We start from the raw sequence: 55,146 nt of genomic DNA, 5'->3' as shown, positions 1-55,146 counted from the left end.
GGATTCCCTGCGTGTGCTGGTCTTCTCAGGCACCGGATGGTATCGTCATGCGGAGATCCCGCTGATCAACGGCTGGCTTGTCCGGCTGGGAGCCGTCCACCAGATGCGCGTGGATGTCACGGAAATCTTTTAAGAGATAAGTTATTAGCATAAGTAACAGGCAACTAAAACAACATCAGAGAAAACTCTAAGGGCTTCAATAAAAAAATAAGCCCTTGCAAGTCAAGAACTTACAAGGGCTCGTGTACCGCGTACGGGATTCGAACCCGTGCTACCGCCGTGAAAGGGCGGCGTCCTAAACCCCTAGACGAACGCGGCAAAAAAGATTGTCTGTTGAACGGTTCAGGGTAAAGGTTATACGTACCTTCAACATGTAACCTTTCAACTTGCAACAGAAAAAGTGGGAGCCCGATGGGATTTGAACCCACGGCCTCCAGGGCCACAACCTGGCGCTCTAACCAACTGAGCTACGAGCTCCATAAAGCCTGAGTGCATATTTTCAGGCCCTGAATCAGAGGTTTTAACTTAGGTTTCTAACATGAAATTCAGGGCTCCAAAGATACGGATTATTATGACAGTTTCAATAAATTTTATCATTAAAAATAGCGTTAAACTTGCTGAAAGATCTCTACTTTTAAAGCTTGCTTTGGGAAGCCCCAGAAAGAAAAGCAGTTTCCCCAAAACCGGGTTGTCCCTTTCGGCTTGATCCAAAAGGGATGAAAAAAAATCAGGGCAGAGAATGGGGCACCCGCTGCCGCATCAGCAGGTCTTTAATGAGCCTGAAGTTTCTGCCATAGTCTATTTTTTAATAGATAAGTTTATTCAGAACAATTGGTTAAGAATAAAAAATGTAACATTGGATGTGCCGGCGGCTCTTTAAATATACAGTCTGTAATATTAAACGGGTGGAAACGAGTGGGTGTATGAGGATTCAGGTAAAGGAAATTGTCTGAAAGTCTTTCCGCGAATAATCATTAAATATCGCTGAAAATGGCAGAAGATAGTTGCTGATATCTCCCATTTAATAGTTCGGCCAATCCCCACTGAACAAAAAAGTCGAAACATTAGAACCAGGTGGAGGAATATATGCGTGGAGAAACTGTCAATATTGGGAGAGCTGTTGACCTGTTGGAAGCCAATCTTATGCAGGTGGCCAGGGTGACTGAGTGGGCACAGTTGATGGGATACAAGAATCCCAAAAAGTTTTCGCGGAGATTTCTACGGCACTATACCGTACGGCCTCAACCTGTACTGGAATACATGCGTCTTAAAAGCATCATCAAGGCGTTGCGCAAGGATGGCAGATCAAATTTTGAAATAGCGAGAGCCCACGGTATACCGGATGAAAAAGGCCTGAATAAATTTACAAACTACCACCTGGACTGCTCCCCAACTCACCTCAAAAAAATACCGGAGAAGAAAATACAGGAAAAGCTGGACCGCATAGCTCACCAGGAAATTTGGTTGTCTGAAAGACAAAGGAGCAGCAGTGGAATGTGACTGCCGGCGTTGATTGAGTTATTTCCCCTTTCTATTTGGAAGATATCAGGGTCGGAAAAATTAGGTAGTAAAGTTCGGTAGTGAGAGTCTGTCAATGTTTAGCTAATGTGTTATAAGAACTGTAGCAGTCGACCAGAGATGAGGTTTCAAAACAAGAAACCGGGGAGTTGCTTCACAACTCAGGGTAAGGTTGATAAAATCGTTGAGATGGAGATTACGTATGATTCTGGAAAAGTCTCTCACATTTATTCAGGAGCAGCTCGATACATATCTAAAACAAAAAACGGGGGAGAACACCAGTAAAGTTGTGCTGAGCGACATTCTGAAGCAGAATGGTGATATGGCCATTGATGCGGAGAAAGTCGCGATTATGCTCGTCAATATCGAGGAAGAGAAGATCGGTAAGCAGCAGAAGGCATACCTGAAACAGGAAAACGGCACGTATGCCAAAACCAACCCGGAAATTCGGTTAAATCTCTTTCTGCTGTTTGTGGCACGATTTAGCAACTATGATGAAGCTGTCAAAGCCATATCCAACGTCATTGCTTTTTTCCAGAGTCGTAATGTCTTTGAAAGCAGCAGGCATCCCTCTATGGGTACTTCACTTGAGAAGCTGGTTTTTGAACTTCAGACCATGAGCTTTGAGCAGATGAACCATCTGTGGGGAGCCCTGGGAGCCAAATACATGCCTTCCGTGCTCTACAAGATGAGAATGGTGACCATAAGAGAAGACGAGATTAAGGAAGATGTCCTGCCCATCAAAGAAATCGAAATAAGGGGAATATAAATATGTCTGTATTCCAGGAGATTTTCGGTTTAAACATGACGCACAGCTATTATGCGGCCGGAATTACGGGGGATTTAAAAGCCAGTCCAACGAAAGAAACGGCACAGAAACTAAGAGATGTTGGGTTGCTGTTCAGGACTACAGGATCAGGTTTTGCCGTTTTCGGGGAGGTTGTAAAGAACGAAGCGGACAGCGCTGGGCTGCAAAGGGAGATCGACCGCCCCACCCGCTTCCAGTTTATACTCAGGCAGCAGAACCCGTACTTTCTGAACTTTACAGACTTGCCTTTTCATGCCAGCGGTCGAGAAATATACTATTTCAACAATTTACAGGTCAGCAGTACCGCGGGGATCCACTTTTTGCATTCTCCCGTTGAAGAGGAATACAAGGTTAATACTGAACAGTTGCTGAAGATTCAACATGGCAATTATCGTTACAGTACGGCCGGCACGGGGGACGAAAATTCGGCACGCTTGATATATCCCGATCTGGGGATTCGCATTCAGCAACGGCAACCCAGTGTTGAAGGTGAATTTCATTTTCAATTCGACCTTGCACGGTACCCCGGGGGTCGGGCGGAACTCTGGTTTAACGGGGAGAAGAAGGAGTCGTTTTATGCGAGCGGATCAGAGAAAACGGCCGGAATATTCGGCATTGTGGATCTTTTTTATTCGCCCCTGGTTCCCCCGGATTACCGGTTTATAAAACAGGACGGAACGCTGCAGAAGCAGGTTTATACGCTGCCTTTCAAAAAGCGAAGTACTTTTTGGAAATATTTTATTGTCAACAGAACAGGGCATGAGTTTGAAAACCCTGAAATCAAGGGATATAGCATCGATCTCCTGGAGCATTACCCCGATGATTATTACGTGCGTGTTGCAGATCGGCATATTCCACCGGAAATCAGGGGATTCACCAGGATCAATTCCGGAGAGTATCCTGACAACTACAACATATTTGTTTCCAATCAACAAATACCGCTTTCAGAGCAAGGCGTACGTTCGCTGTATCTCAAAAAAAAGGTCAACTCTTCAAAAAGAGTGGTGTTGAAATCGATGGCCAATCCGGGTATTCAAGCATTAAAAAAGGAGAGAGAGGAAAAGGACAAATACTATTCAGAAGTGTATGTATACCTATAACCTGTATTTCTCATAAAAATGAATATAAATTTCTCATAATGCTATGATTTACAGTGAGTTGCATTGATTTTAAAACTGAACATGCTATAACAGTTTGTAGCGGGCTACGAAATTGTCCCGTCTGCTACGTTAAAGAGGGTAATCGCGCACTCAACGTATCAATATACGTTTCGCTTGCGATTACCACTTCGCCTTGCATACGAACCAATTTCTTGGTGAGAAATGCAGGCTAACGCTAACAATTAAGGATACGATACAATGGCAAATAATTATAAAACACCGGATGTATATGTAAAGGAGATATCGATATTTCCTCCTTCGGTCGCGGAAGTCGAGACCGCCGTACCCGCTTTTATTGGGTATACCCAGATGGCCAGGGAAAAAAATGCCGGAGATCTGCATCTTGTTCCCTTTAAAATAAGTTCCATGGTCGATTACGTGGAAAAGTTTGGGGGGGCACCGCCCGTTAATGTGAAATCAGTCAATCTCAATGGCGACAACTCGGTCATGAATTACGAGATTGAAGATAACTACCTGATGTACGATTCGCTGCGTCTCTTTTTTAACAATGGTGGAGGGGACTGCTATGTCGTTTCGATCGGTTACTTCAACGGGGGCGCTGTTGCATCGGATTTCGAAAAGGGAATTGATGCGGTTGAAAAGTTTGATGAGCCCACGCTGTTTGTATTTCCGGATGCGGTTAAACTCTCGAAGTTGGATCTGGGGGCGTTGCAGGGAAGAGCGTTGGCACAGTGTGAAAAGCTGAAAGACCGATTCGTCATTTGTGACGTTAAAGACCAGGACGGGATCGATACCGATGCCGGTGATTTTCGCCAAAATATAGGCAGCAAAAATTTGAAATACGGCGCTGCCTACTATCCCTTTGTTAAAGCCAACCTGGGACGCGACCTAAGGTACCGGGCTCTGCTTGAGTTCGATGGCCAAAAGGTCGTTAACAAGGTAAAGAAATATTCATCCGCGGTTAACTGGAAAAATATGACCGATGATGCGGATGTAAAGACCCTGGTCGACGAATTGAATAACCTGGTTCTCAGTGCCAAAACGCTGGAAAGCGAACTCAGTACATTTAAGCAATCCAAAACCATTGACACGCTTGCGGAAGGCTACGAACAGGCTATAACGGCGTTCAAGACCAAAGTTACCGAAGGAGAGACCGCTTCCAACGTTCGCCCCGATTTTCTGGATGCGGTGGACTACGTCTACGAAGTTGCCCATACGTTTTTGGATCAACCGATCAAGGACGGGGCGGAATCGATTAAAGCGCCCCTGCTCTCCTATATGCAAAGCCTGGTGACAGGCAGCATGAAGCCCGAGATTGAAAAACTGGTGGCCCTCGACAATAGTGCATCCTCTCTTATCCACAGTGATTTTCCTCGCTGGGATGATCTGACGTGGGAATATTCCGGCTGGGCGGGCAGTTTTGACGGGACCCCCACCAACGACGGGGCTTTCCCGACCGACGGGTCCGATTCGGAGAAGATAAAGCAGAATATGCTGGCCATTGAGCCGCTGGTCACGGAGGTCTTTTACAGCATAACAAGTGCGGTGCACGATGTCCTGGAAGAGGTCAACACGCAGGAACAACAGAAGGAAACCAGCCTGAAACTGCAGTTGCCGACCCTGAAGAATGTATTTACGACGTTGAACCAGGATTCAGCCCTGCTGCCGCCGAGTGGGGGTGTTGCCGGTATCTATGCCGACGTTGACAGAAAGCGCGGGGTATGGAAAGCCCCGGCAAATGTGAGTCTTTCAAGCGTAATCGGACTGAACAGAAAGATTGACCATTTTGACCAGGAGGATCTCAATGTGGATGTCACCGCCGGTAAATCCATCAATGCGTTACGAACATTTACCGGGAAAGGTCACATGGTTTGGGGGGCGCGAACCCTGGCGGGCAACGACAACGAGTGGAGGTACGTGCCGGTCCGCCGCTTTTTCAACATGGTGGAGGAGTCGATCAAAAAGTCGACCTACTGGGCGGTTTTTGAGCCCAACGACGCCAACACCTGGGTAAAAGTTCGGTCAATGATCGAGAACTACCTGACCCTGAAATGGAGAGAGGGCGCACTGTTCGGGGCCAAGCCGGACCAGGCGTTCTTTGTAAAGGTTGGGCTCGGCTTGACCATGACCCAGCTCGATATCGACGAGGGGAGAATGATTGTGGAGATCGGGATGGCGGTCGTCCGGCCAGCCGAGTTTATCATCCTGCGATTCTCTCACAAGATGTTGGAATCCTGAAAAGACAATACCACTAATATCTAATGTAATTAGGAATTCATTATGGCTTATCCATCACCAGTATTTCATTTTAGCGTAGATTGGGGAGGCGAAAGCGTCAGCTTTTCCGAAGTATCCGGACTCAATATAGAATCCCAGGTCATTGAGTACAGGGATGGCGCAAATCCGGAGTTTACAGCCCAAAAAATGCCGGGACTCCAAAAGTTTGGCAACATCACGCTGAAGCGGGGCATCTTTGAGGGCGACAACGAGTTCTTTGAGTGGCTGAATACCACGAACCTGAATACCGTGGAGCGACGCGACCTGATCATCAAGCTGCTGAACGAAGAGCACGTACCGCTTATGACCTGGACCGTTAAAAATGCGTTCCCGGTCAAGATCGAAGGTCCGGGATTGAATGCCACGGGTAATGAGGTGGCTATTGAGACGCTCGAAATTGCCCATGAGGGACTCAGTATTGAAAATGAATAGTATCAAACATTAAACCCCAATGGAATATCCGGCAGTAGGCTTCCACTTTAAGGTGGAATTTTCAGGACTGGATGGTGCCACGGACAACGATATCCGTTTCCAGGAGGTCTCGGGTTTAACCGCGGAAATAGGGACGGAGGAGTTAAGGGAGGGCGGTGAAAATCGTTTTGCCCACCGACTTCCCCAACCCGCAAAATACCAAAACCTGGTACTGAAGCGGGGACTGTTAACAGGCACGGCGTTGATACAGTGGTTTCGGGATGCGATCGAACATTTCAGTTTTGATCCCCTGGTCGTAAACGTTTCGCTGCTTAATGAACAAGGTAACACACTTATCAACTGGAATTTTACAGGGGCATACCCGGTAAAGTGGGCGGTATCCAACCTGGACGCCCAGAAAAATGAGGTTGTCATCGATACCATCGAGCTGGCGTACCAGTATTTCACGAAAGTGGTGCCGGAAAACAAAGAATAAAAGGGACCTTTGCAGAACCAAGCAGTCATCCTGAACGGAGTGAAGGATCTCCCTTTCAACGGCTACAACCGGACAAGGGAGACCCTTCGACAAGCTCAGAATGACGTAATCGAGGATTTTGCAAAGCCCAATTAAAAAATGATTTGATATGCCTATAGAAATCAGGGAACTGGTCATTAAAGCCGTGATTGATGAAGAGGGGCAGCCTGACGCCCGCAGGGCCGAAAACCGGGATAAACAGAGACAGCAGATTATCCGGGAATCGGTGGAACAGGTCCTGGAAATATTTGAGAAAAGGAGGGAGCGATAATGGCTGCCGAGGAAAGCAACACCGGTGAATTGAAAAAGCTGAAGATAAAGTCTTTTAAGGATGCCGAATACAACCAGGAGGACGATGAATTTTCCGTGACCTACAATCCGCAGGAATATTCTGTCAAATATGAAATTGAAAGCGATAGCTCGCAGGGCATCGGGACCACGGGAACCGCGCATACATTTAAAAAGATCAGGCCGCAGGATCTTACCCTCGATTTTACACTGGACGGTACCGGGGTCACGACGGGAGAAAAGGTGGACGTACCCGACAAGATCCGGGAGTTTTTGACGGTTACCTATGAATTTAAGGGAGATGAGCACCGCCCCCGCTATTTGATGGTACTCTGGGGGACCCTCATCTTCAAGTGCATCCTCAAATCTTCGTCCGTCAAATACACGATGTTCAGCAACGATGGCAAGCCGTTGCGAGCCAAGATTAATGCGACATTCAACGGCTTTATCGAGGATAATTTGCGGGCCGCCAAAGAGGATAAGAGTTCTCCCGATTTGACGCACCACCGGGTGGTAAATGATGGAGACAGCCTTCCCCTGATGTGTTATCGGATCTACGGGGACTCCAGGTACTACCTTAAGGTGGCGGAGAAAAACAACCTGCAGAATTTCAGAAAACTGGAGTCCGGCACCATCCTTTCCTTTCCACCACTGGGAGAATAAACCATGGCAACACCACGTCAAACCATACCGTCTGACCGCCCCACCGATCTGCCGACATTTACCATACTGTCGGCCGGGCAGGAATTGCCCGACAGGTATCATCTGTTTTCAATTACGGTCTCCAAGAAGCTCAATCGCATTTCGTATGCCCAACTGGTGCTGAAAGATGGCAGTCCCTCTGAAGAGGATTTCCCACTCAGCAATACCGACTTGTTTAAACCGGGTCGGGAGATCGAAGTGAGAGCCGGTTACCACAGGGAGGAGGCGACCATTTTTAAAGGCTTGGTGATTAAGCATGGGATCAAATCCAGGAACGGTCAGCCATCAATGCTATCGGTTGAATGCAAGGATCCGGCAGTTAAAATGACGGCCGGAAGAAAGAACCGTTATTATACCGAAATGACTGACAGCGATATTATTGAGGAGCTGGTCGGCCAGTACGGGTTACAACCGGATATAGAATCTGCCAGTCAAACTCATAAAGAGCTGGTTCAGTATTATGCCACGGATTGGGATTTTGTCGTTTCCCGGGCGGAAATGAACAGTCAGGCGGTATTGCCGGATGACGGTAAGTTAACTATTAAAAAGCCCACTATTACAGACCCGGTTGTAGCCCTTGCCTATGGGGCCACAATTTTTGACCTGGAAGCTGAGATGGATGCCAGGGACCAGTTCAAAGCAGTCAAAACCTCTTCATGGGATTATACCGCCCAGGAAAAGATAGACACGGATGGAGAAGATCCGGGCTTTCAACAGGCGGGAAATATTGGTGAAGCAGAGCTTTCGGAGGTTATTGGACTGGAGGAGCTCTCGTTACGCCACAGTGGACAGGTATTGGATACCGAACTCCAGGCCTGGGCCGACGCTGCCATGCTTAAAAGCAGACTGGCCAAAATCCGGGGGCGCGTCCGTTGCCCGGGAATAGCCGGGATCAAGCCGTTTGACACTATCGAGCTGACCGGCATCGGAGAGCGGTTTAGCGGCAACGTGTTTGTTTCCGGCGTGAGGCAGCATTATTCGACCGAACGGTGGGTGACGGATATCGAATTTGGGCTCTCGCCCCGCTGGTTTTACAAGGAAGATGATATTGTCGAAGTAGCGGCATCAGGGTTGCTGCCCGCCGTCAACGGGTTGCAGGTGGGTCTCGTAACACAGCTGCAGGGCGATCCGGAGGGGGAGCACCGAATACTGGTTAAGTTGCCGATGGTGGATATGGAACATGAGGGGACCTGGGCGCGTATCTCCACCCTTGATGCCGGCGACAGCCGCGGGTCCTTCTTTCGACCGGAGATAGGTGATGAGGTGCTGGTGGGATTTATAAATGGCGATCCCCGCGATGCGGTGGTCCTGGGCATGATGAACAGCAGCGCCAAGCCGCCCCCCGCCGATGCAAGCGATGACAACCATGAAAAAGGGTTCGTAACCCGCGAGCAACTGCGGTTTTGGCTCAATGATGACAAAAAGAGCATCGAACTGGAGACGCCCAACGGTAATAAGATCACCCTGAGCGACGATGAGGGAAGTATCAAATTGGAGGATGAAAATCAGAATAGCATTCTTATGAACTCGGATGGGATCACGCTGGAGAGTGCGGGAGACGTGGTATTGAAAGCGGGTGGGAATATAAAAGTAGAAGGAACGAAGATTGAACAGAAAGCGAAGGCGCAGTTCAAGGCGGAAGGAAGCGCCGGTGCTGAACTTACCAGCAGCGCGTCGGTTAAAGTTCAGGGCGCGATTGTACAGATAAACTAGCCCGGATTTCTCACGAGTATTTTGGATAAACATCTTCTGCAAGACAAACGGTAGCATTCTTCGGCAGAAGGTTTAATCAAACAAAAAGGAGATGATATGCCGGCAGCAGCGAGAGTCACAGATATAACGAGTCACGGGGGGATCATAACCGGACCTGGCGTTCCGACGGTACTAATCGGGGGGATGCCGGCCGCCGTAGCCACAGATATGCATTCCTGTGCCATACCTCCGCCGCATCCGCCGGTAACCCCGTTTCCAATGGGAAGCACCACCGTTTTTATCGGGGGTAAACCGGCGCTGAGAGTAGGCGATGTGTGCGGGTGTGGGGCCGGTGCAGTCATTGGTGAACCAACAGTAATAATAGGATAGACGATTATGGATGAAGGCAGATCATTTTTGGGAAGAGGCTGGGGCTTTCCGCCTGCCTTTGTCAGGGGAAGCAGGAGCGTGGACATGACGCAGGGAGCCGAGGATATTAATCTCAGCCTCACGATCCTGTTTACCACTATGACAGGCGAACGGGTGATGCAGCCAAGGTATGGATGTGACCTGTCACAGTTCCAGTTTGAGCCCATCGACACCACCATGATCACCTATATGACCGAGGTAGTCCGGGACGCGATACTGTACTTTGAGCCGCGCATTCGACTAATCGACCTGACTCTCGTGCCTTTTCAACATGAGGGGCGGATCGATATTACCCTGGAATACGAGATCAAGAAAACAAACTCACGGTTCAACTATGTCTTTCCTTTTTACAAGGAGGAAGGATCAAATATTGACTAATGCCTGAAAACAGCTGTACATATCGAAATCCACTGGTTCGAGACGGTGTCAGCCAGTCCAGGCGAATGCCTGAAGCGCTTGATCCGGCCTATGCAAAAGTCGATGAGCGCTCGCTCGCTGATTTGCTCGAATTTGTGGTCCGCTATGCTGAAGAGCTCCAGTACTACCAACCGGACAACATCCCTTCCGGCGACTGGCGTCCCTTTTTTTCAGGAGATATCACCTCCGTAATCGCCCTGTTGACAGTCGAGGATCCTACCGCGTTCAATCCCTGTATAGAGAAGATAGAGAAGGTGATATTTGACGATGACACTACCTATCAGAACGTTCGCCGGGCCTTCAAGACGCTGTTTGATATTATCGGGACGCTTGCCGTGCAGCTCGATTCCTGGTATGGAAAAGTCCCGGCCGAATACCAGTTCCAGGAACACCTTCACGTTTTGATAACGTCACAACTCCGCACCGAACTGGAAAAATGTATCGGGTATTACAAAGGGGCCTTGTCGGGTACGAACCTTGTAGACAAGGAATACCTGGATGAGGGGGATTTCTGCAATACATCCATCGAGCATTTTACCGGGCTTGAAACAGGGGAGTTGCAGGAGGTGTGGATCGGTGAAACCGAAGAAACGGGCAATACGGAGAACTGGGCCACATTTTACACTTCGGTTGAAGAAAACGACACTATCTATTTACCTCCCGGCGGTACGATTAAACAGCGGGTTCGGTCCGGGTTCCCACCCGTCAAAAAAGTGGCCGCATCTTTTATCACCGCCCTTAAGAGAACCCGTGAAAGGTCGCCCGGTTTTATCGAGGAGACCCTGACGAGGTTTTCCGGTCATGAGCCTCAGATGGGGCTGATGCTCACGTTTTTAAAGCTGTTCCGCCATGCACAGGACCACATCAACACATTAACCGGCAAACACCTTGATTTTTACTACGAAGAGGTGCTAAAGCTGGATCGAAAGGAAGCCGTACCCGACCGTGTGGATCTGCTTGTTGAACTGGCAAAGCATGTGGACACATACAAACTGGAGTCCGGTACGCTGTTTAAAGCCGGTAAAGATGCCAAGGGCAAAGATGTGTTCTACAAGTCTCTTTCCGAGGTTGTCCTGAACAAAGCGAGCGTTGTAGCCCTGAAATCGGTTTATGTCGACAAGGAGGACCAGTACCGGGTGTATGAAAAATCAATCGCCAATTCGAAAGAGGGAACCGGCACCCCGTTGGATAATCCCCCGGCGGGGTGGAAGGCGTTTGGTGAATCCCAACGGGCAGAGCGTCCCGACGGGAGTTTTGAATACCTGGCTGGCGACGAGGCCACCATGCAGTTCTCGGAGGTGGGATTTTCCATTTCTTCTCCCATCCTGCACCTTTCTGAAGGTACGCGGACCATCACGCTTGAGATACTCTGCAACCAGTCCCCGAAACTGGATAAGTCCACCAGGGATCGGCTGTTTCGCTGTTTTGTCACAACCGAGAAAGAGTGGCTGGACCTGGAGGGTATAGAGGGGGCACAGGTATCACTTGAATCCGACACATCCGAAGAAGGCCCCATGTTAAAGTTAGAGATCACCCTTCCCCGAAGTGTATCCCCTGTTACAGGATATGAGAAGGAAATGCACGGCGGTGAATACCAAACGGAGTGGCCCGTACTGAAGCTGGTGTTGAATCAAAATTTGGATCCGGGGAAGTACGGGTATGCCACGTTGAAAAATATCACCGTCCAACAAGTAAATATTACAGTGGAGGTGCAGGGGATGAAGAGTCTCGTACTCCAAAATGAGCTCGGTATCCTGGATCCCTCAAAGCCGTTTCAGCCGTTTGGCCCTTCACCTTCGATAGGGTCGGCATTCTTGATCGGAAGTACGGAAGTTTTTCAGAAAAAACTGGACTCGGTCACATTACATGTTCAGTGGCATGAATGGCCGGAAGCAAAGCTGGAAGATCACTACAATTATTCCACGGGTGGGGAAACAGGAATGGTTAACCCGGTTACCGGGTATTCCCCCGCCAACAGCAGCTTTAAGGCAAACTTGCAAATTTTAAGGGAGGGTGCCTGGAAACCGGAAGCACCTCAGCGCTATGAAAAAACGCTTTTCCCATCAAATTTCACAGAATCACCGACGTCAATTTCGGCCAATTCCGGTAATGAACCTGAAATACAGATGGAACCGGATGCCGGCCTGGGGCCGATCGACCAATTTGATGTCTCGTTGAAAAGAGGGTTTATACGACTTGTACTGAGTGCACCGCAACAAGCCTTTGGGCACAAACTGTACCCCACTCTGCTTACACAGCAGGTTATAAACGAAAAGACTGTGCTCCCCCGTGAACCCTATACTCCTAAAATCAGCTCAATAGAACTGGATTACAAGGCCCGGGCTACTGTGGAGCCCCGAAATACGGCCGGCTTTGAAAAGCGAACGAGTTATCTTTTTCACAATTATCCCTTCGGAGAGAAAGAAGTCCATTCAGCACTGACCACCACCGGCGATACCATTCCCCTGCTGCCGCGATTCAGCCACGCTGAGGGCGGTGGGATCAACTGGCATGACGGGGAGTTTTTTGTTGGAATTTCCGGGCTAAAACCACCACAGCAACTATCACTTTTATTCAGAGTTGCCGAGGGCAGCGCCGATCCTTCTCTCGACAAGCTGACACTAAAATGGTTTTACCTTGCCGGCAATCATTGGGAGGTATTCCAGCCGGAAGAACTGGTCCGTGATTCAACGAACGACTTCCTGACCACCGGTATCGTGCGAATCAATATCCCGAAGCAGGCCACCAACAATTCGACCTTGTTTCCCGGAGCGCACTACTGGATAAAAGCCGCGGTTTCCGGTAACCCCGATGCGGTATGTCGCCTGGTGGATGTACGGGCCCAGGCGATTACGGCCGAATTTGTCGACCACGATAACGATCCAAACTTTTTGGACACCACCCTCAAGGCCGGGACGATCAGCAAGCTGAAGACCAAGCGCTCGGAAATAAAGAAGATACAGCAACCGTACGCATCCGAGGGCGGGAAAATACCCGAACAGGATATCGAATTTTACCGCCGGGTTAGCGAGCGTTTGAGACACAAGGAAAGAGGCGTGTCAATCTGGGATTACGAGCGGCTGGTGATGGAGCATTTCCCGGAAGTCTACAAGGCCAAATGTGTCAACCACAGCACCTACAATTATGATTTGAACGGCGGGAAAGTTACGGCTGAATTTGCACCGGGATATGTAACGCTGGTAGTGGTACCCGACTTGAAGAACAAAAATGCGGTAGAACCCCTCAAACCCCGGCTCAGCCTGAATGTGCGGGACAAGATCGAGAAATTTATATCCGCAAAAATATCGGCGTTTGCCGCTCAAAAGTTGAAAGTGATCAATCCCCTTTTTGAACAGGTCCAGGTCGAGTGTTACGTAAATTTGGTTGATGAGGTGGATGAAGGACACTACCGGCAAAAACTGGTGGACGAGATCGCCCGCTTCCTGTCGCCCTGGGCTTTTGGGGAGGGCAAAGATATCGCGTTCGGGGGTGGTACCCACAAGTCACTGATTCTCAATTTTGTGGAGGAACGCCCGTATGTGAGGTATGTCACCGATTTCAAAATGCACCATTTTGTGGAAGACACCCTCAAAAACCGGGATCTGGAGCGGATAACCGTTACCACAGCCCGTTCTATTTTGGTCTCACACAAACTGCACATAATCAACGAGCACTCTACCTGCACGATTGTATGAATGACTCTATCACCATACCGAAAAATCCGGATCTGGCTCCCAGCCAGGATTACGCTTTTCTGCGAGAACAGGGAATGAAACATATTGAGCAGCTCTCGGGCAGTTTGTGGACCGACTATAATATTCATGACCCCGGCATCACCCTCCTGGAACTCCTGTACTATGCTATTACCGACCTGGGATACCGGACGTCTTATGATATCGGAGATCTGCTGGCCGACCAGTCGGCACCTGGTCCCAAACAGGAGGACCATTTCCATACGGCGCGCGAAATATTAACCTCCAAACCGGTTACCCTGCAGGACTATCGCCGGATCCTGATCGATATCGAGGGTGTTAAAAACGCCTGGCTGGAACCGCTGTGGGAGACATACCCGGAACTGTACCTGAACTGTAAAAAAGGGGGATGGCAGCCGGAGGCGAACGAGCATACGAAGCGGATCAATTTGCAGGGGCTGTACCGTGTGACGCTCGAGCTCGATGAGGACGAGGAGCTCGGCGACCTGAATGATTTTGTTTTCGAGATCGATCTCTATGCCGATCCGGATGAAGAAGACCGTGACGAGCGGCTGATTATCCGGTTCCCCGACTGGAGTACCTGGTTGAACAAGGAGATCCAACCGGGAAATATCGAGGAGGTCAGCCTTGCAAGTATTGAACGTACAAGCGAGACCAGGTTTAAGGGAACGGTCCAAATCAAGGCGGGCGGGCGGAGCTACGGGGAGGAGATGACGATAAAAGCTACAGACAGGGATATCCCTCTGAAGGATGTCGAGGACCGAATTGAGGATGAATCCCTGCTTCAGCAGTACAGGGAAAAAACTGTTTCGGCTTTGCGTATCGGGAGAACAGCGTTTTACCGGCTGCATGAAAACCGGAGCCTGTGCGAAGATTTCGAAGAGTTCCGGGGACTCGACGTCGAAAAAATAAGGGTGTGTGCGGATGTAGCCCTTGATAACGATGCAGAGCTGGAACGGGTACTGGCTGAATTGTACCACCGGATCGACCACCATATTGCCCCACAGGTATATTTTTACTCCCTGAGAGAGATGATGGATATGGATATTCCAACTGACGCAATTTTTGAAGGGCCCGCTCTTGATCATGGATTTATCTCCTCCGGGGAGTTGGAGAAAGCCGAAATCAAGAAGCAGATATTCGTCTCCGACATTATTCAGATTATGATGGATGTAGAAGGTGTCAAATCCGTTGAAAATGTTCTCCTGGCTAATATTTATAAAGGAGAGACCCTCAATGACAAAATAAAATGGTGCCACACGGTCGGAGAAGGCCGGGTGCCACGCTTTAGCCCCGGGCTTTCCGATATCGACCTTTTTAAAGAGAATTTGCCATATAAACCCAATGCTGACAAGGTTGCGCGGTATGTAAAAGAGCTGGAGGAGCTGGAACGCAACAGCAAGCTTTCTGCTGACGAGGAATACGACCTTTCGATCCCAAATGGACAGAACCGGAATGTAGCGCGATTTACATCTATCCAGGAACAGCTCCCGCTGACCTACGGGGTGGGCAGTGCAGGGATACCGGGAGTCGTTACGGACAGACGGAGGGCCCAGGCCAAACAGCTGAAAGCGTATCTCACTTTATACGATCAAATGCTGGCGAATTATCTCTCTCAGCTGGCCAACTTGAAGAACCTTTTTTCATTAAGCCCCGATATCCACCAGACCTACTTTTACCAGGTGTTATATGATCTTCCCCAAAGTTTTGCCTTCCCGGAAGGCGATCCGGGGCTCGAGGTTCTTTTTAATGGCGAGGAGTCACCGCATATTTACCAGGTGATCAAAGACTTTATCCAGGAAATTTCCGGGCAAGCGGGCATAGACCTTGACGATTATAACACATTCAGATCAAAATGGGAGAAGTACAAGAAAGAGACAGGGCTCGGGGATGAATCCTCCACGCATTTTGTAAAGAAACTGGATGAAATCGTGGAGAGTAAGAAGACCTTTGAGAACCGCCGTAATCGATTCCTGGATCACCTGCTGGCCCGTTTTGGGGAATCGTTTACTGACTACGTGCTGCTGATGTTTTCCCGGCAGCCCGGGGAGCACACTGCGCCCGATCTGATCCATGATAAAATCGAATTTTTACAGGAGTATCCCGCCATTTCGAGCTCCCGGGGCAGGGGTTTTAATTACAAGGCGGAGGGCGAGGTCTGGGGCACCGAAAATGTATCGGGACTGGAAAAGCGGGCAAGCCGGCTCCTGGGTATCGAGCGCTACGATCGACGTAGGTTGAGCTGCAAAGATCCCGACGAGCTGTTTGAGATCTACCGGGATGAGGGAGGCGAATGGCGGTTCAGGCTGGTGCTTCCGGAGGATGAAATTGTACTCCGAAGTGAGGGATACACCCGCAGGGAGAATTGTGAAAAAGGTATTGAGGCGGTCAAAATAGCAGGTGTCGACTTCGAAAACTATGAGCTATCGGAGGCCTCGGACGGCCGGTATTACTTCAATTTGATCGGGAAGAATGGAGAAATAATTGGCACCGGCATTTTGTACGAAGGAGAGAAGGAACGGGACCGCATTGTAGCCGTGATGATTGCGGCGCTGTCAGGGAAATGCAACAGGGAGGGCTTTCACCTGATAGAGCATATCCTGTTGAGGCCCGAAGAGAAGGATGATCCAAAGCTCCCCGCGTGCGTCCAAAAGAACTGCAACGATTGCCCGGGATACCTGGATCCATACTCGTTCAGGGTTTCGCTCATCGTACCCTATTGGCCCGACCGGTTTGACGATATGGCGTTCAGGCGGTTCCTGGAAAAGACAATCAGAATGGAAGCCCCGGCCCATGTACATCTGAAAATCTGCTGGGCCGATCAAAAAGATATGAAGGATTTTGAGCCGGTATATAGAGACTGGCTTGAAACAAAGGCAAAGCCCACCCCGGATCCCGGGGAACTCAGGGACAAGCTGGGAAAGCTGATTGAGGTTATGAGACAAATTCGAAGCGTATATCCCGTTGCCACCCTGCACGATTACAGGGAAGACAGCGATGATAACCCGATGTTGCTTGATAATACCGTTTTAGGAACATTTAACCCGGAGTAATATGAATACGCACAAGCGATTTTTCCCGATTTTTGAAGAGGACCAGGTCCTTAGCGCCCACCACCTTAATGAGCTCAGAACGTACCTGGACGAGCAGGACAGGATGACCCGCAGCCACCTTGTCGGCATCGGCATTGTCTGTGGGTTGGAAGTACAACACCCGGCTTCCGACACCATTTTATTGACGGAAGGAGTGGGGGTGACCTCCCGGGGGTACCTGGTCGGAATCGGGGAAAGCGAATGCAGGTTTATCAAGCGATACACCGACAAGAAGATGACGGGAGCAGGCGACGGGGATGGGGAAACCGCGGGGAGATATCCCCCCTTTCTTAATCCGGATACGGGCAGGCAGATTAATCTCTGGGAGCTGCTTACCAGTGAAGAAAAACAAAAGGTTGAAGAGACCGAGACATGTTACCCCCTGGACTGGGATGATGGTATAACAATTGAGGAGGGAGAAACCTCATTTACGCTCGATTTTTCTGAATACTGTATCCTGCTATACCAGGAGATAGAGGATGTAGATACCGACGACTGCTGCGGTGACGATTGTGATGAAGAGGGAATCCGCCGGGAGTTTGCCGTGCGCAAGCTTCTGGTTGAAAAAAAGGACCTGGTGCGAATGATCAGCCGGGATGAATCGACCTCGGAAGATGAGCTCCGGAATCGTGCCAATATCTGCTCTAACCTGGATCACTTATGTATCGAGCGGCCGGGGTATTACAGGGATAAAGATCTCTCGCTCGATCACTACGTTCAGTACCAGCAGCTGGTATCGGATTACCTGCCGATTATTCAACAGGCCTCCGTTCGGGTGGGACAGGCCCTGGCAAAAAGCTACGGGTTCTTTAAACCGCTGCTGGAAGATCACTACCCGGAATCTCCTTTTCCCGGTTTTGATGAAGGAGATTACGAGCAGAACGGGCTTTACAAGCTGATCAAACATCGCCTCAGCGGTTCACCCTATGCAATTCAATACGCCTACGATTTTTTGAAAGATTTAGCCGGCGCCTGCGACGAGTTTCGCGATACCGCCTGCGAAGTGACCTCCGCCTGCTGCCCGAATCCCCTGTTATTTGAACGCCATCTTATGCTGGGGCCGGCCCAACCCGAACAAAGGGATCAACGGACCCCCTTTCGCCACTACTTCCAGCCGAGTCCCGTATTGAATGATCAGAAAGACAAGCGTAGTAAAGTGCTGCTTTTATTTGAGCGCATGGATCACATGGTTCAGGGATTTGATGTTCAGCCGGTTCCGGGTACGGATACAGAAATCCGGATCACACCGGATAGAACGGCAGAATACCCGTTGAGCAAGCGCTCCATTCCCTATTACTACAACATCAAAAAAAATGTGGATTTGGTAAAAAAGTGGAGTTACCGCAAGACAAAAATATTCAAATCAAATCGCATCCCATCCTACCACTCCGAGGCGTATAATGAGGGACAACATCGGGACAACTGTACCGTCGAGGCGCTTCTGCATTCAAATATGCAGTATCAAAATTTCCGGGTAGAGGGACATATAGGCAAACCGTATGAACAGGCCGTTGACGAAATCGACAGCATGCGGGAACGGTTCAGCCTGCCGATCAAAGTCGTTGGAGTAAAGCTTGGCCGGCGGTTTGACAACACCAAACTTACCTTCGAGTGCCGGTTCAGGGATTTAGAGAATCTTTATGAAACCTTCAGTACCGAGCTGCGGTTCCTGCTGGACGAGGAGATGCAGTTTTTCCGCGGGTTGGAGGTAAAGAAAAAAACGCTGGAGACACAGAAAACAGCCGAAGAAAAGATCGCCGGTGAGATGGTTGAAAAGAGGGCCGGTACAAGCGCGGAAACAGGGAGAAAAGAGATAGACGATTACTGGAAGCGGAAAGAGGAAGAGGGCAAGAAGGAAACGCTGCTCAGGCAAAAAATTGGGAAGATGTCTACCTATTATTCTCCCATCACGGGCACATATACGTATCCCGAAACAAAAGAGGGCACATTCGGCTACTATTATGACGCGATGGTTTCGGAGAGCGGCAAGGGCCAAAGTTACCTGGATGTCATTCTGAATTATGATCCCGCCCTTATTGACCTGAATCTGAATGAGTGGGTTTTCCTGATGTTGAAACCGGCCCAGCTTGCCAATAATATTCAGCAGGTCCTGAACAAAATACCTCCCCGGCTGGAAAATCTCGATATCACAGAGCTGGAGGGGAGCTTTGACACGCTGATTCAGACAGCGGTTGATTACAAGCAGTTGCTCAAAGAAAAAGAAGACAGTGGGGAGAAATTGGACGGGCGCGAGCAAATAATACTCTTCCGGCTTGACAAGCTGATTTACAGCTGCAGTATAAAGAAGATGAAAAAGCTCTATTTGCTTTACCAGGAACGCGTCGATGAATTTAAAAAGCTGAATCTTTTCTCCAATTTTGCCGCCCGCCATTCCGGGTTGGAGCATATGGCCGGGGTGCCCCGGGGCGGCACCTTTGTGCTGGTCTATATAGATCGAAATGAAGCAGGACCACTCATCCGCCGGGATGTTACCGGGGCTGTCGCCCTGGCCGCCGAAGAAGTGGGTGCTGCTGGTTTTGCACCTCCCACAGAGGTAAAAGAGGAATCGGGAGGCGGAGCAAAAAGATCCTATTCTGATTACGAAAAAAGTAAACTGTTGGAATATTATGACGCCGTTCTGAAAGAATTTAGTGAAGTGGCGTCGGAAAAAGAGATCAATATTGAAAGGGAAAAGATCAGGGAGATTGAAGAGGGCGTGTTGGAACGCATTGAACGACTGCCCGGCTTTATTCCCAGGGATATTCCCCCGGATAACGTGGTGGTAGCCGACTTCGCGCTTCCCTATCTTTGCAAAAACGACTGCCCGGAGCTGGCCACCATGGTAATTTCACAAATCAATTTTTCACTTTCGGAAAGTCGATTTTGCAAAGACGATAAATCTAAATATCCATTTGTTACGGATCCGGCGGGTGGAGTGGTGGAGGGCTCAGCCGGTGGCGTTACCAAAGAGGGCAACACCTGGTATTTCCAGCCTTCCGAATCCAATCCGTCTGCCGAGGATGTTCAATTCACCTACAGGGTCAACAGTCGTACCGTGGTGTTTAACGCCAAAGTGTTCGATCCCCGGGCTGACTTCAGTTTTGAAGTCAGTCAGTTGGATGACGGGAGTGTTGAGGTATCCTTTTACAATAATTCCGGGGGCGCACAGAGTTACGAGTGGGATTTTGGAGATGGGGCCAGCTCTACCCAGTCCGACCCGGTGCATATTTACCGGGACTATGACCAGGATCAGGCAATTGTGACCCTGACGGCCTGGAAACAGGAGTGTTCGGATGCCGTCAGCAAGAGTGTAGAGATCCCCCGGCACATAGAGACGGAATTCGACCTGCAGCCGAGCAAGGAATTTGGCGAAAAAACCTATTGTAATACGGACGACAGGCTTTACCTGTTTAAGACGAAGCCCGCTGGAGAAGAGATTGCCGGCGATGATGTTTCCGGAGTACAAAAGCAGGATAACAAACAGTTTTTTGTTCCCAAGGGATATGCTCCCGGGGAGTATACCTTCAAATACCTTGATGCGTCTATCGAGGTCAAAATCCTGGAAGGGCCCGCAGCCGGTTTCGAGTCGGAAGTTTTAGACCTGGGGATCAGGGCTACCCGGATGAAGTTCCACTATACTGGTAAGGGCGATATCAAAACATATCTATGGGTCTTTGACGGCACAAGATACAGGGAAGAGTCGCCGGAGCACACGTTCCTGAATACCGGCGGTAAACACCGCGTGGTGCTTCATGTTATCTCAGAAAACGGCTGCCCGGCAGAAGTTGACCAGTTGATTGAAGTACCTTTTGAGGAAGAACAGCCCGGGCCGTCAGATCGTCTGACCACCGGTTTTGATAACCGTTTGACGAGACTCGAGAACTACAGCAACCCGGAGATGGACCGGGAGCTTTTTGGCGGCGAAAATATCATCCTGAAACGAGCCAGGGACTACATGGTAAACATCAGGGATGAGCTGAAAAGCGGGGAGGAGCGAAAAAAATATGAGGAGGGCAAAAAGAATGCAGAGATCGCAGGGGCCTACTCCTCGATGCTTTCGGAGGCCACCGAACTCATCACCGAAAAGGCGGCCGATGCCAGCGACGAGGAAAAGACCTATATGTATGGCATATATGACCAGCAGGTGACCCAGCTTATGGAGCTGGCTGTCAACCAAAAGAAAGATATAGCGACCAACAGCAAGATGGGGCAGCTTTTAAAGTCTGTATCGAACCAGGTTGAAACCCTGAAGAATGCAGGCCTGGAGATGGACCCCCGGAAGTCGCTTTCGAAATCGATCAGTGAAATAAAAGCCGTGGCCGAGCGAACGGGCAAAAGGAATCTGGCTGGTTTGCTTGCAAATCTTGAAGACACCGTTGCGAAATAAGAGCGATGGAAATACCGAGGGAACATATCATAGACAAACTCCGGGTTGAACTTTCGGTTCAAAGCCCGGACCGCGCTCATGAAATCCAGGACCGGGTGAGCAGGCTGGTTCAGACTAAACTGAAACCGGTGCTGGAAGCGCTTTTCCAGGAGTTGGCCGGTGACCGCTGGATTGTACTGGATCACCTGGAGCTGGACCTGGAAACGCTGGCGTACCCATCGCTGGAAGATGAGCTGGTGAGCAGGGTGCAAGCTAAATTACGGGAAAAATTAGCGGAATATACCGGCAATGACCTGGACCGTCAGGCAGAAAGGGAGCGGTGGAAGAGCCGCGAGGAGCTTTATCTGGAGATCTTTTTCTATTACATGCGTAGCGGGCGTTATCCGTGGTTTGTGGGCCAAGGCATGCTGGAGGGACCGCTGAAGGATCCGGAATCACTATTCCTTTATCTGCTCGAAAATACCTGTGAAAAAGTCAAAAAAGAGATGGTCGAGGCGATAGCTGACCCAAGAACCAGGAAGCGCGTTGCGATTCAGTTTGGAGATGATTCGATATCTAAGATTGCCGGTTTTGTGAATCCAATGCTGCAATCTGCTACGAGGGAAGTTATGGAACTGATTGGGTTCTTAAGTCGAGAAAAAATATGGAGATTCTCACCATCTCCAGAAAGTCGCCGAACGGTCCGGGAATACTTGCTGCAAAATGTTGTTCAATTCAAACGACAAACCGCCCGGATGGAGGTATCGCAGCGGCTTTTTGCCTCGATATTGGAAGAAATGAGCAACGAGCATTCCGAATCGCTGGCATCGGCCTATAGAAAAGTACTCAGACGACTCAAGCGCAGAATGATCGAAGGAGTTCCTGTCCGAAGTGCATTGGAACAGTCCTGGTTGGGTCGCCTGGTATTGAAGGATATTGCGACAGAGCAATTCCGCCAATTCCTTGTCGATATGAATACTGATAATCGCGTCAAGCGTTCCGCTGGAGGCATCCTGTATGTAGAACCGGCATGGGTTGAGGAACTGGAAAGTTTGGCCACTGAAGCGGGCCTGAACGAATGGAGGGGGGAACTTCTGCGAAACGTTAAAGCGGCAGGAGATTACCGGCAGTTGTCAAGCTATTCCTCGTTGGTAAAACTGAAACAACGGCTCCGGAAAGAACTGAAGTTAATTCCCGATGCTGCGGCGGAATCGGAGAAACCGGCACAAAATATAATTGCTTCTGACCACGTGTCTGAAAAAAATGCTGAATTGGAAGTAAGGGAGTCAAATCAGCTGCAAGAGACAGAAGAATATTACATAGCCAATGCCGGGCTGGTGTTGCTCTGGCCGTATCTGGCCCGTTTTTTCCGAAAGCTGGAGCTGCTGGTGGACCGGGAGTTTATTGATGAGACGGCCCACGTCAAGGCTGTTCACCTGTTGCAATTTATGGCAACAGGATCTGATAAAAGTTATGAATACCTGATGGTGTTGAACAAGATACTGTGTGGATATCCCGTAGATCGGCCTCTCCCGTCCAAAGTTTTTTTGTCGGAATCGGAGAAAAATGAGGCCGTGGAGCTCATACAGTCTGCCATAGACCACTGGAAAGCGTTGAAAAATAGCTCTGTGGGAGGATTCCGTGAAGCTTTTTTAAAAAGGAATGGACGACTGCACCATGAGAAAGAAAAATGGTTGCTGCACGTGGAGTCGAAAACCTATGATATGCTGATCGATCGACTGCCCTGGGGAATTTCGGTCATCAGGAACCACTGGATGCCCAAACCGCTGTATGTAGAATGGAGATAGATTATGTCAAATGCCCGACACCTGTCAAAAGAGCTGGAGTGGTTTTCCAGGGTCCTGGACACCCGCATCAAGTTGTATTTCGGCAAGGAATGCCGGTATGCCGATGTGTTGGACGTTCCCCAGCCATCTTTGGATGGACCGGCTTCGAACTACTCGCGGTTCCTGGAAGAGAAAAAGATTGACTCAGCCGGGCGAATCGTGTTGTTGCTGGCGCTGATCCCCCATGTTCGTCCCCAGCTGCTCGATGTCTTTTTTACCAGGAACACGCATTTCGAACGGGGGTTCACCGAGTTCGGCGGGTTGAAAGGCGATGCTTACAGCGGTTTTATACCAACAGGTGAGACCGCCCTGTTTCTCCTGGCAGGGGCCGACCTGGAACGGCGGTTTCAGTACAGGTACCTATTGGAGAAGGACCATTTTTTTGCGAAAGAGAATATTCTGAGATTGAAGAATATTTCTGACGATGAGCCTCCGCTGAGCGGGGCACTCCTGCTGTCGGAGGAGTATGTAGTTCATTTTACTACGGGTGAGGTCAGGAAGCCGGAATTTAACGCCGACTTCCCGGCCAAAAGAATAACGACCCCTCTGAGCTGGGATGATCTTGTATTGCCCTATGAGACGGTCGACCAGATCGAGGAGGTACAGGCCTGGCTGAAACATGGGAAAACGTTGATGAATGACTGGGAACTCAAAAAGCGGGTACTGCCGGGATACAGAACCCTGTTTTATGGACCGCCCGGGACCGGTAAAACCTTGACAGCCGCCCTGCTCGGAAAATCATCTGGAATAGATGTGTATCGTGTCGATCTTTCGCTGGTGGTATCGAAATATATCGGTGAAACGGAAAAAAATCTTGCCAAGGTTTTTGACAAAGCTCAGAACAGGGACTGGATCCTGTTTTTTGACGAGGCAGATGCACTGTTCGGAAAGCGAACAGAAATTTCTGACGCCCATGACCGGTTTGCCAACCAGGAAATTTCTTACCTGCTGCAGCGGATGGAAGATTTTGAAGGTACGGTCATTTTAGCGACGAATTTCAAAAGCAATCTCGACGAGGCTTTTACACGGAGATTTCAATCGGTCATCTATTTTCCCCTGCCTGAAAAGGAGGAACGACTGCAACTGTGGAATAACGCCTTTCCCGGGTCAGCCAACCTGGATGAGGAGGTTGATTTTGGAGAGATCGCACGCAAATATGAATTGTCGGGAGGTTCCATCATGAATGCCGTTCGGTACGCCTCCCTTATGGCTCTGCATCGCAACCGTGACAAAATCCTGCAGAAAGATATCATCGAAGGTATCCGCAAGGAATATATCAAAGAAGGCAGAACACTATGATGGGATAAAAGGTGCATTCAACCAAGGCTTCCGAAACTACCAATAAGAGCACCGCCACCTCGGCTGCTGCCATTCAGCGGAAAAGTTCTGCTCCGCAGGAGAAGCTACTGCCCCAAAAAGAGGCAAATAGTCCCGGTTCGAAGACCTCCGTACTGCAGAAAAAATCCGGTTTACAGGCAGTCATTTCGGAGGGGTCAGGATCACCGGATTCAATTCCTTCTCGCAACGTTGCCCTTTCCTCCCTGATCACATCAGGTATTCAGCCGAAACTGGAGGTCGGAAGTCCCGATGACAAATTTGAGCAGGAGGCGGATGCTGCCGCGGACAAGGTGATGAGAATGCCCGGTCCGACCTCGGATAAAGAGGAGCCGCTGCCGACCCCCCCTGTGTCCCCGGGCATTTCCAGGATGCTGCAGCCCAAAGAGAAGGTTGAAAACGAGGATGAACTGGTCCAGACACTGCAGCGACAGTCTCTCAAAAACGAAGAAGACCCGATACAGCGCGCAACCCTGGGGGAAGAGGAGCCGCTCCGGCGGCAACCGGTTCCCGGGCCGGAGAAGGAAATAATGCAGACGAAGCCCGTAGAGGATCTGCCCGAGGTGCAGACCCGGACCGATGAGCAAGAAGAGCCGGTAATGCGCAAGACTGACGAGAGTGGGAGCGGGCATGTTCCGTCCAGTGTTGAAAATGTGCTGGGAAGAAGCAAGGGAGCGGGCAGTTCCCTTCCCGGACCGGTTAAAAATTACATGGAGCCCCGTTTTGGGAGCGACTTCAGCGACGTGCGCATCCATACCGGGCCGGAAGCAACCCGCATGAACAAGGCCCTGCGTGCTCAGGCCTTTACCCACGGGAATGATATCTACTTCGGGGCCAACAGGTTTAATCCCGGTACCAGTTCCGGGAAGTCGCTGATCGCCCACGAGCTCACGCACACCATTCAGCAGACCGGGGGGAGGATACAGAAGCAGGATGACGAAACTTCGGCGAGTGGCGCGGGCACTGCTGATACAGCACCGGCCGCGCGAAATACCTATACCATAGATGAAGGAGAACATCGTGGTATAGCCCTTGATACGACCGTATCGCCCCCCAGCCTCCATATTCCCGGGTTGAGTTTGCCACGCTTTAAACGAAGAAACAGGGGGAAATTTCCGCCACAACTTACCATCAACAAGTCGAGATCTGAAACCAACCAGGTCGAAAACTGGAAGTCTCATGTAGCTTCCCCGGTAGAGAGTGAAGTTTCGGAGATGGTGAATGATGCCGAAGCCCAGGGCGGAAAGACGGGAAGTGATGTGTACATGTTCAGGGCGAAACGGGATCGCAATTTCTATCTGATCGGTACAAGCGATGAACTGAAAGAGAGGGCAAAAATACCGTTCTGGGACGACAGGCCCCGTGCTGCCAGTTTCCAGGTTGATCATATTGTAGAGGATCAGCTGGGAGGGGAGGATAAGGCCTCCAACTATGAGCTCCTGGAAGCTACAGCCAATATGAGTGCCGGTTCAAAACTGGGGCACGAGATACGCCGCCGCATCCAGGCGGCAAAAAGTGAACTGCAGAAAGAGTATCCCGACCTTGCGCTTCCCGACTGGATTGTCATCAAGAGAACGTATGATGTGACTTTCACTGAATATGATTTTGGGATGAGTGATATCAGCGGAGAGCCCAACACGTTCTGGTCGGTCGGACAAATCATACGGAATGCCCACCTGGATAAACTCCGACCGCTTAAAGGTGAGGAGGTCCGCGAGATGGGTGAAGAGAGTGAGCCGTTCATCTTTACTTCACCCGGCGGAGGTCAGCGTCTGCGGATGCCCCCGGAATCGCAGCTCCCGGTGCAAAACTGGCTGCCCCGGGTAGATCTCAAGGGATATACGCTGAATACCGAACAGGGCAGGGGTACAGTGGGAGGTCATCTAAATGTAGACGCCTATAAAGCCGCAGAGGGCAGAAGGAGAGAGCAGGCCAAACCGGTCTCCGCCTCCTACCCGGATATGAACTGGACGATCACTCCCATCCCGGGGATTTATGGCGGTTATATCAATATGGATTCGGTACAGAGCTACTTCAGGGGTGGAGCTGCCGCCAGTCTTCGCCTTCCGGGCATGAGTCCCATAAGGGTTGATTCCATTGAAATTCAGCCGGGCGTGGGTATCGTGGCCAGAGGCAAGGTTTTGCCCAGCATTCCCTTCATACGTGATGCGGATATCGATATCACAATTCTGGGAAACGAAGTTATCCTCAGCAAAACGTTTGCGCTGGGTGAGATCAACGTACCCCCGCCGTTTGAGTTGACCAGCAGCACCCTCAGCATTTTTTACAGCACGGGACGTGGACTGGGCATTGAGGGAGAGACGAATTTTGGCATCCAGGGGGTGGGTGAAGGACATGTCGGGGCCGCGGCTTCAACATCGGGCGGGTTTGAGCTGGAGGGGGCGTTCAACTTTGATACTGAACTGTTTGATCCCGCCGAAATCAGTGTTGAATACAAAGAAAATACCTGGACCATCGGTGGAGAAATCGGGATTCCGGAGGGCAAGGTCAGGGGTATCAGGAGTGCCACCATACAGGCCACTTACAGCGAAAATAATTTCGAAGCGGACGGGGAGGCCGAGCTTGATATTCCCGCCATTGAACGGGGGACACTGAGCGTGCGGTACGGGGAAGCGGGATTTTCGGTCGGCGGCTCTTTCGATATCAGCCCGGATGTGCCGGGTATTCGCGGTGGCCGGGTGGAGGCGACGGTCACCAGGGAGAGCGGGCAGGAAGATTACAGCGTCTCTGTCGTGGGTACCGCAGAGCCCGACATCCCGGGCGTCGATACGACATTGTCGGTTGTCTACATCGATGGTGCCATCACTATTGAGGGCACCGCCGCCTACAGCCGCGGCATGCTCAGTGGAAATGTGTTGCTTGGGGCAACCAACCGCGCAGTAAATGAAGAGGGCCAACCGGCCGGGGAGCCTGACGACACAATGAGCGTCTATGGCGGAGGCAGTCTAACCCTGCAACTTACCCCCTGGCTTGCGGCTACTGCCGGCGTTCGCTTCCTCCCCAACGGTGAAATGGAAGTACAGGGGCGAATTGGCCTGCCCGATACCGTTGACGTTTTCCCGCGAAAAGAATTCAGGAAAAACCTGTTTACCGCCCCGACCATTGAAATCCCGTTGTTTGCCATTCCGCTGGGACCGCGAAGTATTGGACTGGTTGCCCAGATCAGGGGTGGACTGGATTTCGCCGCCGGGTTTGGCCCGGGACAGCTGCGGGAGTTGTATGCAGAGGTTACCTATAATCCTGACAGAGAAGAAGAAACCACGGTTCACGGGCGTGGACTTTTTGTGATACCGGCTGATGCAGGGCTCACGCTGAGAGGGGACCTGGGGCTCGGCGTCAGTGTCGGAATTGCCAGTCTTACCGGCGGAATTGAGTTGCAGGGTACGCTGGGGTTGCAGGGCGAAGCTTCAGCCATGGTGGATGTGAACTGGACTCCCCAGCTCGGTATAGCACTGGATGCGGAGGGTCGAGTAATGGTGAATCCCAGGTTTGCTTTTGCGGTAAATGCCTTTGCACGCGCCAGCCTGGACTTATGGCTGGTATCTGTTTCAGAAACCTGGAGGCACAACCTGGCCGGTTTCGAGTGGGGACCCGACATCCAGTTCGGTGTTGTATTTCCGATCCACTACAGGGAAGGGGAGCCGTTTGATCTGTCGCTTGACGATATCGAGGTTATTTATCCTCAGCTGGATATTCCCGAGATGGCGAAAGGGCTTGCGCTGGATATCAAAGATGACTTTTTAGATTAAATAGATTGTATTATGGATACTTCGACCGAAATAAACAACACGGGAGTCCGGCATTTTTTGAATCAACAGTTTGGAAAAGCGGAAAAATGCTACAGGGAGGCGCTGGAATTAAATCCGGAAAATGCGACCGTACTGAATAACATGGGGCTGTTATATCATCAAAAAAAGAGGTATGAAGAGGCGATTGAATATTTCGAAGAGGCGATCCGGATTAAACCTAAAGATACCTTCTACGTAAATGCTGGTAATGCAGCCGCTTGTCTGAATAGAGTGGAAGAGGCGGAATCGCGGTATCTGAAAGCGTTGGAGGCCAATTCCAATAGTGTAAGCGCCCACAAGAGCCTGGCAAAACTGTATGAGTACACCGGTGATTTCAAGAAAGCGGCTCCTCTTTGGACTGAGCTTGTCAGAATAACGGGAAAAGAGGAATTTAAAGTAGAATATGCCCAGAACCTTTTAAATCAGAAGAAATACAGCAAAGCGGTTGAAATTCTTTACAACCAGGTCTCAAAAGAAAGCAGCCGTGTTTGGTACTTAGTCGGGATTTGTGAATACCAGTTGAAAAACTATGGGTGGGCGGTATCATGCTTCAAAAAAGGGTTGGCTATTGATCCCGATGACGAAGATATACGGCACTATCTTGCAGTCACTTATGTTGCGAGGGGAGAGGCGGAAAAGGGAATTCTGCAACTCGATAAGATTCTCAGGGTGAATCCTGAAAATTATCGAATACTCACCGAAAAAGGAGTGATTTTGTTGAGTGAAAACCAGCCGTCGCGGGCCCTGGAACTGTTCGAAAAATCCCTCTCTATACATCCTGAATATGATAAGGCTAAAAAGTACAGGGATATGGCCGTGGAAATTCTGAGAGAATCTGACAAAGATGATGATGTAGAGGATGAGGATGCTAACCCGCATTTCTCACAATAATGTATGTATAAATCATGTAACCTAATGGCAGGTAGTATCTTACCCTATATTTTACCGGTCTTTTTGGTTGGCAGGGTGTAAAGCGCTGCGAGATTTGCCCTTCAGCTGCGTTAAAGGGAACATCATCTGCACAACGTACAACGCGGTACGTTTGCGGGTCATATTCCCTTTGCCTTGCTGAAGAACAAATTTCCTGGTGAGAAATACGGGCTAAATTGACCAAGTAAAATATAACAGTACCCTTTTCCCGTGGCAGAGGTGTTCGTTTTTGTGTGAACAAAAACGAACCCAAAAAATCCAGAGGCCGGACGAGTACGCCCAGATATTTCGGGCACCTAAAGTCCAGAAAATACCGGCAGCTGTTCTGTTCCCGGTAAACCACCTGGTGTGGATCAGCAATAGCCCTTTTGGTGCCTTAAGAAGAACAACATCTGGGATTCTCTGGTGAGTTTTTTTCTCATCGAAAAAAAACATTCCTTTCGGCGAAAAGAGCACAGGAGAAAGAGGATGCCGGATCACCCGGAGCAAATGGGGGGAATGGGTCCTTGGCTATAAATCCTTATATTTAATTTGTATTGGTACTCTTATACATCATCGGTACACAGTCGGTTAAAACTCGCGTCAGGAGGCCCAAAAAAGTCTAAAAAATTTCACTGATCGGGTATACGTACACCAGGTACAGGTAGAAAAATGCCAGCGATATCACGAGGATTATAATGCCCAGCACAGGTGAGGTAACCTTTATTCCCTTTGCGGAGGCTTCAAATTCAGTGGCACTACCACCTGTGGGACCAGCCCCTTCTCCCGGTCCCAATTTTATCGACTTGTAAAACTGGATACCGGAAAACCCGATCCCGGAGAGTACCAGGAAGAGGACCGACCAGAAGATCAGCTTGGTAGAGAATAACTGCCAGGCAAACACCTCTTTCCGGTGCTGGAACCCGGATACCCGGTACTCGTAGTAGGCATACATCGCCTGTTGGTACATGGCAAGAGTGGAATCGTTCAGCAACTGCTGCTGGCCGGGGGTGGGAGGAGAAATGATGGAATCGGGAATACCCTGGGCAGATGATCCCTGCATCTCCTGCTGCATCTGGTTCAGGATACGGTTGACCTGTTCCGCCTGGCCGGGCGTGGTATCACCCGCGGCGTTGTTCTGAGCTTCTGTGGGAAGAGCAACTAGTCCGACAAGGATGACGGTACAAACAGCTCGGGAAAGCGGGCGGCAGATGTGGAAAAGTATCGGCATCGGTACGGTATTATTGAGCGTCGGTCATCAGGAGCTTTTCGAGGAATGTGTAACGCAAATTTACTTTCTCATATATGGTCGTACTGTTGTTCTGTTCAAAGGTCTTGTAGTTGCTGAACGCCTCTTCATCCAGGTGCAGATCAATTCTGCTGAGCAGCTTGCTGCCCAGGTACGCGATCCAGGCATTGAGACTGGAGAGCCATTCTTCGTCGACACTGGTGGCGGCCGTGGCGGTAAATCCCGGGGGAGAGGCAGGCTCTTCGGCGCCCTGAACCTGGCTGTAAAAGAGCTGCGTGTGGGTGGTGTCGCCTGTTGCGGGATCCACCGTATACCGCTGATCCGGTGATATGATGCCCACGATGGTACCGTCAGAGTAGTGGAGCTCAATGATGCCGTCGGGGGTCACGGTTCGCCGGGTAAGCTTGACCTTGTCTTCATCCTCATCCTGGGTGACGGTGTCGACCGGCGCTATGGCGTGAAGTTCTTTTGGGATCACCGAGAGTGTTTGAGGCTGTTGAGGCTGCAACAATTGATGAGGTTGAACCAGCACCGCAGTTGGCGGCGAAAATACATATTCCACCGGCATAAAAAATTCAAAAATCAGCTGCTTTTGGGCGGCATCCACTACTTGTAGCCGAAGCTGATCGATCGTCACATTGCCTGAAGTGATGGTGAAGCGGGCTGTTGCCTCTCCCTCTCCCTGATAAATGGGAGAACCGCTGGCCGCATAGCCGGGCGTTAATTGACTGGAGGTAATGGGCCGGATAAAAATGCGTGCCCCACCTGGGTTGTCAATCTCGTAGGCAAAGGATATCGTGATCTCTTCATTAACACTGAGTTTGGAAGGGGAGGAGGGACTGATATCCGTGATTGAAACAGACTGGGCCCAGATTCCTGTAGTGAGTGCTGCCCAAAGAAGAGAGAGAAGTGTTGAAAATGCGAGTTTTTTCATTGTATGGCCTCCACAGTACCAAACTTCCATCCTGAATATTTGACGGCGGTGGTTTCGTTTACAGGATTACCCTACGCCTCAATCTGCAGAAAAACAGAAACACTGCATACAATGTAAGAAAACTAAATTATTGATAATAATACAGTTATATGTAAAATAATATAAGGCGTCCCGGGCAAACACAGCGGAGGCGTTAAGAAAGAATCCCTGCAAAGGGTTCAGGGAAGGTCCACAGGGGGAAGACAAGCGCTGGTTGTCGGAAAAATCGGCAAACGGGACCATCTGGGATTTTTTTTGCGGCAGCGAAGTGTCGCCAGGTGAATAAATCCCAGGTGGATATTTTTTCAATCTCCATTATTAACTACCGGTACGAGACAACCCGTCGCCAGTGCAGCATGATAAACAGAAGTACGGCTGCAGCTTCAAATGCTCTCCCCGCCAGTGCCAGCGGCCATTGCGGTAACAGGAGTGTGTCCGTGATCATCAATAAAATACCCATATTGAGTAAAACCACAGTGAGGTTTGCCAGTACGGGATTTCCCCGCGAGGAATCTTCCAGGTACCGGGGCAATATCCAGTAGGCGGTACCCATCGTGAACTGAATAATCCATCCGAAGATAAGCAGCTCAATATGAACGGGAAGCAGGGACCACATAGCCGGATGCAGGGGATAGGCTTTATGGATTAACAAAAGCGCGCCAATGATGATCCCGCCCATAAGGCAGACAAACGAGGAACGAATGAGCCATCGACTTGGAGCGGGCATAACACTATCGGTTTCGTTTTTGTTTGCGTTTACGCATGCGCTGTTTCTTGGACTGGACGCGCGGCCACATCTCAATCACGTAGGTCAGCCCGCCACCTGCCTGCAAGATGGCAGAACCTACTATCAAAATATTCCAAATAGTGAGTGTGGAATAGAGGAGCATCGGTTCGGCAATAAAGCGTAACACCAAGCCCGTATTCAAAAAAATATAGGTGAGCCATGCCCAGATCTGTGCCTTGAATCCCTCCTCGCGGGTCCGGCCGGGAAACATCCAGAGCGAAACACCGAATATGATCTGGGTGATCCACCCGACCATCAGGGCGTGCCAGAATAGCGGCATCAGGCGTGGAAGGGGTAATGACTCTATTTCCAGTGCAACACCAAGGACCAGGGCTACCATAAAGTAGATGAGTCCGGTTTTGATAAACGTTCGTGCTACTTTTGGCATTATAGGTTATGGTCTTTCGGTTCACCGCGATCGCATTTTTTGCAATCCAGTTCTGTTCCTATGCGAGATTCTCTTCCCGACTTGGTCGTGACCCAGGGACGCAGCTGCCATGGAGGATCATGCCGTACATGCTGATTATGTCCACACTCCAGTTCTGCAACCCAGTGGTCCTCCTCATCGGTATGAAATCCGATAATCGGTTGCTTCATCTCCTTTTTAGTCCTGCTTTTTCAAAATATTCTCAAGGTCGAGCGACTGTATGGATCCAACCGCTGATTCGACAGCCCCTTCCATGCAAAGCCCGCTCATCGAGGCATCACGGAACCCTTCCTGAGCGGCCTTGATACAGGCGGCGCGTACCTTTTCCGCTACCTCCATTTGGTCTGTAAAATCTCTTTGATCGCTATCCATTTATTATCCCTTCTTTTGATTTATAAGCCCGTCTCTTTCCATACGCAGCTCAAACGACGAGGCAATATTGCGGGCCAGCTTTTTGGCGAACCGGGCTTTTTCACCCTGGTAATGATTATCTACAGTTTCTTCAAACAGCCGGTACCACCGGTCAAAATCTCCCTCCTCAATGGGCAAAGGCAGGTGCTGACGAAATGGGCGCCCCGAGTACCGGCCGGTCTGAAACAGCAGGTTTGACCAAAAAGCAACCATCTTGGGCAGGTGGCTGTCCCAGTCAACTTCGGCAAAATCGTTGAAGATATATCCCAGCCGTTCATCATTTCGCACTTTTTCATAAAAACTGTGGACGAGCCGTTCTACGTCCCGTTCATTTTGAATGTCATTCATAATATAAAATCAGTGGTCATTTTTTAAATTTACCGGTTAGAGCCCTGCTCATAAACTTTTGATAGCCCTTTCCCGTGGTAGAGGTGTTCCTTTCTGTGTGAACAAAAACGAACCCAAAAAATCACCGGCGGGGGATTTATTCACCTGGCTGTACTTCGCTGTGGCTAAAAGAACCCCAGATATTCACATTTAAAGGCTTACCAAGTAATAGCGCTTTTCCACATTGCTAGCATCCTCCGAAATTTGTTGCAGGGGTTCTTTTCTTCACGCCTTCGCTGCGTTTGCCCGGGACGGCTCATAAATCCGCAGGCCGGAAGGGATCAACACCCCATTCGCAGCTTACCAGTCCTAAAAGGATCCAGGGGTAGCCATTGGTTCCTGCCAGCATACAAATGTAAGGAAATATGGGAACGCCCGAACAACCTTGCATCCTGAACTACCCATTTATCCATTACATCATTGGTGTACAAATAGTGGGCCTGCCAAAAGGCAACCAAACGTAGTCAATAACTAAACTAATACATCAATTTTGGCTAAGAACGTCCTCCAGCTAAAGTGCCTTTGGAAACAGGATGTAATTCTTCAAATACATTTTATTATAGATCTTTTCCAAATGTGACTCAGCCCGAGTTCATAGTTGGTTGGACTGACGTTTTATCAAGACCACGGCCACGTGAAATCATCAATTAACACGTGGCCGTGGGAATTGATAGTTAATTTAACGTTGCATCCAGCGTAATGTCCGTTCCAGCCAGCACTTTTGATACCGGGCATCCTTCTTTGGCACCCTCAGCAAATTCCTGGAATGTGCTATTGTCGATACCCGGGACATTCGCCTCAGTAATTAAGTTTATTCCGGTAATTGCCGGACCATTATTCGTAACTTCAAATGTGACTTCTGCTCGCGTGTCCACTGACTGTGGATCGTGACCGGCTTTAGCCAATTCGTTGGAGAGCGCCATCGAATAGCACCCGGCGTGAGCTGCGCCGATTAGCTCCTCGGGATTGGTTCCTTCCCCATTCTCAAATCGAGAGGCAAAGGTGTATTCGCCCTGATAGGAACCACTGTCAAATTGCATGACGCCGTTTCCATTTTTAAGATCTCCGTTCCATTGTGCATTTGCTTTACTTGTAGGCATAGTACTATTTATTTAGAGTTAATTATTGAGGTTGTTAGTCTGTAATAACTAATTTGAATTTCCTTCTGCTCTTACCTTCTGAACTTGTTCGGCTGTTACTGTTGGTGCATCGTTGCCCCAGCTTGTCCGTTCGTGATTTATGATCGCCGCTACTTCCTGGTCCGAAAGCTGCTCGGAAAAGGGCGGCATTGCGGCCGAATACTCCACTCCGTCAATGGGCTCTCCCTGCATGCCAAACAGGATGATTTCGATATGGCGCGTCGGGTCCTCGTAGGTCACGACCGGATCACCCGCCAGCGGAGGGAAGGCTCCGGTTACTCCCTCTCCATTATTTTGATGACAACTGGAGCAACTGGTACGATACAGCGTGGCTCCGATATTGGCTTTTGATGGAGGGGCAACTTCACCGGATGGCTGGGGAGTCGCCTGATCCCCGTAAAAAAGACTGTACGTGGGAGAATTGGCAAATTCATCGGGCGCATTCCACTGCTGGGCGATATAAAAGGTACTCCAGGCCACTACTACAAGCAGCAGTACCCATGCCCAGGTCGGGACCGGGGCGGGTGTTTCGGCGCGTGAGGGCTCCCAATAGGGTTCTTTGGCTCCTCCATACGCGTTTAACAGGATCGGGACCTTTCCATCCAGCGTGTCATTGTCCTGCAGTCCCTCAACATCTATACCGGGGCCGTTCCGTACTTCGAACGGTATCTTCCGAACTCCCTTGTGGCCGGTGGCGTCGGTGGCAACTACTTTTAGCGTGTGCGGTCCATCTTCCAGCTGCGTGGTGTCTAACTCGAACCGCACCGGCGGACGATAGGAGACAATGGGTTCTTCCTGGTCATCCAGATATACATGAATCAAGTTACTATTGTCTTCAGCCATAGTATCTTCAGTTGGATTGGTCTTCTAAAATCTTGCGCTTTATATGATCTTCCGATTGTTCCCCCGGCCAGATAAGCCACTTTACGGTGTAGTACACGACTCCGATCACTATTAGTGAAGAGATAATAAGTACCAGGTAGTAGAGCGGGCCGTCCGGCGGGGCATATTCACGTCCCTCACTGGAAGTGGAAAATTCTGTGGCTTTCTGCAAGAGTGTTACTATCAGCGGTATCATCGGTTATTCGTCAGCTTGTATTTGGTTTAAGTCTTCATCATTGCGTACTTCTGCCACATCCTCAGCCGTAACGGTCGAAGCGTTGTTCTCCCAGCTGGTCCGCTCATGGTTGATTACGGCCGCTACTTCTTCGTCGGAGAGCATTTCACCAAACGGCTGCATGATGCCCTGGTACTCGGTCCCTTCGATAGGAACCCCCTGCATGCCGTAGAGTACCACGCGAATATGATCGGTGGGATCCTCGTCCGTTACAACCGGGTCGCCGGCCAGCGGGGGAAAGGCCCCCTGCACACCCTGCCCATTCTGCTGGTGACAGGATGCACAGTTATTGGCGTATATCGTCGCCCCGTTGATCTTTTTTCTTGCTGCCCGGGCTGTAACAGAGTCCGCTTTTGCTTGTTGTCCTGCAGTTGGCTCGGCATCCATCGGTACCTGATCCAGGGATTGCAGATAGGCAACGAGCGCCTCCGCACGTTCGGTGGCAACAACCTGACCTTCTTCCGGGCCATATTCACCCGGCATGGAGATCACCGTCGCATCTTCGGAGGGATTCTCTTCGATACTAAACAGCCAGGGATAGGATGGCATGATCGACTCCTCGACGACCGACCGCGGATTGTACAGGTGCATATAGTGCCATACCGCGCTCGGCTGGCGCTGCCCCACATTGCTCAGGTCGGGACCGGTTCGCTCGCTCCCCAGCACGGCCGGCGTCTGCCGCCATACATCCTGCCGGCCGATACGGGCATAGTCGCCGGGAGCCGAAGGACGCCCCCAGTTTTCATCCATTTCAATAGGGCGCACCTGCTGGGTATGACAATAGACACACCCTTCGCTGATAAATACGTTGAGGCCCTTCTGCTGGAGCTCGGTCATCGGCTCGCTGGCCGGCAGAGGCTCATTTTGCTGCTGCACCCACAGGGCGGGAAATACGGCAATAAGCAGGCTGAGGAAAATGAATCCCCAAAATACAACACCAAACAATAGCTTGTGATTTTTATGGAAATTGAGCTTCATAATCAGTTAGGCAGTTTTCGATTCGGTAGTTTCAGCGATTTCGCCCCGGGCGGTGGGACGCATTTTCCAGACGTTGTAGGCAAATACCAGGTGAGAGATAAACATCATGGTGCCGCCCACGGCTCTCCACACCCAGTACGGGGTCATCAGGGTGACCGACTCGATGAATGATTCACCGGCGATCCAGCTGAGTCCCTGCAGCGTACCCCCGATCATCAGTGGTATGCTATAGACCAGCACGCCGATAAGGGCCAGCCAGAAGTGAGCACCTACGGCAAATTGTGGCGGTTCATTTCCCGTCATCCGGGGGATAAGACCGTAGATGCCGCCCCAGACAAGAAAGGAGACAAACCCGTACATGCTCATGTGGGAGTGGGCCACAGTGAAGTTGGTAAAGTGCCATACTTTATTAAGTGAACGGAATGCCTCCAGGGTGCCCTGGTAGGATACAATTGCATAGAAGATGACTCCGACCAGGATAAAGGGAAGCGAGTAGCTTCGTGCGATGGATCGCCACTTCCCGCGCATCGTCAACAGGAAATTCCCTGTCCCTGCGGTAACGGGGACGATCATCCCCACGCTGAATACTATGGCCACGGTCTGTATCCACCAGGGAATGGGGCTGAAGACAAAATGGTGGGAGCCGATCATCGTATAGAATACCATCTGCGTCCAGAATGCCAGTACGCCCAGCGAGTAGGAATAGATCGGTCGGTTCAGCAGTTTGGGAAGAAAGTAGTAAGTCAGGCCCAGCACCATCGGGGTAAACCACTGTCCCACGCCCTGGTGCATATAATAGCCCTGGATCACCGTTTGGCTTATCCCGTCCTCTTGATAACCCGGAAGGTAGGCAATGCTCACCAGGATGATGGTCCACAGGCAGGCGGCCAGGATATACCAGTTGGAAATGTAGATTTCCTTCACATTCCGATCAGCGATTGTCTTATACAAATTATAAGCCACCAGGATAAGCCCGAATGCAAAGAACGCAAAAATAGGCCAGATGATCTCGCGGTACTCCTGCGCGCCGTTGTTGATGCCGGCCATCAGGCTGATGACCCCGAAAAACACGGCTATATTCATAAGTCCGAGGCTCGTCCACCCCAGCCGGTAGCTGTAGAGCTCGCGCTGGCTGGTTCTGGGGACCACATACAGGGCCAGTGCAATCATGGCTTGAGAAAGGAATCCCCAGAATACCACGTTGGTGTGTACGGGACGAAGTCTGCCAAAGGAAAGCCAGGAGATCGAATCGAGCTCCGGCCAGACAAACTTAAATCCTACATATTCTCCAACGAGTGTTCCGAATACCAACCAGAAGGCGGAAAAAGCGACAAAGGAAAAAATGAGGCGGATTGATTGCAGCGAAGTGTCAATTCGCTCTCCGGCCCTGGCTTTCTCAACCGTTAACGGTCGCTGGACAGAACGTATAGCAGATGGTTTATTCATAATGGTAAACTGTTCTCATCAATAGCGATTACATTTCTATTACGATTGCCTGACGGGCTGCTTTTTCTTGCGTGAAGCACGGATCAACTGGAAGAGTACGCCACCCAGGAAAAGCAGGATCGCCAGCACGTTGCCGTGGCTCCCGATTTTTCGGACTACCGGCCACCAAACCAGATCTCCCATCACCCGGGCCAGTAGAAAACCGTGAAGAAGAATCAGCGGCAGATAAAAATAGGGGTGCCAGGGAACCAGTTTTCCCGAAAGAGAGGGTATGATGACCGATGCGTGGGCAAAGATCATGCTGAACACAAAGCCCACAAATATCATGTGGAGGAGCCCGTCATACAGCGGCCCCGCCGTCGGGAAGCCATGCCAGAGGCCGAACAGGCCGGACAGGATCAGCCACCCGTAGCCCGTCAGCAGGCAGATAGCACTGTAACGGGTCCACTCCACCGATTTGATGGTACGGCGGGCCACATCATATTTAACGAGCCACCCGGCCACCCCGACCAGGAGTACGGATGCAATGGTCCAGCCAATGGTTCGGTCGAAATGGGTTATCGCCAGAGCCCCGATCCACCCCAGGATGAGCCCGGCAAACAGTTGCTGGGCCTGCTTCGGGGGACGCATAATACGGTTGAGCTCCAGCCGTTCCCCGAAAATGGTAAGCATGGGGAAGGCAGCCCACCAGGCTACCAGGGTATAGATTGGATAACCGGTTATATAGAGCACGTTTCCAACCATCAGTGAAGCGGCTCCAAATGCCATAATCAGGTGGTAGATTTTGGGCTGCAGGTAGTACAGGTAACTCATAACGAGTGTCAAACCTATCGAACCCAGAAGCAAAAGCCACTGGCCCGCAACCACCGGACCCGCCAGCAGTAATACCGTAGAGGCCGCCATCAGCACCGGGGCCGCATAGGCCCATTTCTTTTCAAGGGCGGCCGCTCGCTCCAATCCAATGAGTGTTCCGAGGAATCCGTTGATCATAAGCGGGCCATGAGCTATGGGGGAAACCGGCTGAGTGGGAGCATCACTTAAAAACCCAAGGCGAACCAGGCCCGAAAACAGGCCGGTGAGCAGCCCCACGGCCGCAAAAAAGAGAAGACCAACCAGCACTTTGTTGGAGACTTTACCAGCGTTCATTTAATCTTTGAAATTTTGAATGGTTTCTGATTTTATGTGAGCCAGATTTAGATACCTGCCTTTTTCACACTTGAGCTCGTGGCGGGGGATGGGCAAAAAACTCGACGTCCGGTTTAATCATATCAACGTTCCACTCGGGCTCCCAGACCACCCGGGTTTCAAAAGCCTTGATCTGATCGATTGAATCCAATGCCTCTTCCACTTTCTGTTGAAGAAAGCGGCGCATGGGACACCCGGGCGTGGTGACCGTGTATTCCACGACAACCACATCCCCTTCCGGGTATATCCCGTACACCAGCCCGAGATCAACAATATTGACTCCCAGTTCGGGATCGATAACTCCTCGGAGCTTCCCAGCAATGGCCGTTCGATCTAAAGTGGATAAATCCATAATCTTTCTAACAGTATTGACTAGATGGGAGTGAAACCCCTGAGCGAGTACCTTCACAAAAGCTGACCTCTGTTTGGAAAAGTACCCGCCGGGTATCTTTAGTTATTGGTTATTGGTTGATCAAGCCGATTCTGAATTACTAATCAACCAATAACCAATAACTAGTCTACGGGCTTCGCCTCGTCATCCCAGCTTTCGACCAGGTATTCGCGCTTGTCTTCGCGCTTTCCCCATTCCTCGGCATTGGGCAGAGGCTCCTTCACCTCGTTAATAATGTGGTCCATCCATTCTTCAGAGAGACGGTCGTTGAGTTCGATGTATTCCTCCCACTCCATAGGCACTTCGTCATCGGGATAGATGGCATCCACAGGGCATTCCGGCACGCAGGCATCACAATCAATGCATTCAAAAGGATCGATGACCAGGAAATTGGGCCCTTCCCGAAAAGCATCCACGGGACAGACGGCCGCACAGTTGGTGTGCTTGCACTGAATACAGGGTTCGGTAACGACGTACGCCATAGCAGTAAGTGTTAAACGATTCTCAATTGCTTCAGGGGAAAGGTAGGAGCCTGGAAAATTAATATCAACTATAAAAACGGTTTTAACCTTTTTTATTGATTTAATGATTTGGCATTCCTATTTTGAAACAGCTTGAAAAAACGATCACGGAACGAACCTGACTATTATGGATACCCATTCCACCCTTGCAAACCTGACTCCTGAAGCTACCATAGAAGAAATTATTACAGCCGACCAGAAAGCCGGGGATCTGCTGGCTTCTATCGGCATGGAACCGGCAAGCCACAAAAGTGAAACCCTGCGTTCGGTATGCCAGCAGCTGAAGTGGAGTGAAGAGGAGGTGCTGGCGTGGGTTAAGAAAAACCGGGTTGCCAGGAATACTCAGGAGCAAACGTCCAAAAAGTCTGACAAACCGGATTCCGGGGATGATCTAACTTTGTGGTGCAATCATATTGTAGAGGAATATCATCCCCGGTTGCTTTCCCTTCTTGGGGAGATCACCCATGATTTTCCCCGGATTCACCAGGTACACGGCAATCAATACACCTGGCTGAAACATATGCAATGGCCGCTTGAGAAATTTGACGATAAGCTTCAGTTCTATACCTACTTTGAAAGCCAAAAATTCTTCCCCCTTTTTGAGAACCTCAACGAGGGAAAACAGGGGATCATGGATGGAACTATCCAGAAAGTGAAACGAGGAATCGGAATTATTCAAGAAGATCAGGAAAAGCTGGAGACCCTGGTGGGGATAATTAAGCGAAAAGGTAATCAGCTTAACAACCCCAGCGGAGCCTGTTCAACACTGCGCATTCTCAATTATAACTTGAATCAGCTATTTTCCATACTCAGCGAGCAGTTTGAACTGGAGCGGCAGAAGCTGTTGCCCTTGGTACGCTCAAAATATAGATAACGTGATCTCAGGTTAAGGAATGTAATAATAAGTACGAGAAGAAGTTGTTTTCCGGCCTATGAAATTTTTGTTGGAATAGTGACCGCAGCCGGAGCGTTAAGAAACCATTTCTGTTTGAGATCCGCGCTTCCCAGCGGATCGAGTTAAATGGTTTTAGCTGCGGCGGAGGGAACGGAACAAAAATTTCACCAGCCGGCGATTTTTTTGGTTCGTTTTTTCATCGGTGAAAAAATGAACATTATAAAAAGTGTATCCAAAGACCTTATAAGCAATATAAACATTATTTCTTATCTCGATCTGACGTTAGATAGTTTGCCGGCTGCACCGAGCACATTACGAATAACCAATTACAAATAACCAATACCTAAATATGTTTACCGGCTCAAAAAAAGAATTGTTGGATCTAATTAAACGAGAAGGAGCTATCTCAATTGATGATGCGGTCGATGTGGTTGAGCTGGCCAAAACAACCGTGCGAGAACACTTCCTGCAGCTTGAACGGGATGGATATATCCAGCGGGATTATGTGCGTTCAGGCCCGGGTAGGCCAAGTCTCCAATACCAGATGACCCAAAAAGGAAATAACCTGTATCCGTCGTATGAATCGGTGATGATGCGAGAGTTGCTTAAATATCTCAAGTCAAATGGGGATGATGAAACCATAGAGGATTTCTTCCAGGCGTTTTGGGACAAGCGAATCGAAAAAGCCCGGAGATCTATGGACGAGGCCTCTGAAACTGACAGCTACTCCAGGGCTGAAGCATTGAAAAAAATGCTGGAGGAGGAGGGCTTTATGCCCGAATTCAATATTGATGAGGAGAGTGAAGCCATGACGGTCAAGGAATGCAATTGTCCATTTAGCGAGGTCGTCAAGGAAACCAAACTGCCCTGTAAGCTGGAAGCTATGTTTTACAAAAAACTGTTTGAGGGCGATGTCGAACGTACCTCTTACATCGCAGATGGCGATTTTTCCTGTACTTATGATATTTCGTTGAAGGCAAGCCAGTGAAGTTATTGTTTAATTCTTGTATTAGTTATTTGTGGAGTATAGCACATTATTTTCTGCTTTATGCCCAGTTAATCCAGGTGTGCTATCTAAAAAATTTATTGCGTACTGTATTACAAATTTATGGTAATAGCACTAGCTAATCACTGATAAATAAGTTTAACACCACTTACCCATGACGGAAAAACAATTAAACCCCAATACATTAGATAACCCGGAGCTCAAAACAAATGGAGCTGTAGATTACCGTTCTATCGATACATTTCTTACAAGGGTTAAAGAAAAAAATCCCGGTGAAATTGAATTTTTTGAAGCGGTTAAGGAAGTCATTGATTCCGCATGGGAGCTGTTGGAAAAGCATCCCAGATATCTGCATACAAATATCTTAGAACGACTTACCGAACCCGAACGGGTCATCATGTTTCGCGTGCCGTGGACAGATGACGAGGGACATGTGCATATCAATCGCGGCTACCGGGTTGAATTTAATTCGGCGATCGGTCCGTACAAAGGGGGGCTGCGCTTCCACCCGTCGGTGAACCTGGATATACTCAAGTTCCTTGCCTTTGAACAGACCTTTAAAAATAGCCTGACGACGCTCCCGATCGGGGGTGCCAAGGGGGGAGCCGATTTTGATCCCAAGGGAAAATCCGATTCGGAAGTCATGCGATTTTGCCAGTCCTTTATGACGGAGTTGTACCGGTATATTGGTCCCGAAACGGATATACCCGCCGGAGATATCGGCGTCGGCAGGCGCGAGATCGGGTACCTGTTTGGCCAGTACAAGAGGCTGAGTAATGAGTTTAACGGTGTAATGACCGGCAAGAGTGCAGAATCCGGCGGCAGTCTGCTGCGACCGGAAGCAACAGGGTATGGGCTGGTCTATTTTGTCAGTGAAATGCTTCAGGCCCAGAATCAAAACCTTGAGGGACAAACCATTACGATTTCCGGGTCCGGGAATGTGGCCCAGTTTGCAGCGGAAAAATCGATTCACCTCGGCGGCAAAGTGGTCTCGCTTTCGGACTCCGATGGCGCCATTTATGATCCGGAGGGACTGGATGAGGAGAAGCTGGCGTTTGTCAAGCATCTTAAAAATGAGAAACGCGGTCGCATTCGCGAATATGCCCAAAAATATGATGTCACCTACCTGGAGAACCAGACACCGTGGAATATTTCCTGTGACATCGCCCTCCCGTGTGCAACGGAGAACGAAATTGGCGAACAAGATGCCATTGCGCTGGTCGAAAACGGTTGCCGGTGCGTAGCAGAGGGCGCCAACAAACCCTGCCAGCCGAAAGCCGTGCAGGTATTCCTGGAAAATGAGCTGCTGTTCGGACCGGGAAAAGCGGCCAATGCCGGTGGTGTCGCGGTCTCACAGCTGGAGATGGCTCAAAATAGCATGCATACCCAATGGCCGCGGTCGGAAGTGGATACCAGGCTCCAGGAAATTATGCGAAATATCCATTCAAAATGCACAACCCATGGTGAGGCAGGCGGTAACATCAACTATATCAAAGGGGCCAATATTGCAGGCTTCATTAAAGTGGCGGATGCCATGCTTCAACAGGGCCTGGTATGATCTGCTTGCATTGAACCGCTCATTTAAAAGAAATTGGGATAAAATTGGAACCCCTTCGACTTGCAAATTGGAATTACAAATGAACATAGTAAAGTAGATGAGTCAGCCAACGTTTAAACTCAAACGCATTTACGAGGAACCCACCGCTGATGACGGATACCGCGTGCTGGTGGATCGCCTTTGGCCGCGGGGCGTCTCCAAAGAGGAGGCCCGGCTGGACGAGTGGCTCAAAGAAATTGCTCCATCCACCGAGTTGCGCAAGTGGTTTGATCACGATCCAAACAAGTTCAAAGCCTTCAGCAATCGGTATAAAACAGAGCTTGCAGAGAAGCAGCAGGTAATTGAAGCATTACTGAAAAAGGCCGAAAACCAACAGGTAACCTTGCTTTTTGCTGCCAGGGATAAGGCGCATAATCACGCCATTGTCTTAAAGGAATTTTTGGATACATACGCTGAGGAATCCTCATAAATGGGTGGCATCGGTTGTGAGAACAGGATCTCACAAGGATTATAAACGGATATTTATAATGAATATGAGTTTTACCAACCAACCTCAATCAAGAAAAAGACAGGATCATGACTAAATATATATCTGCAATCGTACTGGGCAAAATATTATTTGTAGCCGGAACGGCATTTATATCTATACAGGATAGCGATACAACCGACATGGCAAAAAAGAAGGATGAGTTATCCCTGATTACTGACACCCCTGAAGAGGGATTTGAAGTAGCGGTTCAACTGGCCCGAAAAGGGGTGACAACCACCCAGCCTGACAAGGATGTGCTGTTCATGTTGCGGGATGTGTATTCCAAAGATCCGGATGCGCTTATTGCCAGCTCATACGTTATTGCTGTGCACTACCAAACAGTAGCCGAAGCCAATAATTACTGGCGGGAGTAGAAGAACAAGGAGCTGCTTTTGGGTGCAATGTTCTGAAATATTCAGGATGATTGTACAATCCTGGCTGGTGTAGTTATTGGATATTTGTTGGAAAGCTACCGCAATTGAGAAATTGATGCCGGCTTTCTTATCCTGAGTTGATCTAAACAGAAAATTAAACAGTAGTATTATGAGTGAATACTTAAAAACTCTTTCTGCCGATCAGCTGGAACATCTCATAAAGGAGAAGATCGATGATTACCTCGGGGGTAATTTCACCTGTACGGTCAAAGATCTGAATACGCCCAACGTAAACACGGAAGGGGACAAAATTACTTTTGTGGTGGAATTGCGAGACCAGGAAAATACCGGCTCTCACCATTAACCGAACTTCTTCAAAAAGTACCGTGAAGGTTTGACTATTGTATTTTAATCGAAATAGGACTAAGTAGTATTAAATCTTTTAAATACATCTTATGAATAACTCAATTAGCGAAACAGAAGAACTGGATGTACGCAATCTTATCCCCGTTAAACGTCATGAAAAACTGTTGCAGCTTTTCAAGGAGCTGCCCGTGGGCGAAAGCTTTACTTTTATCAACGATCATGATCCCAAACCGCTGTATTATGAATTCCGGTCAATTTACGGGAATGTAGTGGGATGGGAATACATGCAGCGCGGAGGGCAGGAGTGGAAGGTCAGAGTTACAAGGACCGAAGCCTCAAAAGGGCGGGAATTCAGGGAAATTTCCACTTTGATGGATCTCCGCAAAGCCGATAAAAAGGACTGGAAGTACGCGGTATTTCATCGTTACGGCATGATGTTGAAAGGAGATACGATGGAGCTTGTTGCGGAAGAAGATCCGGAAGAGATTCGCAGGATTTTCGGCAACAAATTTGAGGGCGAACACGACTGGACGTATAAGAAGCAGGAGGCCGGAGAATACATAATCCATATCACGAAAAAGGAGGAGAGTGATGTAACGGCCGAGGATGTTTCGATTGTCAACAAATTTGATGTCCGTCCCCACCCGCCGGCCAAACGCCACGATATGATCTTTGATGCGTTTGAGGAGCTGAATCCCGGAGAGGCGTTTGTGTTTACCAACGATCACGATCCCAAGCCGCTGTATTACCAGATGGAGGCGGAAAGCGATGATCCGTTTGAGTGGGAATACCTGCTGGCCATGCCCGGGGAGTGGAAAGTGAAAATCACGAAAAAATCGGAGTAGTTCCCTGTTGTAAAATCACAGCCTGTGTTGTAGATGGAGGTCCCAAATAGAAAGTGGCATCCTGCACTTCTTTTAACGGCTTTATAACATGGTTTAATCGCAGTACGCACAGGTTTGTTGAGTTCAGAAAAGTCAAATGACTAAACCAGTGGTGCGAGGCATTTACAATGTATGTTGCCCCCGCTTCACTTGTAATCGAGATCACAAGCAAGAATTGTTATGAAAACGACGGTCGACACAGAGATAGCAGAAGAGATAGGCAAACTGAAACGAGAAAAGAAGGCCCTGATCCTGGCCCATAATTACCAGGTGCCGGAGGTGCAGGAGGTGGCCGACTTTATCGGCAGCTCGCTGGGACTGGCCCGGCAGGCCGACCGCACCGATGCGGAGATGATCGTGTTCTGCGGGGTGCACTTTATGGCCGAGACCGCCTCGATGATATCGCGCGACAAAAAGGTGTTGATACCGGATCCGGAGGCCGGCTGCTCGCTGGCCGAGACCATTACCGCCGACCAGCTGCGGGCGTGGAAGGCGGAACATCCCGGCGCGGTGGTGGTTTCCTATGTTAATACCACCGCGGAGGTAAAGGCGGAGAGCGACTACTGTTGCACATCCTCCAATGCAGTGCAGGTGGTGGAATCGATCCCCGAAGACCGGGAAATCCTGTTTCTGCCAGACAAGTTCCTGGGCACCTATATCGAGATGCAGACCGGCCGCGACCTGAATATCTGGGACGGCGTGTGCCATGTGCATGAGAAGATCGGGGAGCTGAACCTGGCTGAGGTGCAAAAAGAGCACCCCGATGCGGAGGTATTGATCCATCCCGAGTGCGGCTGCTCCACCTCCTGCATGATGCGTTCCTCCATGTATTTTGACTGCAACGACGCCCATATCCACTCTACCGGCGGCATGCTGGAGCACGTGGCTGAATCGGAGGCGGAGGAATTTGTGGTAGCCACCGAAACCGGCATCCTCTACCGCATGGAGAAGGAGAATCCCGGGAAAAAGTTCTACCCGGCCAACGAGGAGTCGGTCTGCGAGTTTATGAAGATGATCACCCTCGAAAAGGTGCACCGGGCGCTCAAACATGAGCAGTATGAGGTCCGCGTGCCGGATGCCCTGGCCGAACGGGCCAAAAAGCCGATAGAACGGATGCTGCAGATTTCCTGACCAGAATTAAATATGAATTTTCGAAATCAAATATCAGTACGGACGTAGCATGCTACGTCCCAACCAAAACCCAATACGGGGTATCCAACAAGAACTCGACGCAGGCATCCTTATTCTAAAAAAAACCCTGGGGGAGCAGTAACTGAAATTAACGAAGCAGGTATCTTTATGAGTAATAGAAACGGGTCGAATTGGGACCCTTTTTCCGTCAACGTACAGCGGGATCAGCGTTCAGCCTATGACGAGATGCGTGAACACTGCCCGGTGGCCTACAGTGCTTCATGGGGCTGGTCGGTATTCAGGCACGCCGATATAATGGATATACTGCACGATAGTGAGACATTCAGTAATAACGTGTCCTCACATACATCGGTGCCGAACGGAATGGATCCGCCGGAGCACACCCAATACCGGAAGCTGGTTGAGGTCTATTTCGAAGATGACCGGATTGCGGAATTTGAGCCCAAATGCCGAGGTGTCGCTTCCGATCTTGTGGATCAAATCACCGGTTGTGGAGAGGTGGAGTTCATCGACCGGTTTGCCCGGACATTCGCGGTGCGGGTACAGTGTGCATTTATGAGTTGGCCCAAGGAGATGCATCAACCCCTCCGGGAGTGGACGATCAACAATATCCGGGCGATCCGCAACCGGGATCGCCCGGCAATTAAAAGGGTCGCCCGACGGTTCCAGCGGCATATGAAAGAGCTGTTGAGCACGATACGGGAAGCCGACCCAGACCAGAATATCACCGCTCATCTTCTGCATCAAAAGGTAAACGGTCAGCGGCTGACCGATGAAGAGATCATCAGTATTCTGCGGAACTGGACGATGGGAGAGGTGGGGACTATCACCAACGCCATCGGTATATTGGTCCATTTTGTAGCTGCCCGCAGTGACGTTCAGTCCAAGCTTCGGGCAGAGACCATACGCTTGGAAGATGCGATCGAGGAGATATTGCGGCTTTACGGCCCGCTGGTAACAAACCGTCGTAAAACCAGATGTCCGGTGAACATAAGTGGGCGCAGGATTGAGGCCGGGGAGACGATAACGACAAACTGGGTGGCTGCCAACCGGGATGGTCAGGCGTTTGAGGAGGCCGAGGCATTTAACCCAGAGCGGAATCAGGAACAAAACCTGTTATTTGGAGCGGGTATTCACGCATGCCCGGCCGCACCGCTGGCACGAATGGAATTGCGGGTGGTGCTGGAGGAATTGCTGAAAAAGACGAGCGATATTTCTTTATCCCAAGATACACCGCCTGTCAAAGCCCAATACCCGGAAAGTGGCAACAACCGTTTATATTTGCAGCTGAAATAGCAATTAACTGAACGCGCTTGAGCGACTTGTTGTGAAGCTATTTGGCACAAAAATAAATAAGGAATCCCCAGACAGATGCCAGGTCCTGGCCTGCCGGCAATTGGTAAGGCTGAAAGGGTAATTTAGATGCACGGTCTTTCGCTATTGCCTTTAACTACGTTGCATTAAAGCGGGGGATAGCAACCATACTGGACCTAAAAGCCTCAATACTGAGCAGAGGTGTTCATTTTGACTTGATCCCAAAGGTATGAAAAAGATCTAGGCGGGGAAAGGTCACTAAACTAAGTTTGACATAAGAACGGGATATTTCCGTGAGGCTGCCTAAAAAAGGCTCAACAACAACAAGAAGATGCATACGGTAATCATGTTAACACCAAAAGAAATTGAAGGTCAATCCTCCTTCTCCAGAGGAACTCGTTGGTAAAAATGAGCTACCCCCCAAGTCCCTCTGGAGAAGAAGTATTTAGGGAGATTGACCCGCGTTCTCCATCCCTCTCCCAAAATCTAAAATCCTTCATCCCTAATCCCCCATCCGCTCTTGCGATTCGTGAGTCGTCCGGCAAAATGTAGCGCAGCCGAAGTTTAGCTATTTGTGGATTGGTTATCCGTTATTTGTTGAACCTACAACGAATTCCTAATAACCAATAACTAATCCCCACCAGTGATTTTTTAAACATGCCCTACTTAATATTGGGGACCTTTGAATATTGACTGTCAAAGAATTGAAGCTTATATTGTGAGTGAACGTTCACTTATAAATCAACAGCATGAAATTGTTACGCAACCTCCTTATTGGCAGTTATCTGATCGGCGGACTTGCATGGCCAGCTTTCGCTCAAACCGAGACGGTTACCCTGCCGGAAGCGATTGATCGGGCGCTGGAACATGCCACTACCACCCGCATTGCCGAGGCTGAAAAAGAAGCAGCTGAAGCGGGCAGTGGACTTTTGTCTTCCGACTATATTCCCAAAATAAACAGCAGTCTGTCATATACCCGCTCACAATTTCCCCAAATTGTAACTCCCATTCGCCGGCAGGGAGCTTTTCCCCCGCTGGACGACCAATTATATGAGGCCAACATTCAGGCCGACTGGGAGATTTTTGATTTCGGTGAAAGTCGAGCTATCAGGCAAAAAGCAAAAGCGCTGGCCGATGCAGCCAATGTGAAGTATGAACTGGCCAAAATGGAAACCATTGAATCGACCGTGTCGGCTTTTGTTCAGCTGCAGCAGCTCAGGGAGCTCAGGCGGGTGCAGCAAGGACGGCTTGAAGCTTTAAAAAAGAGCAAAGAGCAATTAGAGTCGCTATACCGCGAGGGTCGGATAGCCAACGTTGACCTTCTGAAAATTGAGGACACCATTGTAGATGCTAAGACGTCAGTAACAGCAACCAACAACAATATTGACCAAATATTGGAGTCACTATCTGATGATTTGGCCCTGCAGGATCAATTAGTCTTGGAGGAAGTAGTTCCACTGAAATTTGAGAATGATTTTCTATTTAATCCGGATCATGCACCAGCCGAGCAGGCCCCATCCGTTATGGCTGCACGAGAGAAAAAACAGGCTGCAGAATTTGAGGTTAAGGCTTCATATCGTGCTTTTTTACCCCAGTTCAATCTCTTTGCAGCCGAACAGCTCCGATCAGGCAGCGATTTGGAAATTGATGACCAGTGGATGGTTGGCATCCGGTTGAACATTCCGCTTTTTGCCGGTAAGAAAATTGTCAACAACCAGGTAAAAAAGAGTGAAGCCAAATCACAGGAGATCAGGCTGGAACAGACCCGGCAACAGTATCGACAGCAGCTTAACAAATTGATAAATGCTCAATTTGAAACGCAAGAAAGAATACAGGCAACGGAAACCCGGGTAACGTATCTGGAAGAAACCTACCGCGTGGAGTTTACTTCTTATCGTAAAGGCAGAACCACGCTTACTGATCTGCTGACCACGGAATCCAAATTAAACAGCGTACGGGCAGAGCTTATTGCCAGGCGCGCGCAGCTTAGGATACTCAATCTTAACACAGCCGTTTTAACAGGACAACTAACCAGGGAAATAGCGATAAAAATGGCACAAGGTGAACAGTTATGAACATGAATAAAAAAGATATCTTAACCGTCTTTACAATAGCTCTACTGGGCACTGTTACCATTTTATGGTTTACCGATAACAGTGAATCCGCCGCGGCCCGAGACACAAATTTGACTCAACAGAATGGCGGTGTAGCCGTTGAGGTCATCCGGCCAACGGTGAAAACCGTTGCCGATCACCTGCCGTATTTGGGAACTGTCGCTGGGACCAAAGACGGAACCCTTTCCTTCCGCATAGGTGGGACGCTCAACGAAATCAAAGTTGAAGAAGGTGAAAACGTTAAACAGGGGATGGTACTGGCTACCGTTTCGGTTCCCGAACTTGATGCCCAGCGCAGACGCGCTAAAAGTGAGTTCAAGAAGGCACAATCATCAAAAGTTTTTTGGGAACGTGAAGTTACCACCGACAGCACGCTCTATGAAGAGGGGGCCATTTCACAAACGGCATTCAATAAAACCGCCTTCAACTATGAACAGGCCCTGAGTGGTTATTATGCTGCAGAGGCGGCGTTGGATGAAATCCAAGAAAGAATTGCACAAACCCAGCTTGAGGCTCCTGCCAATGGCAGGATTGGATCAATTATGATCCGGGAAGGCAGTAACATCGGGCCCAACCAGCCGGTCTTCTTTTTCCATCAGGGGCAACCAGTAATATATGCTGATGTATTGGAGCAGGACTTCCGTAAAGGTATTAAAGAGGGAAGCACGGTTATGGCAGATATCAAAAATAAAATGGTGACCGGAAGTGTGGACCGGATAGATTACCAGGCCAAACCGCCTTTCCGGAGTGTCCGTGTATTTGCCTCCTTCCCTGATTCTGCTCTTGCCAGCCGACCACCCGGGGCGGGAATTTCCCTGACTTTTGAAGTTAACAGGCAAGAAGATGCCTTGCTGGTACCGGTATCATCCGTCGATTTACGAGGGGATACCCCACGTTTGTTCAAGGTAAACCATCAAATGAAAGCTGAGGCTGTACCGGTAGATCTTGGCATCCAGCGCGGGGAATATCGCCAGGTAAAAGGTAATGTATCCCCAACCGATAGAATTATCAGTTCCGGGGTCAATAATGTAGAGTCCGGCCAACGGGTGGAAATTGCACGTGAACTCACGTCAAATAATATAAATTAAGATCACAATATTTTATGAACTGGGCAGGATTTTCAATACAAAACAGGTACACCATTTATGCGCTTGCACTGGCCATTCTGGTGTTTGGTGCGCAATCGTATTTTACGCTTCCAATATCGTTGTTCCCGGAGACATCCCCCCCGGTGGTTACCATTATTACCCAGTATCCCGGTGCCACTGCGCTTGATGTGGCTGAAAAGGTATCTGAAGATATGGAAGAGGAAGTGTCAGCCCTTGACGGGATCGCAAAAGTAACCTCCAAATCGCAAGACGGTCTGTCCGTCGTGACAGCAGAATTCCAATATGATGTCAGCGTGGACCTGGCAGCCGTGGATGTGCAAAATGCGGTAAGCCGTATTAGCGGCACATTTCCGGAATCCATCAGCGAACCACGTATATTAAAGATCAGCTCGAGTGATAAGCCGGTAATTACGCTCGGTATTAGTTCAAGTGACGGTAATTTGAAAAAGGTGCGTCAAATTGCCGATGACGAAATTGCCCCCATCCTGCAGCGACTCAGAGGCGTTGCCTCAGTGGATATATTTGGTGGATACCGCCGGCAGATCAACATTTCTATCGACCGCGATCGTATGGAAGCGGCCAATCTCACACTAAGTGCCATCAGCCAGTCTGTACAGTCGGCCAACATCTCCAGGCCGCTGGGCAGTATTGAAAACAACCGGCGCGAGGTTCTGCTCCGTTTTGACGAATCACTGACTACCGCTGAAGAGATTAAACGTATACCCATCAAAAATGAACACAACCAGCGGCTGCTTATCGGCGATATCGCAGAAGTGGAAGACGGAGTGGCCGATCCGCAAAGTGCATTCATGGCAAACGGAACTGAGGTTGTAGCCCTGCAGGTACTCCAGCAGGATGATGCAAATACCGTGGAGGTGGTAAGTCGCGTTACGGACGAGCTGCCCAATCTTCGACAACAGTACCCCGGCTTAACGTTTGAAGTTGCTACCGAAGAGGGATCCTTCACCGAGCAGGTCACCGGAAATATGGCTACGTCCATAGCCCTTGCGCTGTTCCTGGCATCGTTCATCATATTTGGATTCCTGGAGAGCATCCGGCGCGCCTTTATTGTAAGTATCGCCATGCCCATGAGCTTCCTGCTTACATTTGCCCTGATGAAACTCAACGGCATGGAGCTGGACCTGGTGACGCTTTCGGCTATTATCCTGGCTGTTGGTATGGTGGTTGATGGCGCTGTGGTGGTTATTGAAAATATCAGCCGCCACTACGACGAGGAAAATCTTTCTGCCAAACAAGCAGCTATTGATGGCACCGGGGAGGTTTTCTTCGCCGTGCTTGTGGGAGTGGCTACGACCATCATTGTCTTAATTCCCTTTCAGTTTCTAACGGGATTTGTAGGCAAGGTTTTTGGTCCGCTCTCACTCACCATGATCTTTGCCTTCGGATCTTCCATCCTTATGGCCGTTACCCTTATCCCGCTGTTGTTTTTTCTTTTTGAAAGAAACAACTCGGAAATCGGATCATGGATTGAAAAATATATCGCACCCTTTAACCGTGGGATGGATAACATTCGGGATGGCTATCTGGTACTCCTCGACTGGTCGCTGAAACACCGCGCCATTCTGCTGACCGGTACCCTGATCATATTTATCGGAAGCATGGCTCTGCTGGCTATGCGGGGGATGGAAGTGCTGCCCAAGCTGGACTCCGGTTCCTTCTTTATCTCCGTGGAGGCTGAACCGGGCAGCTCGTTTAATAAGACAAAATCGATTGTCCGTGACATCGAAGATCTACTCAAAGAGGATAACGATGTGATTAACTATACGTCTCAGATCGGGTTTGAACCCGATGCCAAATTCTTTGGTGATGCCGGGGCCATGGGTGTACAGCAGGCTTTTATTACCGTTGAACTGGTCTCTCGCAAAGAACGGGAGCGCTCAATCTGGGATATCGAAAATCAGTTGCGGGATAAAATAAACCGCATTCCCGGAATTCGAACAGCCGTGCTAAAGGAGATGGGCGGAACGGCTAAAAGCACTACTGCTGCTCCCATTGACGTGCGCATATCGGGACCGGATTTGGAGCAGCTTAACAGGCTGGCCAAGGAAGTGGCCGAGCGGGTACGCAATGTTGAGGGGGCTGTTAATATTTATCGCCAGTGGACCCTGGAACGACCTGAAGTACAATTTACCATTGATCGCTATAATACGGCCTTTTATGATCTCACACCCGGCTATATCGCCCAGGAGACATTTGCCGCCGTAGATGGGGTGCCGGTAAGCAGATTAGATGCACCTGACGGCACCGATCCCAATATTGTGGTCAGGTATGATTCTACCAATCGCAGGGTTTTGGATGATGTCTTGCAGACCAAACTGAAGCCCGGGCTGCCATTGTCATCCGTGGCAAAAACCGATGTGCAGCTGGCCCCGAACCTGATAACACGTGAAAATCTCATCCGCACGGCCGACGTGCTGGGTTTTACCTACGATCGGGCTTTTAGCCATGTCATTGCCGATATAGAGTCATCCATCTCCGAAATGGAGGTTCCCAATGGATATGAATTGCAGGTGACCGGTGAAAACTCCGACCTCCAGGAGTCGCGTTCACAAATGCTGGGCGCTCTGCTCGCCGCTCTCATTGCTGTTTACCTGCTGATGGTGGCCCAATTCCGCTCTTTTATTCATCCATTGACGGTTATGCTTGCCGTACCGCTTGTAGTGGTGGGGGCCGCAATTGCCTTAATCATTGCCGGCAAGGTGATCTCCATGTCGGTGTTGATCGGCTTTATTTTGTTGGTCGGTATAGCGGTTAACAACTCAGTCATTCTCATTGATTTTATTTTGCACCAGATGAAGGGCGAAAGCCGGGAAGAGATTGTAAAAAAATCGGTTGCGGTTCGGTTTCGTCCTATTATGATGACCACCTTCTCAACGGTGATCGGCATGTTGCCACTGGCGCTGGAGCTGGCACTGGGGGCCGAGCGGTTTTCCCCTATGGCCATCGTCATTATCGGTGGACTTACGGCTTCAAGTATTCTTACCATGGTGGTGGTGCCCGTCTTTTATACCGTGATTGATGATTTTACATCATGGCTGGGAGACATAAAGCCAGCAACGGATTCCCAATAGATTTTCCGAGATCCTCAATCAAATCAATCCCCACAGCAAGTGAGGTATTTATCCAGGGCCTCCTCAGACCAACATTACTTCATTGGCTGCCAATACATTAGAGGTATTTATGTGGTACATACATGCAAGGAATTTGGCTAATTTGCCCAAAATCCTTGTATTTCTGCGATCTCCATTTTGTTAATATCGAATCCTGGTTGTACAAAATAGCTTATCATTGACTAATATGGGTGTTCATTTTTTCAGTGAAGAAAAAACGAACCAAAAAATTCACCAGAAAATCCTAGATATTGTTCTACCTGATGCTCCAACCCGTCCATTGCTTATCCACACCAAGTGGTTTTACTGGGAACGGTTGCCGGGATTTTCTGGACTTTGGGGGAGCTCGCTGAAAATAAGCTTACCCCTCCGGCCTGTGGATTTGTGAGCCGCGGTTTAGTTATTTGTTACTGGTTTATTAGTTATTTGGCTAA

Annotated in this window: 46 protein-coding genes and 2 tRNA genes; 31 read left to right on the top strand and 17 right to left on the bottom strand. The window is 49.7% G+C overall.

The window, feature by feature from the left end:
- Positions 1 to 245 precede the first annotated feature (245 nt).
- Both ACG2F4_RS15805 and ACG2F4_RS15800 read right to left on the bottom strand, forming a co-directional pair.
- A tRNA-Glu gene (locus ACG2F4_RS15805) sits at positions 246 to 318 on the bottom strand.
- Between the two features lie 85 nt (positions 319 to 403).
- Positions 404 to 477: transfer RNA gene (locus tag ACG2F4_RS15800), tRNA-His, on the bottom strand.
- Positions 478 to 1,086: 609 nt separating this feature from the next.
- Here ACG2F4_RS15800 and ACG2F4_RS15795 point away from each other — a divergent pair.
- From ACG2F4_RS15795 to ACG2F4_RS15705, 19 genes are all read left to right on the top strand, one after another.
- Entirely contained in the window at positions 1,087 to 1,500 is a 414-nt protein-coding gene (locus tag ACG2F4_RS15795) for a hypothetical protein (protein ID WP_395261853.1), read from the top strand.
- 220 nt (positions 1,501 to 1,720) lie between these two features.
- Positions 1,721 to 2,287, top strand: a complete 567-nt coding sequence (locus tag ACG2F4_RS15790; RefSeq protein WP_395261852.1) for a DUF4255 domain-containing protein — start codon at positions 1,721 to 1,723, stop codon at positions 2,285 to 2,287.
- A 2-nt stretch (positions 2,288 to 2,289) separates the two neighbouring features.
- Positions 2,290 to 3,426, top strand: a complete 1,137-nt coding sequence (locus ACG2F4_RS15785; protein ID WP_395261851.1) for a hypothetical protein — start codon at positions 2,290 to 2,292, stop codon at positions 3,424 to 3,426.
- 258 nt (positions 3,427 to 3,684) lie between these two features.
- Entirely contained in the window at positions 3,685 to 5,685 is a 2,001-nt protein-coding gene (locus tag ACG2F4_RS15780) for a phage tail sheath family protein (protein ID WP_395261850.1), read from the top strand.
- Positions 5,686 to 5,727: 42 nt separating this feature from the next.
- Positions 5,728 to 6,156: a phage tail protein gene (locus tag ACG2F4_RS15775; RefSeq protein ID WP_395261849.1), complete on the top strand. Its 429-nt coding sequence runs from the start codon at positions 5,728 to 5,730 to the stop codon at positions 6,154 to 6,156.
- A gap of 19 nt (positions 6,157 to 6,175) precedes the next feature.
- Entirely contained in the window at positions 6,176 to 6,631 is a 456-nt protein-coding gene (locus tag ACG2F4_RS15770) for a phage tail protein (protein ID WP_395261848.1), read from the top strand.
- A 9-nt stretch (positions 6,632 to 6,640) separates the two neighbouring features.
- Positions 6,641 to 6,766 carry a hypothetical protein gene (locus tag ACG2F4_RS15765; protein WP_395261847.1) on the top strand — a complete coding sequence of 42 codons (126 nt, stop codon included), beginning with the start codon at positions 6,641 to 6,643 and terminating at the stop codon, positions 6,764 to 6,766.
- Between the two features lie 13 nt (positions 6,767 to 6,779).
- Positions 6,780 to 6,941 carry a DUF5908 family protein gene (locus ACG2F4_RS15760; protein WP_395261846.1) on the top strand — a complete coding sequence of 54 codons (162 nt, stop codon included), beginning with the start codon at positions 6,780 to 6,782 and terminating at the stop codon, positions 6,939 to 6,941.
- On the top strand, positions 6,941 to 7,621 hold the full coding sequence (locus tag ACG2F4_RS15755) for a LysM peptidoglycan-binding domain-containing protein (RefSeq protein WP_395261845.1): 681 nt from the start codon (positions 6,941 to 6,943) through the stop codon (positions 7,619 to 7,621). The genes ACG2F4_RS15760 and ACG2F4_RS15755 overlap by 1 nt, the downstream gene beginning before the upstream one ends.
- Positions 7,622 to 7,624: 3 nt before the next feature.
- Complete coding sequence (gene vgrG, locus ACG2F4_RS15750) at positions 7,625 to 9,373, top strand: type VI secretion system tip protein VgrG (protein ID WP_395261844.1); 1,749 nt, start codon at positions 7,625 to 7,627, stop codon at positions 9,371 to 9,373.
- Between the two features lie 96 nt (positions 9,374 to 9,469).
- Entirely contained in the window at positions 9,470 to 9,742 is a 273-nt protein-coding gene (locus ACG2F4_RS15745; RefSeq protein WP_395261843.1) for a PAAR domain-containing protein, read from the top strand.
- A 6-nt stretch (positions 9,743 to 9,748) separates the two neighbouring features.
- Positions 9,749 to 10,159 (top strand): GPW/gp25 family protein, encoded by a 411-nt coding sequence (locus tag ACG2F4_RS15740; RefSeq protein ID WP_395261842.1) that lies wholly within the window; start codon positions 9,749 to 9,751, stop codon positions 10,157 to 10,159.
- Positions 10,159 to 13,893 (top strand): baseplate J/gp47 family protein, encoded by a 3,735-nt coding sequence (locus ACG2F4_RS15735; protein ID WP_395261841.1) that lies wholly within the window; start codon positions 10,159 to 10,161, stop codon positions 13,891 to 13,893. The genes ACG2F4_RS15740 and ACG2F4_RS15735 overlap by 1 nt, the downstream gene beginning before the upstream one ends.
- Complete coding sequence (locus tag ACG2F4_RS15730; protein ID WP_395261840.1) at positions 13,890 to 16,964, top strand: DUF1508 domain-containing protein; 3,075 nt, start codon at positions 13,890 to 13,892, stop codon at positions 16,962 to 16,964. Before ACG2F4_RS15735 ends, ACG2F4_RS15730 begins: the two co-directional genes overlap by 4 nt.
- Position 16,965: 1 nt before the next feature.
- Positions 16,966 to 21,390 carry a PKD domain-containing protein gene (locus ACG2F4_RS15725; protein ID WP_395261839.1) on the top strand — a complete coding sequence of 1,475 codons (4,425 nt, stop codon included), beginning with the start codon at positions 16,966 to 16,968 and terminating at the stop codon, positions 21,388 to 21,390.
- A 5-nt stretch (positions 21,391 to 21,395) separates the two neighbouring features.
- Positions 21,396 to 23,177 (top strand): contractile injection system tape measure protein, encoded by a 1,782-nt coding sequence (locus tag ACG2F4_RS15720; protein ID WP_395261838.1) that lies wholly within the window; start codon positions 21,396 to 21,398, stop codon positions 23,175 to 23,177.
- Positions 23,178 to 23,180: 3 nt separating this feature from the next.
- Entirely contained in the window at positions 23,181 to 24,515 is a 1,335-nt protein-coding gene (locus tag ACG2F4_RS15715) for an ATP-binding protein (RefSeq protein WP_395261837.1), read from the top strand.
- Positions 24,516 to 24,526: 11 nt separating this feature from the next.
- Positions 24,527 to 28,321 (top strand): DUF4157 domain-containing protein, encoded by a 3,795-nt coding sequence (locus ACG2F4_RS15710; RefSeq protein WP_395261836.1) that lies wholly within the window; start codon positions 24,527 to 24,529, stop codon positions 28,319 to 28,321.
- A 12-nt stretch (positions 28,322 to 28,333) separates the two neighbouring features.
- On the top strand, positions 28,334 to 29,251 hold the full coding sequence (locus ACG2F4_RS15705; protein ID WP_395261835.1) for a tetratricopeptide repeat protein: 918 nt from the start codon (positions 28,334 to 28,336) through the stop codon (positions 29,249 to 29,251).
- A 640-nt stretch (positions 29,252 to 29,891) separates the two neighbouring features.
- On the opposite strand, the gene ACG2F4_RS15700 is transcribed toward ACG2F4_RS15705, so the two are convergent.
- From ACG2F4_RS15700 to ACG2F4_RS15630, 15 genes are all read right to left on the bottom strand, one after another.
- Complete coding sequence (locus tag ACG2F4_RS15700) at positions 29,892 to 30,500, bottom strand: hypothetical protein (RefSeq protein WP_395261834.1); 609 nt, start codon at positions 30,498 to 30,500, stop codon at positions 29,892 to 29,894.
- Positions 30,501 to 30,510: 10 nt separating this feature from the next.
- Positions 30,511 to 31,452 carry a hypothetical protein gene (locus tag ACG2F4_RS15695; RefSeq protein WP_395261833.1) on the bottom strand — a complete coding sequence of 314 codons (942 nt, stop codon included), beginning with the start codon at positions 31,450 to 31,452 and terminating at the stop codon, positions 30,511 to 30,513.
- A 361-nt stretch (positions 31,453 to 31,813) separates the two neighbouring features.
- Positions 31,814 to 32,218, bottom strand: coding sequence for a cbb3-type cytochrome c oxidase subunit I (locus ACG2F4_RS15690; protein ID WP_395261832.1), 405 nt, complete (start codon positions 32,216 to 32,218; stop codon positions 31,814 to 31,816).
- Between the two features lie 4 nt (positions 32,219 to 32,222).
- Entirely contained in the window at positions 32,223 to 32,666 is a 444-nt protein-coding gene (locus tag ACG2F4_RS15685) for a hypothetical protein (RefSeq protein ID WP_395261831.1), read from the bottom strand.
- Positions 32,666 to 32,875, bottom strand: a complete 210-nt coding sequence (locus tag ACG2F4_RS15680; RefSeq protein WP_395261830.1) for a DUF3565 domain-containing protein — start codon at positions 32,873 to 32,875, stop codon at positions 32,666 to 32,668. The genes ACG2F4_RS15685 and ACG2F4_RS15680 overlap by 1 nt, the downstream gene beginning before the upstream one ends.
- Positions 32,876 to 32,882: 7 nt before the next feature.
- Positions 32,883 to 33,077, bottom strand: a complete 195-nt coding sequence (locus ACG2F4_RS15675) for an acetyltransferase (RefSeq protein WP_395261829.1) — start codon at positions 33,075 to 33,077, stop codon at positions 32,883 to 32,885.
- Positions 33,078 to 33,080: 3 nt separating this feature from the next.
- Positions 33,081 to 33,464 (bottom strand): group III truncated hemoglobin, encoded by a 384-nt coding sequence (locus tag ACG2F4_RS15670; protein ID WP_395261828.1) that lies wholly within the window; start codon positions 33,462 to 33,464, stop codon positions 33,081 to 33,083.
- Positions 33,465 to 34,177: 713 nt separating this feature from the next.
- Positions 34,178 to 34,603 carry an OsmC family protein gene (locus tag ACG2F4_RS15665; RefSeq protein ID WP_395261827.1) on the bottom strand — a complete coding sequence of 142 codons (426 nt, stop codon included), beginning with the start codon at positions 34,601 to 34,603 and terminating at the stop codon, positions 34,178 to 34,180.
- 48 nt (positions 34,604 to 34,651) lie between these two features.
- On the bottom strand, positions 34,652 to 35,485 hold the full coding sequence (locus tag ACG2F4_RS15660; protein WP_395261826.1) for a c-type cytochrome: 834 nt from the start codon (positions 35,483 to 35,485) through the stop codon (positions 34,652 to 34,654).
- A 7-nt stretch (positions 35,486 to 35,492) separates the two neighbouring features.
- On the bottom strand, positions 35,493 to 35,720 hold the full coding sequence (locus ACG2F4_RS15655; RefSeq protein ID WP_395261825.1) for a hypothetical protein: 228 nt from the start codon (positions 35,718 to 35,720) through the stop codon (positions 35,493 to 35,495).
- A 3-nt stretch (positions 35,721 to 35,723) separates the two neighbouring features.
- The gene (locus ACG2F4_RS15650; protein ID WP_395261824.1) at positions 35,724 to 36,737 is read right to left on the bottom strand and encodes a cbb3-type cytochrome c oxidase subunit II; all 1,014 of its coding nucleotides are present in this window, start codon (positions 36,735 to 36,737) and stop codon (positions 35,724 to 35,726) included.
- Between the two features lie 6 nt (positions 36,738 to 36,743).
- Positions 36,744 to 38,183: a cbb3-type cytochrome c oxidase subunit I gene (locus ACG2F4_RS15645; RefSeq protein ID WP_395261823.1), complete on the bottom strand. Its 1,440-nt coding sequence runs from the start codon at positions 38,181 to 38,183 to the stop codon at positions 36,744 to 36,746.
- 39 nt (positions 38,184 to 38,222) lie between these two features.
- Positions 38,223 to 39,329 (bottom strand): hypothetical protein, encoded by a 1,107-nt coding sequence (locus ACG2F4_RS15640; RefSeq protein ID WP_395261822.1) that lies wholly within the window; start codon positions 39,327 to 39,329, stop codon positions 38,223 to 38,225.
- A 64-nt stretch (positions 39,330 to 39,393) separates the two neighbouring features.
- Entirely contained in the window at positions 39,394 to 39,720 is a 327-nt protein-coding gene (locus ACG2F4_RS15635) for a metal-sulfur cluster assembly factor (protein WP_395261821.1), read from the bottom strand.
- A 161-nt stretch (positions 39,721 to 39,881) separates the two neighbouring features.
- A complete protein-coding gene (locus ACG2F4_RS15630; protein ID WP_395261820.1) occupies positions 39,882 to 40,241 on the bottom strand; it encodes a DUF3470 domain-containing protein in 360 nt (119 codons plus the stop codon).
- A gap of 166 nt (positions 40,242 to 40,407) precedes the next feature.
- On the opposite strand from ACG2F4_RS15630, the gene ACG2F4_RS15625 reads away from it, so the two are divergent.
- From ACG2F4_RS15625 to ACG2F4_RS15570, 12 genes are all read left to right on the top strand, one after another.
- Complete coding sequence (locus ACG2F4_RS15625) at positions 40,408 to 41,154, top strand: hypothetical protein (RefSeq protein ID WP_395261819.1); 747 nt, start codon at positions 40,408 to 40,410, stop codon at positions 41,152 to 41,154.
- A 397-nt stretch (positions 41,155 to 41,551) separates the two neighbouring features.
- Entirely contained in the window at positions 41,552 to 42,163 is a 612-nt protein-coding gene (locus tag ACG2F4_RS15620) for a helix-turn-helix transcriptional regulator (RefSeq protein ID WP_395261818.1), read from the top strand.
- A gap of 172 nt (positions 42,164 to 42,335) precedes the next feature.
- Entirely contained in the window at positions 42,336 to 43,739 is a 1,404-nt protein-coding gene (gene gdhA / locus ACG2F4_RS15615; protein WP_395261817.1) for an NADP-specific glutamate dehydrogenase, read from the top strand.
- Positions 43,740 to 43,836: 97 nt separating this feature from the next.
- Positions 43,837 to 44,208 carry a DUF488 domain-containing protein gene (locus ACG2F4_RS15610; protein WP_395261816.1) on the top strand — a complete coding sequence of 124 codons (372 nt, stop codon included), beginning with the start codon at positions 43,837 to 43,839 and terminating at the stop codon, positions 44,206 to 44,208.
- A 200-nt stretch (positions 44,209 to 44,408) separates the two neighbouring features.
- Entirely contained in the window at positions 44,409 to 44,642 is a 234-nt protein-coding gene (locus ACG2F4_RS15605; protein ID WP_395261854.1) for a hexameric tyrosine-coordinated heme protein, read from the top strand.
- Between the two features lie 169 nt (positions 44,643 to 44,811).
- Complete coding sequence (locus ACG2F4_RS15600) at positions 44,812 to 45,006, top strand: hypothetical protein (protein ID WP_395261815.1); 195 nt, start codon at positions 44,812 to 44,814, stop codon at positions 45,004 to 45,006.
- 91 nt (positions 45,007 to 45,097) lie between these two features.
- A complete protein-coding gene (locus ACG2F4_RS15595) occupies positions 45,098 to 45,853 on the top strand; it encodes a DUF2249 domain-containing protein (protein ID WP_395261814.1) in 756 nt (251 codons plus the stop codon).
- Positions 45,854 to 46,072: 219 nt separating this feature from the next.
- The gene (nadA, locus tag ACG2F4_RS15590; RefSeq protein WP_395261813.1) at positions 46,073 to 47,023 is read left to right on the top strand and encodes a quinolinate synthase NadA; all 951 of its coding nucleotides are present in this window, start codon (positions 46,073 to 46,075) and stop codon (positions 47,021 to 47,023) included.
- Between the two features lie 168 nt (positions 47,024 to 47,191).
- Positions 47,192 to 48,340 carry a cytochrome P450 gene (locus tag ACG2F4_RS15585; RefSeq protein WP_395261812.1) on the top strand — a complete coding sequence of 383 codons (1,149 nt, stop codon included), beginning with the start codon at positions 47,192 to 47,194 and terminating at the stop codon, positions 48,338 to 48,340.
- A 767-nt stretch (positions 48,341 to 49,107) separates the two neighbouring features.
- Positions 49,108 to 50,433 carry a TolC family protein gene (locus ACG2F4_RS15580; protein ID WP_395261811.1) on the top strand — a complete coding sequence of 442 codons (1,326 nt, stop codon included), beginning with the start codon at positions 49,108 to 49,110 and terminating at the stop codon, positions 50,431 to 50,433.
- 2 nt (positions 50,434 to 50,435) lie between these two features.
- Complete coding sequence (locus ACG2F4_RS15575; protein ID WP_395261810.1) at positions 50,436 to 51,560, top strand: efflux RND transporter periplasmic adaptor subunit; 1,125 nt, start codon at positions 50,436 to 50,438, stop codon at positions 51,558 to 51,560.
- A gap of 14 nt (positions 51,561 to 51,574) precedes the next feature.
- Positions 51,575 to 54,673, top strand: a complete 3,099-nt coding sequence (locus tag ACG2F4_RS15570) for an efflux RND transporter permease subunit (protein WP_395261809.1) — start codon at positions 51,575 to 51,577, stop codon at positions 54,671 to 54,673.
- The last annotated feature ends 473 nt before the right edge of the window (positions 54,674 to 55,146 follow it).

Origin of the sequence: Halalkalibaculum sp. DA3122 (genome assembly GCF_043951865.1) — a bacterium.
Lineage (GTDB): Bacteria > Bacteroidota > Rhodothermia > Balneolales > Balneolaceae > JAMQKA01.
The sequence above is the reverse complement of the archived record's forward strand: the minus strand, read 5'-3'. Positions and strand labels throughout refer to the sequence as shown.

Excerpts from the sequence above, each read along its gene's own strand:
- ACG2F4_RS15715 (WP_395261837.1), top strand. The coding sequence starts at position 23,181 with ATGTCAAATGCCCGACACCTGTCAAAAGAGCTGGAGTGGTTTTCCAGG.
- ACG2F4_RS15795 (WP_395261853.1), top strand. The coding sequence starts at position 1,087 with ATGCGTGGAGAAACTGTCAATATTGGGAGAGCTGTTGACCTGTTGGAA.
- ACG2F4_RS15655 (WP_395261825.1), bottom strand. The coding sequence starts at position 35,720 with ATGATACCGCTGATAGTAACACTCTTGCAGAAAGCCACAGAATTTTCC.
- ACG2F4_RS15665 (WP_395261827.1), bottom strand. The coding sequence starts at position 34,603 with ATGCCTACAAGTAAAGCAAATGCACAATGGAACGGAGATCTTAAAAAT.
- ACG2F4_RS15570 (WP_395261809.1), top strand. The coding sequence starts at position 51,575 with ATGAACTGGGCAGGATTTTCAATACAAAACAGGTACACCATTTATGCG.
- ACG2F4_RS15580 (WP_395261811.1), top strand. The coding sequence starts at position 49,108 with ATGAAATTGTTACGCAACCTCCTTATTGGCAGTTATCTGATCGGCGGA.
- ACG2F4_RS15690 (WP_395261832.1), bottom strand. The coding sequence starts at position 32,218 with ATGCCCGCTCCAAGTCGATGGCTCATTCGTTCCTCGTTTGTCTGCCTT.
- ACG2F4_RS15745 (WP_395261843.1), top strand. The coding sequence starts at position 9,470 with ATGCCGGCAGCAGCGAGAGTCACAGATATAACGAGTCACGGGGGGATC.
- vgrG (WP_395261844.1), top strand. The coding sequence starts at position 7,625 with ATGGCAACACCACGTCAAACCATACCGTCTGACCGCCCCACCGATCTG.
- ACG2F4_RS15640 (WP_395261822.1), bottom strand. The coding sequence starts at position 39,329 with ATGAACGCTGGTAAAGTCTCCAACAAAGTGCTGGTTGGTCTTCTCTTT.
- ACG2F4_RS15605 (WP_395261854.1), top strand. The coding sequence starts at position 44,409 with ATGGCAAAAAAGAAGGATGAGTTATCCCTGATTACTGACACCCCTGAA.
- ACG2F4_RS15585 (WP_395261812.1), top strand. The coding sequence starts at position 47,192 with ATGAGTAATAGAAACGGGTCGAATTGGGACCCTTTTTCCGTCAACGTA.
- ACG2F4_RS15595 (WP_395261814.1), top strand. The coding sequence starts at position 45,098 with ATGAATAACTCAATTAGCGAAACAGAAGAACTGGATGTACGCAATCTT.
- ACG2F4_RS15785 (WP_395261851.1), top strand. The coding sequence starts at position 2,290 with ATGTCTGTATTCCAGGAGATTTTCGGTTTAAACATGACGCACAGCTAT.
- ACG2F4_RS15610 (WP_395261816.1), top strand. The coding sequence starts at position 43,837 with ATGAGTCAGCCAACGTTTAAACTCAAACGCATTTACGAGGAACCCACC.
- ACG2F4_RS15730 (WP_395261840.1), top strand. The coding sequence starts at position 13,890 with ATGAATGACTCTATCACCATACCGAAAAATCCGGATCTGGCTCCCAGC.
- ACG2F4_RS15645 (WP_395261823.1), bottom strand. The coding sequence starts at position 38,183 with ATGAATAAACCATCTGCTATACGTTCTGTCCAGCGACCGTTAACGGTT.
- ACG2F4_RS15770 (WP_395261848.1), top strand. The coding sequence starts at position 6,176 with ATGGAATATCCGGCAGTAGGCTTCCACTTTAAGGTGGAATTTTCAGGA.
- ACG2F4_RS15760 (WP_395261846.1), top strand. The coding sequence starts at position 6,780 with ATGCCTATAGAAATCAGGGAACTGGTCATTAAAGCCGTGATTGATGAA.
- ACG2F4_RS15680 (WP_395261830.1), bottom strand. The coding sequence starts at position 32,875 with ATGAAGCAACCGATTATCGGATTTCATACCGATGAGGAGGACCACTGG.
- ACG2F4_RS15790 (WP_395261852.1), top strand. The coding sequence starts at position 1,721 with ATGATTCTGGAAAAGTCTCTCACATTTATTCAGGAGCAGCTCGATACA.
- ACG2F4_RS15740 (WP_395261842.1), top strand. The coding sequence starts at position 9,749 with ATGGATGAAGGCAGATCATTTTTGGGAAGAGGCTGGGGCTTTCCGCCT.
- ACG2F4_RS15775 (WP_395261849.1), top strand. The coding sequence starts at position 5,728 with ATGGCTTATCCATCACCAGTATTTCATTTTAGCGTAGATTGGGGAGGC.
- ACG2F4_RS15755 (WP_395261845.1), top strand. The coding sequence starts at position 6,941 with ATGGCTGCCGAGGAAAGCAACACCGGTGAATTGAAAAAGCTGAAGATA.
- ACG2F4_RS15600 (WP_395261815.1), top strand. The coding sequence starts at position 44,812 with ATGAGTGAATACTTAAAAACTCTTTCTGCCGATCAGCTGGAACATCTC.
- ACG2F4_RS15725 (WP_395261839.1), top strand. The coding sequence starts at position 16,966 with ATGAATACGCACAAGCGATTTTTCCCGATTTTTGAAGAGGACCAGGTC.
- ACG2F4_RS15630 (WP_395261820.1), bottom strand. The coding sequence starts at position 40,241 with ATGGCGTACGTCGTTACCGAACCCTGTATTCAGTGCAAGCACACCAAC.
- ACG2F4_RS15780 (WP_395261850.1), top strand. The coding sequence starts at position 3,685 with ATGGCAAATAATTATAAAACACCGGATGTATATGTAAAGGAGATATCG.
- ACG2F4_RS15720 (WP_395261838.1), top strand. The coding sequence starts at position 21,396 with ATGGAAATACCGAGGGAACATATCATAGACAAACTCCGGGTTGAACTT.
- ACG2F4_RS15670 (WP_395261828.1), bottom strand. The coding sequence starts at position 33,464 with ATGAATGACATTCAAAATGAACGGGACGTAGAACGGCTCGTCCACAGT.
- ACG2F4_RS15660 (WP_395261826.1), bottom strand. The coding sequence starts at position 35,485 with ATGGCTGAAGACAATAGTAACTTGATTCATGTATATCTGGATGACCAG.
- ACG2F4_RS15635 (WP_395261821.1), bottom strand. The coding sequence starts at position 39,720 with ATGGATTTATCCACTTTAGATCGAACGGCCATTGCTGGGAAGCTCCGA.
- ACG2F4_RS15625 (WP_395261819.1), top strand. The coding sequence starts at position 40,408 with ATGGATACCCATTCCACCCTTGCAAACCTGACTCCTGAAGCTACCATA.
- ACG2F4_RS15735 (WP_395261841.1), top strand. The coding sequence starts at position 10,159 with ATGCCTGAAAACAGCTGTACATATCGAAATCCACTGGTTCGAGACGGT.
- gdhA (WP_395261817.1), top strand. The coding sequence starts at position 42,336 with ATGACGGAAAAACAATTAAACCCCAATACATTAGATAACCCGGAGCTC.
- ACG2F4_RS15675 (WP_395261829.1), bottom strand. The coding sequence starts at position 33,077 with ATGGATAGCGATCAAAGAGATTTTACAGACCAAATGGAGGTAGCGGAA.
- ACG2F4_RS15650 (WP_395261824.1), bottom strand. The coding sequence starts at position 36,737 with ATGAAGCTCAATTTCCATAAAAATCACAAGCTATTGTTTGGTGTTGTA.
- ACG2F4_RS15700 (WP_395261834.1), bottom strand. The coding sequence starts at position 30,500 with ATGCCGATACTTTTCCACATCTGCCGCCCGCTTTCCCGAGCTGTTTGT.
- ACG2F4_RS15685 (WP_395261831.1), bottom strand. The coding sequence starts at position 32,666 with ATGCCAAAAGTAGCACGAACGTTTATCAAAACCGGACTCATCTACTTT.
- ACG2F4_RS15705 (WP_395261835.1), top strand. The coding sequence starts at position 28,334 with ATGGATACTTCGACCGAAATAAACAACACGGGAGTCCGGCATTTTTTG.
- ACG2F4_RS15575 (WP_395261810.1), top strand. The coding sequence starts at position 50,436 with ATGAATAAAAAAGATATCTTAACCGTCTTTACAATAGCTCTACTGGGC.
- ACG2F4_RS15695 (WP_395261833.1), bottom strand. The coding sequence starts at position 31,452 with ATGAAAAAACTCGCATTTTCAACACTTCTCTCTCTTCTTTGGGCAGCA.
- nadA (WP_395261813.1), top strand. The coding sequence starts at position 46,073 with ATGAAAACGACGGTCGACACAGAGATAGCAGAAGAGATAGGCAAACTG.